The 42,754-nt window shown below is 51.4% G+C and carries 35 protein-coding genes and 1 riboswitch; of the genes, 19 read left to right on the forward strand and 16 right to left on the reverse strand.

The genetic code is table 11. From position 1 onward, the window contains the following. The first annotated feature begins 67 nt into the window (after positions 1–67). The 5 genes from ACJAZW_RS07470 to ACJAZW_RS07490 all read left to right on the forward strand — a co-directional run bounded on the left by ACJAZW_RS07470 (position 68) and on the right by ACJAZW_RS07490 (position 6,467). The gene (locus ACJAZW_RS07470; RefSeq protein WP_415156632.1) at positions 68–1,189 is read left to right on the forward strand and encodes a Gfo/Idh/MocA family protein; all 1,122 of its coding nucleotides are present in this window, start codon (positions 68–70) and stop codon (positions 1,187–1,189) included. A 46-nt stretch (positions 1,190–1,235) separates the two neighbouring features. Further along, positions 1,236–2,294, forward strand: a complete 1,059-nt coding sequence (locus ACJAZW_RS07475; RefSeq protein WP_415156634.1) for a sugar phosphate isomerase/epimerase family protein — start codon at positions 1,236–1,238, stop codon at positions 2,292–2,294. A 3-nt stretch (positions 2,295–2,297) separates the two neighbouring features. Then, a complete protein-coding gene (locus ACJAZW_RS07480) occupies positions 2,298–3,431 on the forward strand; it encodes a Gfo/Idh/MocA family protein (RefSeq protein ID WP_415156636.1) in 1,134 nt (377 codons plus the stop codon). Positions 3,432–3,502: 71 nt separating this feature from the next. Beyond that, positions 3,503–4,777 (forward strand): NAD(P)/FAD-dependent oxidoreductase, encoded by a 1,275-nt coding sequence (locus tag ACJAZW_RS07485; RefSeq protein ID WP_415156638.1) that lies wholly within the window; start codon positions 3,503–3,505, stop codon positions 4,775–4,777. A gap of 292 nt (positions 4,778–5,069) precedes the next feature. Beyond that, entirely contained in the window at positions 5,070–6,467 is a 1,398-nt protein-coding gene (locus ACJAZW_RS07490) for a serine hydrolase domain-containing protein (RefSeq protein ID WP_415156640.1), read from the forward strand. A gap of 125 nt (positions 6,468–6,592) precedes the next feature. Here ACJAZW_RS07490 and pcp read toward each other — a convergent pair whose 3' ends face one another. From pcp to ACJAZW_RS07510, 4 genes are all read right to left on the reverse strand, one after another. Continuing rightward, complete coding sequence (gene pcp, locus ACJAZW_RS07495; RefSeq protein WP_415156642.1) at positions 6,593–7,240, reverse strand: pyroglutamyl-peptidase I; 648 nt, start codon at positions 7,238–7,240, stop codon at positions 6,593–6,595. Positions 7,241–7,334: 94 nt separating this feature from the next. Next, positions 7,335–8,798, reverse strand: a complete 1,464-nt coding sequence (locus tag ACJAZW_RS07500) for an NAD-dependent succinate-semialdehyde dehydrogenase (RefSeq protein ID WP_415156644.1) — start codon at positions 8,796–8,798, stop codon at positions 7,335–7,337. A 213-nt stretch (positions 8,799–9,011) separates the two neighbouring features. Next, positions 9,012–10,613, reverse strand: a complete 1,602-nt coding sequence (locus tag ACJAZW_RS07505) for a putative bifunctional diguanylate cyclase/phosphodiesterase (RefSeq protein ID WP_415156646.1) — start codon at positions 10,611–10,613, stop codon at positions 9,012–9,014. A gap of 159 nt (positions 10,614–10,772) precedes the next feature. Next, complete coding sequence (locus ACJAZW_RS07510) at positions 10,773–11,951, reverse strand: EAL domain-containing protein (RefSeq protein ID WP_415156648.1); 1,179 nt, start codon at positions 11,949–11,951, stop codon at positions 10,773–10,775. A gap of 268 nt (positions 11,952–12,219) precedes the next feature. On the opposite strand from ACJAZW_RS07510, the gene ACJAZW_RS07515 reads away from it, so the two are divergent. Then, entirely contained in the window at positions 12,220–13,683 is a 1,464-nt protein-coding gene (locus ACJAZW_RS07515; protein ID WP_415156650.1) for a pyridoxal phosphate-dependent decarboxylase family protein, read from the forward strand. Here the strand turns inward: ACJAZW_RS07515 and ACJAZW_RS07520 are convergent. Then, positions 13,672–14,889, reverse strand: a complete 1,218-nt coding sequence (locus ACJAZW_RS07520) for a Mur ligase family protein (RefSeq protein WP_415156652.1) — start codon at positions 14,887–14,889, stop codon at positions 13,672–13,674. The two genes, ACJAZW_RS07515 and ACJAZW_RS07520, sit on opposite strands and share 12 nt — an antisense overlap. A gap of 567 nt (positions 14,890–15,456) precedes the next feature. Here ACJAZW_RS07520 and hemA point away from each other — a divergent pair. Then, positions 15,457–16,737, forward strand: a complete 1,281-nt coding sequence (gene hemA / locus ACJAZW_RS07525) for a 5-aminolevulinate synthase (protein WP_415156701.1) — start codon at positions 15,457–15,459, stop codon at positions 16,735–16,737. Here the strand turns inward: hemA and ACJAZW_RS07530 are convergent. Then, positions 16,734–17,138: an ACT domain-containing protein gene (locus tag ACJAZW_RS07530; RefSeq protein ID WP_415156654.1), complete on the reverse strand. Its 405-nt coding sequence runs from the start codon at positions 17,136–17,138 to the stop codon at positions 16,734–16,736. The two genes, hemA and ACJAZW_RS07530, sit on opposite strands and share 4 nt — an antisense overlap. Positions 17,139–17,311: 173 nt before the next feature. Next, on the reverse strand, positions 17,312–17,950 hold the full coding sequence (locus tag ACJAZW_RS07535) for a response regulator transcription factor (protein ID WP_415156656.1): 639 nt from the start codon (positions 17,948–17,950) through the stop codon (positions 17,312–17,314). A gap of 505 nt (positions 17,951–18,455) precedes the next feature. Between ACJAZW_RS07535 and ACJAZW_RS07540 the strand changes: the two genes are divergently transcribed. After that, on the forward strand, positions 18,456–20,045 hold the full coding sequence (locus tag ACJAZW_RS07540; protein ID WP_415156658.1) for a hybrid sensor histidine kinase/response regulator: 1,590 nt from the start codon (positions 18,456–18,458) through the stop codon (positions 20,043–20,045). 1 nt (position 20,046) lies between these two features. On the opposite strand, the gene ACJAZW_RS07545 is transcribed toward ACJAZW_RS07540, so the two are convergent. Together ACJAZW_RS07545 and ACJAZW_RS07550 are read right to left on the reverse strand one after the other, a co-directional pair. Next, positions 20,047–20,391 (reverse strand): antibiotic biosynthesis monooxygenase family protein, encoded by a 345-nt coding sequence (locus ACJAZW_RS07545; protein WP_415156660.1) that lies wholly within the window; start codon positions 20,389–20,391, stop codon positions 20,047–20,049. Further along, positions 20,388–20,714 (reverse strand): NIPSNAP family protein, encoded by a 327-nt coding sequence (locus ACJAZW_RS07550; protein ID WP_415156662.1) that lies wholly within the window; start codon positions 20,712–20,714, stop codon positions 20,388–20,390. Before ACJAZW_RS07550 ends, ACJAZW_RS07545 begins: the two co-directional genes overlap by 4 nt. Before the next feature lie 72 nt (positions 20,715–20,786). Between ACJAZW_RS07550 and ACJAZW_RS07555 the strand changes: the two genes are divergently transcribed. Next, positions 20,787–21,470 carry an ArsR/SmtB family transcription factor gene (locus ACJAZW_RS07555; protein ID WP_415156664.1) on the forward strand — a complete coding sequence of 228 codons (684 nt, stop codon included), beginning with the start codon at positions 20,787–20,789 and terminating at the stop codon, positions 21,468–21,470. A 1-nt stretch (position 21,471) separates the two neighbouring features. Here ACJAZW_RS07555 and ACJAZW_RS07560 read toward each other — a convergent pair whose 3' ends face one another. Beyond that, positions 21,472–22,134, reverse strand: a complete 663-nt coding sequence (locus tag ACJAZW_RS07560) for a response regulator (RefSeq protein ID WP_415156666.1) — start codon at positions 22,132–22,134, stop codon at positions 21,472–21,474. A gap of 92 nt (positions 22,135–22,226) precedes the next feature. Further along, positions 22,227–22,631: a MerR family transcriptional regulator gene (locus ACJAZW_RS07565; RefSeq protein WP_415156668.1), complete on the reverse strand. Its 405-nt coding sequence runs from the start codon at positions 22,629–22,631 to the stop codon at positions 22,227–22,229. A 227-nt stretch (positions 22,632–22,858) separates the two neighbouring features. On the opposite strand from ACJAZW_RS07565, the gene ACJAZW_RS07570 reads away from it, so the two are divergent. The 5 genes from ACJAZW_RS07570 to ACJAZW_RS07590 all read left to right on the forward strand — a co-directional run bounded on the left by ACJAZW_RS07570 (position 22,859) and on the right by ACJAZW_RS07590 (position 28,979). Next, positions 22,859–26,254, forward strand: a complete 3,396-nt coding sequence (locus ACJAZW_RS07570) for a peptidoglycan-binding protein (RefSeq protein WP_415156670.1) — start codon at positions 22,859–22,861, stop codon at positions 26,252–26,254. 125 nt (positions 26,255–26,379) lie between these two features. Next, the gene (locus ACJAZW_RS07575) at positions 26,380–27,309 is read left to right on the forward strand and encodes a sulfite exporter TauE/SafE family protein (protein ID WP_415156672.1); all 930 of its coding nucleotides are present in this window, start codon (positions 26,380–26,382) and stop codon (positions 27,307–27,309) included. Further along, complete coding sequence (locus ACJAZW_RS07580) at positions 27,306–28,070, forward strand: TIGR02186 family protein (protein ID WP_415156674.1); 765 nt, start codon at positions 27,306–27,308, stop codon at positions 28,068–28,070. Before ACJAZW_RS07575 ends, ACJAZW_RS07580 begins: the two co-directional genes overlap by 4 nt. Positions 28,071–28,077: 7 nt before the next feature. After that, a complete protein-coding gene (locus ACJAZW_RS07585) occupies positions 28,078–28,536 on the forward strand; it encodes a DUF3429 domain-containing protein (protein WP_415156676.1) in 459 nt (152 codons plus the stop codon). Further along, positions 28,536–28,979 (forward strand): GNAT family N-acetyltransferase, encoded by a 444-nt coding sequence (locus tag ACJAZW_RS07590; protein ID WP_415156678.1) that lies wholly within the window; start codon positions 28,536–28,538, stop codon positions 28,977–28,979. The genes ACJAZW_RS07585 and ACJAZW_RS07590 overlap by 1 nt, the downstream gene beginning before the upstream one ends. Here ACJAZW_RS07590 and pdeM read toward each other — a convergent pair. Continuing rightward, positions 28,976–29,701, reverse strand: a complete 726-nt coding sequence (gene pdeM / locus ACJAZW_RS07595) for a ligase-associated DNA damage response endonuclease PdeM (RefSeq protein WP_415156680.1) — start codon at positions 29,699–29,701, stop codon at positions 28,976–28,978. The genes ACJAZW_RS07590 and pdeM overlap by 4 nt on opposite strands. Continuing rightward, positions 29,701–32,247 (reverse strand): ligase-associated DNA damage response DEXH box helicase, encoded by a 2,547-nt coding sequence (locus tag ACJAZW_RS07600; RefSeq protein ID WP_415156682.1) that lies wholly within the window; start codon positions 32,245–32,247, stop codon positions 29,701–29,703. The genes pdeM and ACJAZW_RS07600 overlap by 1 nt, the downstream gene beginning before the upstream one ends. Positions 32,248–32,326: 79 nt before the next feature. Between ACJAZW_RS07600 and ACJAZW_RS07605 the strand changes: the two genes are divergently transcribed. The 3 genes from ACJAZW_RS07605 to ACJAZW_RS07615 all read left to right on the forward strand — a co-directional run bounded on the left by ACJAZW_RS07605 (position 32,327) and on the right by ACJAZW_RS07615 (position 34,811). Further along, complete coding sequence (locus tag ACJAZW_RS07605; protein WP_415156684.1) at positions 32,327–32,632, forward strand: hypothetical protein; 306 nt, start codon at positions 32,327–32,329, stop codon at positions 32,630–32,632. Between the two features lie 126 nt (positions 32,633–32,758). After that, the gene (locus ACJAZW_RS07610) at positions 32,759–34,114 is read left to right on the forward strand and encodes an MATE family efflux transporter (RefSeq protein ID WP_415156686.1); all 1,356 of its coding nucleotides are present in this window, start codon (positions 32,759–32,761) and stop codon (positions 34,112–34,114) included. Between the two features lie 295 nt (positions 34,115–34,409). Further along, on the forward strand, positions 34,410–34,811 hold the full coding sequence (locus ACJAZW_RS07615) for an MAPEG family protein (protein WP_415156688.1): 402 nt from the start codon (positions 34,410–34,412) through the stop codon (positions 34,809–34,811). A gap of 773 nt (positions 34,812–35,584) precedes the next feature. On the opposite strand, the gene ACJAZW_RS07620 is transcribed toward ACJAZW_RS07615, so the two are convergent. Beyond that, positions 35,585–36,679: a 2'-deoxycytidine 5'-triphosphate deaminase gene (locus ACJAZW_RS07620; RefSeq protein WP_415156690.1), complete on the reverse strand. Its 1,095-nt coding sequence runs from the start codon at positions 36,677–36,679 to the stop codon at positions 35,585–35,587. 119 nt (positions 36,680–36,798) lie between these two features. Further along, positions 36,799–36,879: riboswitch (SAM riboswitch) on the forward strand. A gap of 32 nt (positions 36,880–36,911) precedes the next feature. On the opposite strand from ACJAZW_RS07620, the gene metZ reads away from it, so the two are divergent. Continuing rightward, entirely contained in the window at positions 36,912–38,141 is a 1,230-nt protein-coding gene (metZ, locus tag ACJAZW_RS07625) for an O-succinylhomoserine sulfhydrylase (RefSeq protein WP_415156692.1), read from the forward strand. Here metZ and ACJAZW_RS07630 read toward each other — a convergent pair. Next, positions 38,138–38,749, reverse strand: coding sequence for a CDP-alcohol phosphatidyltransferase family protein (locus ACJAZW_RS07630; protein WP_415156695.1), 612 nt, complete (start codon positions 38,747–38,749; stop codon positions 38,138–38,140). The genes metZ and ACJAZW_RS07630 overlap by 4 nt on opposite strands. Positions 38,750–38,884: 135 nt before the next feature. Here ACJAZW_RS07630 and ACJAZW_RS07635 point away from each other — a divergent pair, with 135 nt between their 5' ends. Further along, on the forward strand, positions 38,885–40,330 hold the full coding sequence (locus ACJAZW_RS07635) for a TrkH family potassium uptake protein (RefSeq protein WP_415156697.1): 1,446 nt from the start codon (positions 38,885–38,887) through the stop codon (positions 40,328–40,330). Between the two features lie 188 nt (positions 40,331–40,518). Here ACJAZW_RS07635 and ACJAZW_RS07640 read toward each other — a convergent pair. Then, the coding region (locus ACJAZW_RS07640) for an efflux RND transporter permease subunit (protein WP_415156699.1) at positions 40,519–42,754 on the reverse strand (2,236 nt) is incomplete at its 5' end.

A 42,754-nucleotide genomic window follows, 5' to 3' on the forward strand; every position in this document is an offset into this window, starting at 1 on the left:
CAGCAGACGCGTTTTCCTTCGCCAAGAACTCCATCGAAAATATCAAAAGCTATTAAGAGTAATCAGCATGACCAAAAAACAAGGCGTCGGCATTATTGGAGCCGGCAATATATCTGCAGCATATCTTAAGCTTTCGCCCAATTTCGTGGGCATAGAAGTGCGGGCCGTCGCTGACATCAATGTGGATGCGGCAAAAGCACGGGCTGAAGAGTTCGGCGTACGTGCGGAAACGGTTGATGGATTGCTCGCGAGCGACGATATTTCAATTGTGATCAACCTGACCATTCCAGCGGCCCACTTTGAAGTTTCAAAGCGCATTTTGGAAGCGGGTAAGCATGTCTATTCGGAAAAACCTTATGTGTTGAGCCTTGAAGAAGGTTCAGAGCTGGCAAAAATCGCTGGCGCAAACAATCTACGCATTGGTTCTGCACCAGACACATTTATGGGCGGCGCGCACCAACATGTTCGGCATATGATCGACCAGGGTCTGCTTGGCACGATCACCTCTGGCACAGCTTTTGTTATGGGTCATGGCATGGAAGACTGGCATCCAAATCCAGATTTCTTTTATCAGCCGGGCGCGGGGCCAATTTTGGATATCGGGCCATATTATGTGACCAACTTGGTTCAGCTGCTTGGTGCCGTAAAGCGGGTTGGCGCCATCACCTCGACGCCTTCGAGCGAACGTTTGATTACGTCCGAACCCCGCAATGGCGAAACCATACCCGTTGATACGCCGACCACAATCCACTCGATTTTGGAGTTTGTATCTGGTGCTGTGATCAGTTTGGTCACCAGTTGGGACGTTTGGGAACACACGCATTCCAATATGGAACTTTACGGGACACAGGGCACTGTGCACGTCCCTGATCCAAACTTCTTTGGCGGCGACGTCCGCATCACCAAACGCGGTGAAGCAATTGAATTGCCCGGCGGTTGGGAACACCCATTCGCTATTGCAAACGATGGCGAAAACGCCAACTACCGTTGTGCGGGGCTCTCAGATATGGCCGTGGCGATCACACAGGGTCGGGCACACCGTTGTTCGCAAGAGCTAGCGCTGCACGTCGTTGAAGTGATGACCAGCATTTTGAGTTCTGGCGAAAAAGGTCAGTTTATCGAAATGACAACAAGCTGTGAGCGCCCTGCTCCTTTGAACCCAAGTCAGGCAAAAGAGTTGTTGGCATAAGTGCCAATTGCCTACAATAGTCAGACAAAAATGAAAGTAGACAGACATGGCCAATAATATGACAGGTCCGGGCATATTCCTCGCACAGTTTTTGGGCGACGTCGCTCCTTTCAACTCCTTGCCAGCTATTACAAAGTGGGCCGGCGATTTGGGCTACAAAGGCGTGCAAATGCCTGCGGGCGACCATCGATTGTTTGATTTGGACAAAGCCGCCAGCTCTGTTGGTTATTGTGATGAAATTGCAGGCGTGTGTCGCGAAAACGGTGTGGAGATAACCGAGTTGTCAACACACATGTTTGGACAAATGGTGGCGGCTCACCCCGCGTATGACGCACAATTTGACGGCCTTGCGCCACCCCAGGTGCGCGGCAACCCCAAAGCCCGGCAACAATGGGCAACGGGCGAGTTGATTAAAGCGGCAAAGGCATCACGCAATTTTGGGTTGGACGTTTCAGTGTCTTTTACGGGCTCCCTCGCCTTTCCTTATCTGTACCCTTGGCCACAACGGCCGGACGGTTTGGTCGAAGAAGCGTTCGGTGAATTGGCGCGCCGATGGAAACCGATTTTGGATGTTTACGAGGACCATGGTGTCGACGTCGCATACGAAATCCACCCCGGTGAAGATGTGTTTGATGGCGCCACATTTGAGATGTTCTTAGAAGCCGTCGGCGGTCACAAACGCTGCATGATCAATTATGATCCTTCGCATTTTTTGCTTCAGCAAATGGACTATCTTGCCTTCATCGATATTTATCACGAGCGCATCTCCGCTTTCCATGTGAAAGACGCAGAGTTTAACCCAGACGGACGACAGGGGGTTTATTCAGGCTATCAGCCTTGGCTGAACAGAGCAGGCCGCTTTCGGTCCTTGGGTGATGGCCAGGTAGATTTTTCTGGTATCTTTTCACGGCTTGCGACCCACGGCTATGACGGTTGGGCGGTGCTTGAATGGGAATGCTGCTTGAAACATCCAGAAGATGGTGCGCGTGAAGGCGCTCCCTTCATTGCCGACCACATCATCCGCCGCACCGAACGCGCATTTGACGATTTCGCAGGTGGAGAGATAGATAAAAACGCGCTACGAAAAATGATGGGCATCGAATAGAAAATGCATAAACGCATAAAATACGGCATGGTTGGCGGTGGGCAAGGCGCTTTTATTGGCGCGGTGCACCGCATGGCCGCGCGGATTGATGATCAATTTGAACTGGTTGCAGGCGCTTTATCATCAAACGCAGAGCGCGCGGCAGCTTCTGCGGCAGAGGTGGGCATTGATCCATCTCGGTCCTATGCTTCATTTGAAGACATGGCGAAAGCTGAAGCAGCGCGTCAAGATGGCATCAAGGCCGTTTCTGTGGTGACGCCAAACTATATGCATTTTCCAGTTGCCAAAGCATTTTTGCAAGCTGGGATCAGCGTAATTTGCGACAAGCCCCTCACCGCAACACTTAATGATGCGTTGGCGCTTGGTGAAATTGCAAAATTATCAAAAGCTGAATTTATTCTCACTCATAACTATTCTGGCTACCCAATGGTGCGCCAAGCGCGTGAAATCGTGCAGTCCGGTCAGATTGGCAAAGTGCGTAGAGTGCAAGTTGAATATGTGCAGGATTGGCTGAGCGCCGCTGTTGATGCAGCAGAAAACAAACAAGCCGATTGGCGAGCAGACCCGAAACGATCTGGCTTGGGCGGGGCGATTGCCGATATCGGCACCCACGCGTTTCAACTCACCAACTTCATTAGCGGTGTGGCGGTGCGCGAAATTGCGGCGGATCTGACGCGTTTTGTTGACGGTCGGTTGGTTGACGATGATGCGCACATGCTTTTGCGATTTGAAAATGGCGCTAAAGGTTATCTGTGGGCCAGCCAAGTGGCCCCCGGCAACGAGAACAATTTGCGCATTCGCATCTATGGCGAAAAAGGCGGGATCGATTGGAGCCAGGAAAATCCAAATCAATTGTGGGTCAGCATGCTAGGGGAACCAAAACATCTGCTGACCCGTGGCGGGCATGGCACAAGCGAAGTGGCAGCAAATGTTACACGCGTGCCTGCCGGCCACCCCGAAGGCTATTTGGAAGGTTTTGCGACCATTTACAATGAAGCTGCGGACATCATACGCAACGGTCGCAATCCAGATTGCCTGAGCCCCACAATCGATGAAGGCATTTTGGGTATGCGGTTTATTGATGCGGCAATCAGGTCATCCAATGCTGATGCAAAATGGACACCAATTGATGCGTAGTTTCAGCTTTTAGACGCTCCATTGATGTGCAATTCTCATGCAAAATTCGTTTGCAACAGAATTGATCTGAAATGCCACACATAGATAGTTATTATGCAAATACCCTCGTTGCCAAGACCGATTTTGCCCCGCTAAGCGGCAACATCGAAGTTGACGTTTGCGTTATTGGCGGCGGATTAGCAGGCCTTACCACGGCACGTGAATTGCTCAAACACGGCAAATCTGTTGCCCTGCTGGAGGGCAACAAGATCGGGTGGGGTGCATCCGGGCGCAACGGTGGATTTGTCTCCGATGGATATGCCGAAGGTATTCTCAATTTGGAGAAAAAGCTGGGTGTTGCACATGCAAAAGCCCTGTTCGATATCAGTCGCGAAGGCACCGCCTATGTTCGGCAAAACATTGAAGGATTTGCTGCCAACGGTCAGCTGCCACAACAAAATTGGCTGAATTTGGTTCGTCATGATGCAGGCGACAAACTCAAGCAATCAGTTGAAAAACTTAGCACCGTTTACGGCGCCAACTACCAGTTTTGGCCCACTGAGCAGGTCCGTGCGCAGCTCAAAACCACGCGCTATTTTCAGGGACTAGAAGACAAATCAGCTTTCCACATCCACCCCCTCAACTACTGCATAGCCCTGGCAAAGGACATTGATCAAAATGGCGGTCAAATCTGCGAACGCTCAGAAGCGCGCGCTATTCACAAACATGATGGGCATTTCAAAATTGAAACAGCTGGTGGCATGGTAAAAGCGGGACAAGTGGTGTTGTGCGGCAGCGCCTATATGCATGACTTGTTTCCCAAAATCGAAAGCGCCGTGTTGCCAGTGGCTACCTATGTGGTGACAACAAAGCGGATGAAAGAACAGCTCGCGAGTGCAATAAGCTTTAAAGGCTGCATTTCCGACAACCGCCGCGCGGGAGATTACTACCGGCTAATTGAGGATGGTGACCGCTTGTTGTGGGGTGGCCGCATCACCACACAAAAATCTGAGCCCCGCGCATTATCTGGGCTTCTCAGACGCGATATCGAGGCCATTTATCCGCAACTTGCCGGTCTTGAAATTGACAAGGCCTGGTCAGGATTGATGGGATATTGCACCCACAAGATGCCCGTCCTCGCCGAATTGGAACCCGGCATTTGGACCGCTACAGCAACGGGCGGACATGGTCTGAACACCACAGCAGCTATCGGAATTGTGGCCGCCGAAGCGATTGCGGGTAAAAGTGACCGATATAAGCACTTCGCGCCTTTCAAAGCGCAATGGGCAGGTGGGCCGGTCGGACGATTGGCCACCCAATTTGCTTATTGGGGCATGCAAATTCAAGATTATTGGGACGAACGCTAGGTCTGGACTCAATTGAGTTCAGACCCTAATCCCATTTTTGCTGGGTGAAACCTGTACTATATAACTGTTGCAACTAAGCATTTAGCCATTTGGTCATTGTTTTTTTGGTGCCTCCGGCAATTTAGACGACATATTTTTTGAGGCGGCGGCTTGTTTTTACTGCTGCAATTTACTTAGCCTGCTATTGCGCAAGCCTTTTCCATTCGCCATTCAGCAAAAGATAAAACACTTGCACCCTGCGTCAAATCTGATTTGATGCGCACCAATTGTTCGCGTTGGGGAGGCCGAGCTGATGCGGTGGATGGGGCTTGCAGCCAAAATATTGGCTGGCGCAATAGTCTTTTTTGTTTTGAGCATTATTGCCTATTTGGTGATCGTCCCGCCAGATCTGTTGCGTATTGCTTCCAACTATTCTGCCAAGATTGTATGTTCAAACGTGTTTCTTGCGGGCCGAGATCCGGTCGAAGTGCAGAATGTTGACGTGCAAGCTGGTGGCCATCCCATCCTTGGCTACATTAATGTTGACGTTGACGAACCAAATGGCGTGGTGACCGCCCGATTTCTTGGCATGTTCGCCACGGGCACTGCGGTTTACCGTCCAGGTTTGGGCTGCGCCAGCGCACCAACTGGCAATGTGGAAGCGGTGAAGCAAATAGCGTTTGAAAATGCAGATATCGAGCAATTCACCACCCCATTGCCCTGGCCAATGGGCGAACATAATGCGCGGTTGGATAATATCCTGATCGATGAGACGCTTACCGGACCTGAGATGCGCGCCGTTGTGGTGATCAAGGATGGACAATTGATCGGCGAAACATATGGTTCAGGTTTCAACGCCGAAACGCCACTCATTGGCTGGTCAATGACAAAAACCGTAACCGCTTTGATTATGGGCACTATTTTTGATGAGGATTTTACCACTAAAACAGCCAATCTGTTCCCAAAATGGCAAAGAGACGAACGTCGAGGCATTCGCGTTCAAGACCTGATGAGCATGAGTTCGGGACTGCAATGGAATGAAGGCTATGGCAGCGTTTCAGATGTCACACGCATGCTGTATTTAGAGCCTGATATGGCCGCTTTCGCCGCGTCGCTGCCGATGGATAATGAAGACTTGCCCCACAAATTCCAGTATTCATCGGGCACCACTGTTTTATTGTCTAAGATTTGGCAGGAAGCGGCAAGTGAGGGCGCTTTGCTGTTGCCACATCAAAACTTGTTCGGCCCGCTGGGCATGCGCAGCGCCACTTTTGAAACCGATGCGGCAGGTACATATGCTGGCTCATCGTACCTGTATGCGTCTGCGCGCGATTGGGCGCGGCTTGGACAGCTCATCCTTAACAAGGGCGTTTGGCGCGGACGTCGTTTGATTGGAGCAGACTATTTGTCGTGGATGACCAAGGGTGCTGATATCTCGTTGGCCCCGTGGGGACGGCCCGAATATGGAAACGGGCAAATTTGGTTGCATGGCCCAGATGCTGGGGTGCCCGATGGCATTGATCCGGACGAAGGGTTTGATTTTCCGCTGGATACACGCTGGATGCTGGGACATGATGGGCAATCCGTGGCTATTATTCCCTCTCAAGGTTTGGTGATCGTTCGAATGGGCTTAACACCATCCAAGCTTGGTTATCGACCGCAAATGATGGTGTCACAAATCATCAATGCACTAGGGTCTGGACTGAATTGAGAACAGGTCTGGACTGGGTGCAAAATAGACTGATTTGAGGAGAGAAACGAAAGCGTTTTTCATATCGGCGAGGCTTTTCGACGCTGAAGCAGCCACACGGGCGTTGGCGTATTTTTCAGTCCGAGCTAGTGAATTTCGCCGCCAATTTGTTGCACATCGTTTGCCGCGTTCGCTGCCGCAAAGATCGACCGTCTGATTGCCACGACCATTTCCGCTAAGGGCAAAGAAGGCACGGCAGTGCGTTGGGCAAACTCTGTTGCTTGCGGCACATGGATAAATCCAGCGCGAATTGGCAAATTGTTGCGATCAATATGGTCCAAAATACCATACATGAGATGGTTGCAAACAAAGGTGCCGGCTGAAAAAGAAACAGCGGCACCCACATCACAATTCCTGATTTCGCGTACCATCAGATTGACGGGCAACGTTGCGAAATAGGCCGCTGGGCCGGTCGATGAAATCGGTTCGCCAATTGGTTGGTTGCCCCCATTGTCCGCAATGCGAAAGTCGTCAAAGTTTATTGCCACTTTTTCAGGTGTAATGTTTGTGCGGCCAACCGCAACCCCCAAAGCCACAACAATATCTGGCTTATGTCGCTCGATGAGTTTGATGGCGGCCCGTACCGACCGAAAGCGTTCCACTGGCAATATCGCTGAAACAACAGCGCAATTCATGCTGCCCTCGCCGTCGAGCGCATGGACGATCTCCATTGATGGATTTGTCAGCTCGCCACCGAAGGGCTCGAAACCGGTAAGAAGAATTTTTTGCATCATGCCGATTTCGCCCCGTGACTGCGCGAATTGAGGTCAATAGTCAGGTCGCAGATCGGTTGACTATGCGAAACATGGAAACGTGAGCCGACGTCTTTTAAGTGCGGCCCAAACCGCCCATCAGCACATATTTCACTTCCAAATAGTCATCTAAGCCATAGTGGCTGCCTTCACGACCAAGACCAGATTGTTTGACGCCACCAAACGGCGCTTCAACCGCGGATGTAACACCTTCATTTACGCCAACAATGCCGCATTCCAGCGCTTCAGCAACACGCCAAACACGGCCAATATCACGCGCAAAGAAATAGCCCGCCAAACCAAATTCTGAATCGTTAGCAAGCGCAATCACTTCCTCTTCGGTTTCAAATTTAACCAACGGTGCAACGGGACCAAAAATTTCCTCTTTGAGAACGCGCGCGTTGAGCGGCACATCACGCAAAACTGTCGGCTGATAGTAAAGGCCACCCAGCGTATGCGGTTGACCACCGATTGCAGCAATAGCGCCTTTTGCCACGGCATCAGCCACCAGTTCTTCAACCTTTTTCAGCGCATTTGGATTGATCAGTGGCCCTTGCGTCACACCATCTTCAAACGCATCTCCAACTTTAAGGCTTTCAACACGTTTTGCAAAAGCTGTCGCGAATGCGTCGTAAATTCCGGCCTGTACATACAGCCGATTGGCGCATACGCACGTTTGACCTGAATTGCGGAATTTCGAGTTCAGAGCACCTTCAACCGCCGCGTCCAAATCAGCATCATCAAACACGATGAAGGGGGCATTGCCCCCCAATTCAAGCGACAGTTTTTTTACCGTTTCCGCGCCATTGCGCATGATCAGACGGCCAACATTTGTCGATCCGGTGAACGACACTTTTGCGATGTCTTCATGCTTGGTGAGCACGTCGCCCACCTCTGCGGTGTGTGTGGTGGGTAGAATATTGAGCACGCCTTTAGGGACACCTGCCTCCGCAGCCAAAACGGCAAGCGCCAAGGCCGACAGCGGCGTTTCGGGCGCAGGTTTGATCACAATTGTGCACCCAGCAGCTAAGGCGGGCGCAACTTTTCTGGCGATCATGGCGTTGGGGAAATTCCATGGTGTGATGGCCGCAACAACGCCCACGGGCTGTTTCATCACCACGATTTGAGTGTTTGGGCGAGCCGCCGGGATTATGTCGCCATAAGCGCGCCGTGCCTCTTCGGCAAACCATTCGATATAACTGGCACCATAAATGATTTCGCCTTTTGCCTCCGCGAGGGGCTTACCTTGCTCGGTGGCAAGCAACGCACCCAATTGGTCCACATTGGCCAAAATCAAATCGTTCCATTTACGCAATATATCGCAGCGTTGCTTGGCAGTTTTCGCCGCCCACGGCTTAAAAGCAGCTTTTGCAGCGGCAATTGCTGCAAGTGCATCTGCTTGTGTTGCATCGGCAACATCGACCAAATGCTCACCATTGGCGGGGTTGGTCACAGCGAAACTTTTGTTCGTGCTTCCATTTACCCACTGGCCATCAATATAGGCCTGAGACATTTTGAATTTCGACGCAATATCCAACATGGCATACCTTTCTCAACAATCGGCCCGAATCGAGAGGCTATATCAATTGTTGACGGAAAAAATGACGAAGAGCCACAAGCGTAGCGAGTGAATTCGCCTATGTCACCCCATATCGCTGCAATTTGATCAAATAATCCATGATCATTTTGAATGATGCATTCACAAACATTCATGACTTTGGCAGATGGCAAGAATAGTGAACCAGCCCGAACGTTAGCTTGCCTGCAAGCGACTGAGCGGTGGCACGATGCGTTTTTTGTCCGCCTCAGAATCTATGCCAGCAATCAGGTCCACCGTAACGTCTTCAGCCTCGGGCCTTCCAAACAGATAACCTTGACCGATGTCGCAACCAAATGCCTTCATCGCCTCCAGCTGTGCCGTGGTCTCGATACCTTCGGCGACAATCGTTGTTTCCAAATTCTTACCAAGCGCGAAGATTGCCCCTACAATTTTTGCCATCCGCTCACTCTCGCCGCATTCTTGAACGAACAGCTGATCGATTTTGATTTTGTCAAATTCAATTTTCGTCAAACGCGAGAAGCTTGAATATCCCGTACCAAAATCATCGAGTGCAATTCGAATGCCCGCGTTCTTTAGATCAACAAGGGTTGCGATTACTGTCTCGTGATCATGCACAAAACAACTTTCGGTCACTTCTAGCTCCAAGCGGTGCGGGGGCAACCCGCATTCTGACAACATGCCAATTATACGAGCGCTCAGCAATCGGTCGCGCAGTTGAGATGGCGACAAATTGAATGACAATGTTTTGTCGTCTGGCCAATCACATGCGGCAAGGCATGCCTTTTTGAACAGAGATTCGGACAGTTCAATAATTTGTCCAGACTGTTCTGCAATGCCGATAAAAATACTTGGAGGGATCATCGTCCCATCAGCTTGGCGCCAGCGTGCCAGTGCCTCAAACCCCAGAATTTCGCCCGTATTGAGGTCAATATAGGGTTGATAATGAACGCAGATTTGATCACCACCGATTGCTCGGCGTAACTCCAATTCTATCCTTGAGCGTTCTACAATTTCTGCGCCCATGCCTTGGGTGAACATTTGGCACGTACCCTTGGACTGTTTTTTTGCTTTGTACATTGCAAGGTCTGAAAACTCCAATGCACGATCAAGCGAGGTCGTGTGTTCGGGCATCATTGCGATGCCAATTGATGCGCCGATTTCCACCTGAATACCCTTAATTTCAAAGGGCTTTTCGAGTGCCTTAGTTGTTTTTTGTGCAATTTGCAGCGCGTCTTGCTTGTGCGTAACGCTCAACAAGGCAGCAAATTCGTCGCCCCCCAGGCGAAAGACCTGGTGCTCAGAAAGCAGCCACTTTAGCCGATCACCGACTTGGACCAACAATTCATCACCCCCAGCATGCCCCACCAGGTCGTTGACGGCCTTAAAGCCATCCAGATCAAGCGCCAGAACGGCGTAGAGTTTTGTGGGGTGTTGCGAGATCGAAGCTTCCAGTTGTTCAGCTTTACTCTGCAAACACTGACGATTAGGCAAACGGGTCAATGGATCATGTTGGGTGAGCCAAACGATTTCGTCTTCAGCGTTACCGCGCCCTAGCGCTTCTCTTCGAAAATCCGCATGGCGCCGCAACGCAAAAACCATACTGCCAATCCCAGCTAAAATCAGGCCCCGCATTGCCTCGCGTAGATTGTAGCTCTCCAAGTCTCCAAATAATTTGGAGACCAACGTCAAAGGTTCCCATTGCGCAACAAAGGACCAAACCGCCACAACAACCGCAGCTATGATCAAAGCATCTGTTCTGGCGTTGCCTGATTTTAGCGGTTTTTTGCTGCCCATTTAGCTTTCTCGTTCTTTCTGCGTGATCGCTTTAGCGCCAGCGTACGGGACGAGATTTAATTTTCCCCGAATGGAAACAGGTCCGAGGCTCGTATATATGCTTAGATAGTTAAGTTTTTACATGGTTTTCGCACCCACAACCAAGATAGCATGGTCTGGCTAGCTTGCCTGCAAGCGACTGACCAGCGGAACGACCACCGATGCCTCATAGCTAATGTCGTGATTGACGTGTTTTGCATCCCGCGGGCTGCCCAACAAAAATCCTTGCGCAATATCACAGCCCATTTGGCTTATGATGTGGAGCTGTTGTTCGGTTTCCACCCCTTCGGCAACCACAACAACATCAAGACTTTTACCCAAGGCCACCATCGCTTCGACGATTTTTTTCACACGATAATCGCCACAACATTCCGCAACGAAATGCCGATCAATCTTGAGTTTATCAATCGGCGTTTTCGCCAACCGCAGAAAACTTGAATACCCAGTTCCAAGATCGTCCAAAGAAATGCTAACGCCCAACGCGCGCAATTCGCGAAGCGCCGTGCCCGCGCGTTTGCCTTCCAACACAAGTGTGCTCTCAGTTAACTCGAGTTCCAATCTGTGTGGCGGCAGGCCGAATTCTTGCAAAAGGCTGATGATATCACTCGCAAAATCCAGTTCATGCAATTGCAGCGCCGAGATGTTAAATGACAAAGTGAGGTGCGACGGCCAGCTCTTAGCTTCATTGCAGGCAATCTTAAACAGCATGGTGGACAGTTCACCGATTTGGCCGGTTTTTTCAGCCACCTCTATAAAAATGCTGGGTGGAATGAAGCTGCCATCGCGCTGTGGCCAACGGGCCAGGGCTTCGTAACCAGCCAATTTGTTGCTGCGCACACAAAAATATGGCTGGTAGTGAATTGTCAATTCTTCCCGCGCTATCGCGCTGCGCAGCCTATGCTCTATGTGGTCAATGTCTGTTTGGTAGCCAAAATGAACGTCGCTTTCGCTTGGCTCTACACAAACGGATTGAGCATGAACGTCAGGATGATCCGTCACGTGAGAGCCTGCGTGTGCGATAGAATCTGCATGCATGTCATTGACGAGCTGCGACGTGATTTTGTTGTGCGCTGTCGTGGTGCAATGTTGGCATAAGCGCGCCATGACCAAAAAAATCATAAAGGCACCGGCAAGCATCAGTTCATCAACATTGGTGTCTTGCGCCGATTGCAGGAGACCTTGTAGGCGATCCACAATGTTGGCATAGGTGAAAAACCACCAGGACGTGAATGTCCCTGCTAGCAATATGGCCACTTCATAGAGCAATTGCGAAACGCTCAATCTGATTTTTTTAGGCACGCTCCCCCCAGGAGTGATCCAGCCAAAACTAGGGGTAATAATTTTCCAAATATATGAAGATATACTTACGTTAAATACGAAAGGGAGCGTTTGGAACCAATATTACATTCAAAAATGCATATATTTCAGGCCCTCAACCTGATGGTTGCAGCCAATTTGCATTCGTCTGGTCCTTAATCAGGACTAGATTTTTGAGTTGAAATTGTGCTCGTTAACGGAGCAAGTTATTCACCCACCGAATCTAACAACGCGAAAATGCAGCACCTTTATGTCCAAAGACTTTGCCGAAACAGGCCAATTCCAATCCTATCTTTCCAAAATTGGGGCGGGTTTGGATGAATTCGTAAAATTTGAACACGAAGATGCGCTCGCGCTGGGCAAGACATGGCAAGAGAGCCTGAACGAGCCGCTGCCACAAACGGGCGTCGGCCTTGAGGCGGTAAGCGAGCTGCTTGTTGAACAAGTGATCGCCAATGGCTCTGCAATTATTCGACCCGGTTTTACATCGTTTATTACCACGGGTGGTACGACGGCATCGGCTATTGCATCAGCTGCCGGGTCAATTGGCTCGCCACAACGCTACACACTAAACGCCTTTAATTTCTTGGAGGAATTGTCGCTCGATTGGCTGTCAGAAATGTGCGGCGTCGCGGGCATGAAAGGCATTTACTCGACGGGCGGATCGGTCGCAAACTTGATCGCGTTGGGTGGTGCGCGGCAATGGGCATTTGAACAGGTGGGGCATGATGTTGCGGCTGAGGGTGTGGACCGACCGGTGCGGATTTATGCCAGCGCTGAGTGTCACCACACCATTCAGAGGTCAGCTGGCGTGCTGGGCTTAGGGCGACGCTGCGTCCGCTTGATCGCCTGCGACGATCAAAAGCGTATGCGGCCTGAAGCACTTGCGGCCGCCATTGAAGAAGATTTGGCTGCAAATCTATTGCCTGTCGCAATTGTTGCGAATGCTGGAAGCACCAATACCGGCGCAATCGACCCAATTCGCGCCATAGGCGAAATCGCTGTTGCCAACAAAATCTGGTTTCACGTGGATGGTGCTTATGGATTACCCGGTGTTTTGGATGATCGTATTGCGCACCTATTTGATGGATTAGAACTTGCCGACAGCGTCATTGTAGATCCGCACAAATGGTTGGGGGCTTGCGTCGGCATCGCCGCGACTTTCGTCCGCGACCGCAAGATATTGCATCGCGCTTTTACGCAGGAACCTGCGGACTATTTAGAGGGTTCGGTTGATTACCAGGATGGGGCAAACACCCCGACACATTCGATGGACGATTTCGGCATCCCCTATTTTGACTTTGGGGTTGAACTTAGCGCCCCCTCGCGCGGCGTTGCTGTTTGGGCGATGCTCAAAGAGATCGGCGTTGATGGCATGCGGCAGCGCATAAAACGGCACAATGACATGGCGCAGCGGGTTGCGGCACGTGCACGGGCAGATGATCGGCTGGAGCTGGTTCTGGAGCCGAGCCTGTCAATTTGTTGTTTTCGTTATGTTGCGCCTGGCATTGACGACCTCAATACCTTTAATCAACGCATTCACCGTCGCTTGGTGCGTGGCAACACCTTTATCCCCAGCACCACCAAGGTTGGCGACATCTTGGCTATCCGCCCCTGTTTTGTTGGCGCACGCAGTGTGACAGGTCAGGATGACGGTTTGGTCGATGAAGTTTTACGGCTGGGGGATCAGTTACTTGCCGAATTAGGCGCGTAACAGTTTGCAGTTCTTACATTCAGTTTCCAGTGAACAAAGCTGAACCTTACAAGAAACTGGAGCGTCTTTTGCAGCAAATATCCGCCAGATTTTTGCATTTTTGGCCGATTTTAGAATGATGAGGGCGTCAGGATGTGGCGCAATTGCCGCCAACACGTCATCAATCGTTTCACAAGCCAATACGTTCGCGGTTGGGTCAGCCTTTTTTATTCTTTGCGCACTTGAATAACACCTGCCAATCCCGATCAACAAGTCGACATGGGGTAAAGCACGATTCAGCGTTTGCCTATATTTTTGTGCCCCACCATTGCCTGTGTCCGACAAATGACCGAGCACCATGATCATCGGGCCATTTCTTATGTTCTCCAAGTCATTGATGAACAGCTGTGTGGACCAAAGCGGTGCCTTATAGCTATCGAGCAGGAAACTCTGACCGTCTTGTGTTTGCTGGATATTGCCCCGGTTTTCAATTGATCCCATTTCAGCGAGAACTTTAATTGCAGGTTCGATTGCCAACCCCATTGCATGCACAACAGCGATGGCCAAAAGTACATTGTGCAGCGCAATGGTTCCTACGAATTTGGTCTGCACAAAATGGGTATGCCCCTCGACTGTGACGTCAAATGACAGTTGCCGCTTCCAGTCCGCACTGCGGATATGCGCGCGGATGTCAGCATCACGTTCACAGCTGACCGTTATTTGTTTGACGTCTTTATTTGCACGTTCTGCAATTTGAGCGATATGTTCATCGTCGATGTTGAGGCAGGCCGTCCCCCCCGGCACGAGCGAGGCGAGGATTTTCTCTTTCTCAAGAACAATATCATGTGAAGACGGGAACGCTTTGGCGTGATCTGTGCCAATGGCCGTTAAAACGGCAATATTTGTGGGGATATCGCGCACGAGATAGTCCAAATAACCTGACCCACCGGCCGCGGATATTTCTTGCACCACGGTTTGGTTGTTCTTAACAAGTTTTCGAAACGTTCTGTAGACGCTGCGCTGAGAATTGCTTGAGTACCCCATTTGCACGTCTTGTCCATAGGCTTTTGACAAGATGCGATTAACCAGCATTACGGTGGTTGATTTGCCGCAACTTCCGGTAACCCCGACCACAAACGGCGTTTTTTCTTTGATATTTTTGACCGCTGCCCTGCGCTCGCTGGCGCGCACCAATTGATACCAGTTTCCTGCCAGTTTTTCTGACATTTGATGTTTAAAAACGCTGATTTTTTGTCTTGTTGTTTGCAACGATTTTCTCAGTTCTTTAAAAACAAGGCATCAAAGTTGGTGTGAAACTTTGCACAGGCCTACTCTCGCAGCCGTGGACATTCACGACAACCCGGCACCATTCGACAATGGGTCAGTGTACACGAAATTGGTTCATTGCTTGCGGCAAATACACGCCAAAGTTTTGCGACGGCCCTAGCACAAACACAATTGGCCCGGATTTGATGTCAAGCTGGCCCCATGGCGGCTAGGTGTTCTTGCCATTTTGATTAGGTTTTTCGCGGTTTGCTCAGGCATAGGTGGATAGATTGCCCGGCAGGAAAAATGGAGATATCAAAAAAAGTGATGTGTAAAATACCGCAATCTGGTTGTGGTTTTTGCGTAATGCCCTAAATATTAAGGCAAGGCCAATGCTGACCACTAAGATTGTCGAGCAATCGGGATGAATTGACCTGCGTCATGTTGCCTGATCGGTGTATCGATATAGTTTGGGTATAAAGGGCCGAGTTATTTGTGCTAGGTTATGTAAGATAGGGGTATCAATTGATGGATTATCGCGGACTATTTGAGGACGCCATTGATACTTTGCGTCGTGAAAAACGCTATCGCGTATTTGCCGATTTGGAACGCATTGCCGGACATTTCCCCAAAGCGATCTATCGCGATAGTGCTGACAATGAACGCGAGATCACCATCTGGTGCTCCAATGACTATTTGGGCATGGGGCAACATCACAAAGTCATTGCTGCCATGCAAGACACAGCGGGCAAGCTGGGTGCAGGTGCCGGTGGTACGCGCAACATTGCAGGCACCAACCGGCCACTGGTTGAGTTGGAACGCTCATTGGCCGATTTGCACCGCAAAGAAGCGGCGCTGGTTTTTACATCTGGCTTTGTTTCTAACGAGGCATCAATTTCCACGATTGCGCGGCTCATCCCTGATTGTTTGGTGATCTCGGATCAACTCAATCACGCTTCGATGATTGCGGGTGTGAAACAGTCTGGTATGGAAAAGAAGATTTTCCGTCATAATGACATGACCCATCTGCGTGAAATTTTGGAGGCGGCTGGCAAAGATCGCCCCAAGATGATTGTTTTTGAATCTGTTTATTCAATGGATGGCGACGTCGCCCTGATCGAACAGATCGCAGATCTGGCGGACGAGTTCAACGCGCTGACTTACATTGATGAAGTGCATGCTGTTGGCATGTATGGTCCACGCGGCGCGGGAATTTGTGAGCGCGACGGGCTCATGCAGCGTATTGATATTATTGAAGGCACCATGGCCAAAGCATATGGCGTGATGGGCGGCTATATTACCGCAAGCCAGCCAATTGTTGACGCTGTGCGCTCGTATGCATCTGAGTTTATCTTCACCACAGCTTTGCCACCAGCGCTTTGCGCAGCAGCGCATGCGTCGATTGAGCATTTGAAAAGTTCAAACTCGGAGCGAGAAAGCCAGCAGCGACAAGCCCGAAAGGCCAAAGAAATTCTATCGGCCGCGGGCCTGCCGGTCATGCCTACCGACACCCACATTGTTCCTGTAATTGTTGGCGATGCACGCTGCTGCAAGGCGGCAAGCGACATGCTTTTGGACAAACACAACATTTATATTCAACCCATCAACTACCCAACGGTGCCAAAAGACACTGAGCGGTTGCGGATAACGCCAACACCGTTGCACACCGATGAGATGTTGTTTGAGTTGCGCGATGCTTTGGTTAGCGTTTGGAAAGTGTTGGACCTGCCGATGAATATCGATACGTCACAACTTACCGCCCATGCGCTTAATTCTGGCGATTTGGTTCTGCCCACAACAGGTGGCTAGCCTGCCAATTCATTGAGCGCAGTCATTGCGATTTCGATCTTGTCGACTGGGATAAACAAGTGGTCATGGTGATAACCTGCGACCACGTTGCATGGCACACCCACTTGCCTAAGTTTTTCAGAAATTGCCGCCATAAAGCCAACCGCTGCAAGTGCTGAGTGCACACTGAGCGTAATTTTTTGGCAGATAAACTCATGCTCGATGCTGGCGTTTATGGCGTCTTCTTGGCGCAGGATAAGCGTTACCCCCTCGTCTTCCACAAAAGTCAGTACAGGCGCAAAATTGAGTTGATCAACAATAGTTTGCTGAACCGTTGCAAAAGCATAGCGGACGGGCGAAAGCGTGGGGTCCATACTTTTTAGCAGTTCACCTATGTCAGAACTGGGCGTTGTGCTTGTCATCAGGCTGTTCCCTTTTTTCGCGGGTCGTCCCGAAATATCTGGCCTTTTGGTTCAGGTCGTCCTGATGGCGATGGGACCAATCTGCAACGCCGCTGCTTTGATTTCAAGGGCAAAATTGGGTGACCATAAGCCACCCAATTGGTTCGCATTTATTGCCAAGCGGAGGGAGGGGTTCAGCTTGTCAAAACGATGCGAACGAGATCTGCTGTATTGCGCGCACCCAATTTTTCCATAACGCGAGAGCGATGCACTTCAACCGTGCGCGGGCTTATCCCCAATTCGCGACCGGCTTCTTTGTTCGATTGCCCGTTGGTGATCAGTTGCAACACTTCACGTTCTCTTGGCGTGAGCTGGTTGAAACCTCGCACCTCAACTGGCCGGTGGTATCCAGTTTGCACCGCGCCAATATGCACGTCCCGCCGCAACGCGTCGCGCACAGCGCGCACCAGTTTTTCGGTATCGATGGGTTTTGAAATCACATCTGCGGCTCCAACTTTCATTGCCTCAACCGCGCCACCCACATTTTGGCTGTCGGCCAGCATAAAGACGGGCGAACCAGTGCGCATAGATTTGACCCGCATAACTGTCGGGAGCGTATCTTCCCCATCCACCTGCATATTGATGACAATCACATCTGGAAGACGCCGATCCAATTTCGCCAGAAAATGGGTAATGGATTGAGATGTTTCTGTTTGAAAGCCCTCAAGACGAAACAGAACGCCCAGCGCTTCGCAAGTGCCGTGATCACCGTCCACGACATGGATCATGCGGTCCTTGTTAAATGCATTGTGATAGTAAATGTCAGCGGTCATTGGTGACCTCCAAACGCACAAATTGCGTTCGGTTTAGCCTTGAATTGGAGTGCGGTAATAAAACGCATGGCTTGCTCCTAAAATTATCTAAAACATTCAACGCCCCGCTAAAATACGATGCGGGGAGCACCTAATCAGTATGATCCCTATGCGCAGATTCGGTAGTTAGGTTGACTGCGATTGGAAGAGTACGTAGATGTCTCCGTACAATTCCGTATATAGGTAATCATGCCTAGTATAGGTATATTTTCCTTCGCCATAATACAACTAAAAATTGCATATTTGGTATTTTGCAACCTAAATATGTGAAATCTCACGATAAATGATATGTCTGGCGGCGATCGGCACATCAGGCATCAGGATAATATTCATCTCGTTTACCAACGCTATTGCGTAGTTTCCAAGATGATTCGCAGTCGATGATTGCGTTTATGCGCACTAAAATGTTAGCTGGACGCGCGCCCTGCGCTACGCTTCATTCTGTTATAGGCACTGGAGAAAGCATTTGAGTTTGACCGACGAAGGCCCGACTTTTCGCATTGTTGTTGATCATTTGGGTCAAGGCATCGCCATGATTGATGCTGACCACCGGTTGGTCTTATCAAATGCGCTATTCCAAGAATTATTGGGCCTGCCCGACGCGCTTGTTTTACCAACCACCAAACTGTCGGCGATTGTTCAATTTTTGGTGGAGCGCGGCGATTTTGGTGACGGTGACTTTGAAACCCTGGCGCGCCAACGGATGGCGCAGATCGAAAATCGGAACGTTGGTTTAACAGAACGGTCGGGGCACAAGGGGCAACATCTTGAAGTGCGAACGGACCATTTGCCCGATGGCGGGCTGGTGATCAGCTACACTGACGTCTCCAGCCGGGTTGAGGCCGAACGTGAACTGGCGCGGGTCAACCAAAACCTTGAAGCGCGGGTACAAGATCGCACCCAAGCCCTCACCTTGCTGAACTCAGAGCTCGAACGCGCGCGGGCCAAGGCCGATGCTGCAAACTTGGGCAAAACCCGTTTTTTGGCAGCTGCGAGCCATGATTTATTGCAACCCTTGAATGCCGCCCGGCTGTATACATCCACCATGATTGAGCGCGCCCATGGTTCGGATTTGGCGCGTTTGGCGCAAAATATTGATGCATCGCTTGGCGCAGTTGAAGACATTATGTCGGCGCTGTTAGATATTTCGCGCATCGATAGCGGGGCGCTCAAACCCGCAATTTCCGTGTTCTCCATCCGCGAATTATTGCGCAAAGTCCGGGTGGAATTTGAACCTGCGGCGACTGAAAAAAACATAAAACTCCGCCTTGTGGGGGCAGACAGCGTTGTGCGTACAGACCGCCGTTTGGTGGCTCGTGTGGTGCAAAATCTTGTGTCTAACGCCATAAAATACACGCCCGAAGGCGGCTCAGTTTTGGTGGGGTGCCGCAAGCGGGGAAACAAAATTCGCCTCGATATTATCGATAGCGGCATTGGCATCGACAAAGGCCAGCATTCACTGATTTTCGGCGAGTTTTCGCGGCTTGAGCCCGGTGCCCGTATTGCCTCCGGGTTGGGACTTGGCCTGTCGATTGTGCAACGTATTTGCGACACGCTTAATTTGCAGCTTGAAGTCGAGAGTGAAGTCGATAAGGGATCACGATTTTCAATTTACGTCGCCGAAGCGAACAAGGGCGAAACCCCAATTGCTGAGCCAGAACCTGCACAAATCGCTGTGAATGCTGCGCAATTTTTGGGCAAACAGATTTTATGCGTTGACAATGAAGAAGATATTTTGGACGCAATGCAAGCGCTATTGTCCGGTTGGGGCTGCGATGTGCGCACGGCCAAATCGCTCAAGTCGATTTCGCAATCTTCCACCTTGGAAGGCTGGATTCCTGAACTGGTTTTGATGGATTATCACCTTGATCAGACATCTGGTTTGGACGCAATTGAGTGGCTCCGGCAAAATGTTGGTGGGCATTTGCCCGCTGTTCTCATCACCGCAGACCGCACACCACAGGTTCGCGAATTGGCCGAGGCACGCAACATTTCTATTCTGCCAAAACCTGTGAAACCCGCAGCTCTGCGGGCCTTAATTGGGCGACTGACTTGAGTTAGCCGTGCACGTCTTGGCTATCCTTGGGCACCCCATGGCGTTCGTTTTTACCATAATCCCGCAGCACTGACGCAACACGCAGACGGTAGTTCACGAATAGTTTGCCTCGCCCGGCTTTTTGCGCATAACGGTGGCTCGGTAGGTTGCGCCAAGTCAGCACAGCCGCTTCATTTTCAAAGAACGAAAGCGAAAGTATTTTGTCCCGATGCGTCAGGCTTTGAAAACGTTCGACTGAGATGAAGCCATCGATTTGTTCAAGCTCACCTTTCAATTGTGCTGCTATGTCCAAATAGGCATCTTTATGCTCTTGGTGCGGCATAACCTCAAAAATCACCGCGATCATGATTTTGGCATCGCGTGTGGCGCAGAAGCGAGAGTTAGGAACGTGCGATCTTCTTTGAGGATGAACTTTTCTTTTTGCGCAAATTGATAGTTTTCCTGTCCTAGCGGATCAGCAGAAAGCCGCGTTCGATATTGCTCATAGGCCGCCAAATTCTCAATCGAATAAACACCGTAGGCCAACGTGGAAGAACCTTCGTGCGGCGCAAAATAGCCGACTAAATCGGCCCCACAACGCGGGATCGCCTGCCCCCAATTTTGCGCATATTGCTCGAATTGGGCCTTCTTCGTCGGGTCGATTTGGTATTGAATGAAACAGGTAATCATTGCGCGTTCCTTCTGATTGAACCCCGCTTTTGCCATATTGATCCGCGTGAATGCTTCGGCTATGATCGAACTATGAAAGACGGACCCGACATTTCCCGCATCGGCCAATTGATTGGCGATCCGGCGCGCGCCAACATCTTATCTGCGTTGATGAGCGGCAAAGCGCTGACCGCCACCGAATTGGCGCAAGAAGCGGGCGTAACGTTGCAGACCTCAAGCGGGCATTTGTCCAAATTGGTAGAAGGTGGTCTTGTGCGTATGCGTAAGCAGGGTCGGCATCGCTATTTCGCCTTAATGGATGATGAAGTGGCCGCTGTGTTAGAACATCTCATGCATTTGGCTGCCATGAAGGGGCATTTGCGCACCCGCACCGGCCCGCGTGATCCGGCGCTGCGCGACGCACGGGTTTGTTATGACCATTTGGCTGGGAACAAGGGCATTCAGCTCTATGATGCGTTGATCGCAAACGGTCATTTGCATGAAGACGGCGAAGACCTAGAGTTGAGCGAAGCCGGCGCTGAGATGTTCAGTACTTTTGGTATTGATGTGCGCACGATCCAGTCCGCGCGGCGTCCCTTATGCCTTCAATGCCTTGATTGGAGCGAACGCCGCACCCATTTGGCAGGAACGTTGGGCAAAGCCATTTTGGAGCAACTTTATGCACTCAATTGGGCAAAGCGTGAACCTAATTCCAGGGTAATTCGCTTTAATAGGGACGGAGAAAAGCAGTTTTTGTTATTGCTGCAAAACAAGTGAATTAACCGCGCGTTACCGCATCGATTTGACCTTGTTCCAGCTTGGACGCCGCGATCACCGCTTGGGTGCGGCTGTCAACATTTAGCTTTTGCAGAATGGCGGAAACATGCGCTTTTACTGTTGCTTCAGATACGGTCAGTTCATAGGCGATTTGCTTATTCATCAACCCATCAGAAAGCATCATCAATACGCGCACCTGCTGCGGCGTTAATGTGGCAAGCCGCTTCGTATATTCAGCAATCTCGCTGCTTTCGTCATCGAAAGTGAACCCATCGGGCACCCAAATACCACCAGCAAGCACGGTCTTGATTGAGGAATGAATGGTCTCCGGTCCAACAGATTTTGGCAAAAATCCGGAGGCACCCAAATCGATTGAGCGGCGCACTGTGGCCCCATCATCGCTGGCCGAACAAATCATCACAGGAATTTCGGGGAACTGAGCGCGGACCAGCAACAGGCCAGAAAATCCACGAACGCCGGGCATTGCCAAATCAAGCAGAACCAAATCGCAATCGCGATTTTGTTCCAACAATGATGTCAGACTATTTAGATCGCCAGCTTCCTCAATCGTGCAATCCGCACCATTTTCAGCTTCAATTGTTTGGCGCAGCGCTGCCCGAAATAACGGATGATCGTCGGCAATAATGATGCGATTTACAGACATTTGGCTTCCTGTGCTGCCCTTATAAATCTGGTGTAGCGTAACAATTGCCACATAACAAGTCACGCTTGCCAGTTTCAAGTTCGCATGTTGGTTTACTCGTCAAGCGACGCGCCCGCCTCAACCATTCCGGCGATAATCGCTTCTACCCGCTCTAGCTCAAGTAAACTCATTTCAATACTTTCGCGTCGTTGTTTGAGCAGCAGCCGTTGCGACCTTACCTTTGCGAGCGCTTTGCGCATTTGCACATCATTGCCATCACGCAATTCGTAGCTTTCCAGAAAATCTTGAATCTCGCGAATGGTCATACCGATTTGCTTGCCATTCAAAATCAAACGCAACTTTGTGCGGTCCCTATTCGAATATAGGCGTTTTTGCCCAATCCTTCTGGGCTTAAGCATGCCTTTGTCTTCATAAAAGCGCAGGGCACGGTGAGTTATGCCAAAAAAATCGGCCAAATCTCCAATCGTATAAACGTGTCCGCCGGCATTTGCTGACATGTTGGCCCTCACCAATTCTGTTATGGGGTTTAAGTATAGTCAAAATTCAATGATTGTGCAGGCGCACATCGCCGCAAATCGATCGCTGATGGCGAATCGTTGCCAATATTAGCCAATTTGAACCAAGAGTTAACAGCTTCTTTACCATGTTCACTGAAAGGTAGGGCTGTTCGAGAACTTGATATTCGAGCAGCTCGATTCATTGCCGCCCCTTTTGTGGATAGAATATGCCAAAAAGTCGCTCATATCCGGCCCAGACGCCGCCATCCAGCCGATACAACGCCGCCCCCCAACCCTGGGACGCGCTAAAGAATGAGCTTGAAGACCTTTTGGGACAGGTTCAAGACCAAATTTTAGAGTTTGAAGATGGCGACAAGCAAGAGCAAAACGTACAAGCCCCCATTTCACAAGCAATGAATGCGGCAAGTGATTTGGAGATGCGGCGCCAGGAAGCGCTGTTGAACGTTCGAACCGCGGTTGATCTGTTGGGCGCGAAACAAGTCAAGCCGAAGAAAAAATCCAAGAAAAAGAAAAAGCGGTTCGCAAATAATGACCTTGAGGCCGCAATTGCGCAAATTCGGGCCTCAACTGGTCAAATGGATGCAAACATCCCTGCCCCACATATTCCTAGCGGCATGGCACAAGTTCAGCCACAAGTTGATGAGGCGGGTATCGGTCCAACTCACGATTTCGCTGAGCTGACTGGGCAAATCGAAGGTTTGCACCGCAGTATTCGCGATCTGGCAGGTGCGGTACCCAGTAAAGACAGTTTTGCGCGTATTGAAAACCAAATATCAAATCTGAGTACAGAAATTGACGAACATAAGTCGCCGCAAGCGATGGCGATCAGCGACCAACTCGACGGGCTGCAATATGCGCTTGAACGATTGGCCGAACTGCAAGTCCGCCAAATTGGACATATTGAACAAATTAAGGTCCATGAAGCCAAAGATGTAAGCGACGAACGTCAACAACGTATCGAAGAGAGCATTCGCTCGATTTACGAGAAGTTTGATACGCTCGAAACCAGCATCGACAAACCAAATAGCAGCATTGAAACGATTGCGAAGGGCATTGCTGGAATTGCACGCGCGGTTAGCGATATGCAAAAACGCGACGCGAATGACCAAAGCCACAACATCTTAGCGCAAATCGAGAATGTTTCGCAGCGATTGTCAGCCATGGACAATGGTCAATCAGGAAGCCTCACCAACGATGTTAAGCGCGAGATGCAGGGCTTGCGCGGCCAGCTGGTCAATGCGCTCGAACCCCGCTTCACCGCGCTTGAAAGTCGGCTCGACGATTTTGCAGCAAAAGGTCAAATTCCTGGCGGCGCGTCAGACTACCAGCATGTCACCACACGCATTGAGGAGATGGAAGATCGCATCGCCCGTGCGATTGAAGGCATTTCAACCGCCCAATCTTTGGGCGGCGACAATTCAGGATCACCCGAAACATTTGTGATGCTGAAAGCGATGGAGACGCGCCTTGCCGAAGCTCTTGAGGAGCTTAGGAGCGCCGGGTCTGTTGCGAATGGCGGCGCACAGGTTTCCCTGGACGCTTTGCAGGCAATGGAAGATCGCATTTCGGCTGCCATTTCTCGCCTACCAAGCAATGTGCAGGTTGCAAATGAAGATCAGTATGACGATTTACGGGTTATCGAGAATAACCTGTCAAGCAGCTTAAGGCGGCTTGAAGCGCTTTCTGCTTCGTCCGGTCCAGTTCAAAAATCGGTTTCAGCAGCTGAGCCTGTGGCGCTGACAGCTTCTGCTGTCCCGCAAAGAACAGCGCCTACACCAGCCGCCACGACAAATGTTCCGCCGGTCGATCGTGCTAATGTTACCAAGTCGTTGCAGACACACAAGCCGTTGCAAAAGCAAACCCCTCCGGCGCCAACATCAAACAATGCTGAAGTGCCACCAGTACCAAAATCTTCTTTCGTCCGCGATGAAGTCGCAGAACGATCCGCGCCAATTCCGCAGTCACACAATTTTGAGGCTGAAGCCAGCGATCAAAAATCCATCGCGCAACAATCACGTGAAAGCTTCATCGCCGCAGCCCGGCGCGCCTCTGTTGAACGTCATGATACAAAACCCACCCCCGTTAGCAGCGGTGGACTTTTGGGCCGTGCATTTGATCGCATCAAATCGATCAAACAGGACAAGCAACCATCTAAAGACGAGCCAACAGAAACACTACGCGCAGAGCAGCCCATCCCTGGACAACGAGAGCCACAGGTTGAGCAAACTGCAGAAATCCTTGATGAACAAGAGCAAGCCAGCGAAGATGTGCGCACCTTGTCTGTGGGACCAGAGCCGGCGCGCCCACAATCTTTGGTACAAACACCAAAACCACATAGCACGCTCGCCGATTTGGATGTGGCAGACCATGCCAACAAAGACCCCAAGGCTTTGCCCGAAGACCCAGAGAGCTTTTTAACGCGCAACCGACAGCCAATTCTGCTTGCTGCGTCAATTGTTGCAATTATTGCGATGACCGCCAACTTGGTGCTCGACAAAGGCCAAGACATCAAAGACGTCGGCATTCCATCCACTGTTGGGTCGCAAGATGTGGGCGAAGCGCCACGCCAAATAAGTCTCACCGAAGTCGAAACCGCGCTTTCAAATTCGCAACCTATGCCAACCCAAACGGCCTCGTTGACGAGCGCCACATCCATGATCGAGCAAAATGTTGGTTTGGTTGCGCCAACACCGCAATTGGTTGATACGCAAACCGTGACGGCAAGCATTCCAAATTCGCCGATAGAAGTGGCTTTGCCACCAACCGAATTGGGGCCAATTGCTTTGCGCGAAGCCGCAGCAAATGGCGATCCACGCGCCCAGTACGAAGTTGGTTTGATCTTTGCTGAAGGCAAAGCAGTGCCCAAAGATTCTCAAGCGGCTGTAAAGTGGTTCGAGCGCTCCGCCGCCAGCGGGTTTGCCGCTGCGCAATATAGGCTTGGTACAGCGTTTGAGCATGGATTAGGCATCGAAAAAAACCTTGACCAGGCCAAACTTTGGTACTTGCGTGCCGCTGAGGCGGGCAACCGCATGGGCATGCACAACCTGGCAGCTTTGTATGCGAGCGGCCCTGACGGTGAACGCGACTTCAACGCTGCCACACGATGGTTTGAGGAAGCTGCAAAACGCGGCGTATTGGATAGCCAGTTTAACTTGGGCATGCTTTATGCACGCGGGCTCGGCGTCACCCAAGATTTTGAACAATCATATAAATGGTTCTCAATTGCAGCGGCGAACGGTGACAAAGACGCCCAGAAAGCCCGCGACGACGTTGCCCGCTCGCTTGATCCAACCCAAATGAGCGCCATCAAGCTAGAACTTGCACAGTGGCGTGCAGAGCCAATTGACTTGGCCAGTAATTTTGCGCCGATTGGCACTTGGGACAAAAATTTCAATCCTGGTGCTGAAATCAAACAGCGTGAGGTTGTGATGGGCGTACAGATTGCGCTGACCAAACTCGGCTTCCAATTGGGCACACCGGACGGCGTTATGGGACCCAATACACGCGACGCCATTCTGGAGTTTGAGCGCGTGTTGGGCATGAATGAAAGTGGCACCATCAATCCTAGACTTTTGACGGTTTTGAACGGTCAACCTGTTTAGCTGCCGCAAAGGTTGAACGAATTAGTCCAAATGCGGGCGGTTCGCCCGACTTGAGCGATTGACAGGGTATAGGCGTGGGCCTAAACCGGGACTAACTGAGCCCTCAAGAACCAGGATGCACCGCCGTGCAACTCTATTTGCCTATCGCCGAAATCTCACTCAATATTTTCATGTTGATTGGGCTTGGCGGCGCGGTCGGGTTCCTCTCTGGTTTATTTGGAGTTGGTGGTGGTTTTTTGCTCACCCCGATGCTCATTTTTTCCGGCATTCCAGCCCCTGTGGCTGTTGCTTCTGTGACCAGCCAAGTTGTTGCGGCGTCAACATCGGGCGCACTTTCATATTGGCGACGCGGCGGCATTGACGTTAAACTTGCTCTGTTCCTGATTGTGCCGGGCATATGGGGCGCTTTTGGCGGGGTTTGGACCTTTGGCATTTTGCGCGCAGCTGGCCAGCTAGACTTGGTTATTTCCCTTGGTTATTTGATCTTTTTGGGATCAATCGGCAGCCTCATGCTGTTTGAGGCCGCGCGTTCAATCATCAAACACAAGGCGGGCAAAACAATACCGCATAAGCTGCCTGGGCAGCATAGTTGGGTGCATGGCCTGCCCTTCCGTGTGCGCTTCAAGCGATCAAATCTTTATGTCAGCATATTACCTGTCGTTGTGATTGGTGCGAGCATTGGATTTTTGGGATCATTGCTGGGGATTGGCGGTGGGTTTATTCTCGTGCCGGCGCTGATTTATATATTACGCGTACCCGGCTCGGTGGTCATTGGAACATCATTATTGCAAGTGCTCGCCATTATGGCTGCGACGACCATTTTGCATGCGGTGAACAGCCAAACCGTTGACATTTTGCTGGCGTTCTCTTTGATGGTTGGCTCGGTCATCGGCGCACAATTTGGGGCTTCCGCAGGACAACATTTGCGCGGCGAGCAATTACGGGCCCTATTGGCAATCATCGTTCTGGCGGTTGCCATTCGTTTTGCCATGTCGCTTTTGCTTAACCCCGCAGATCCGTTTTCGATGACCGTTTTGTCAGGGGGTACGTTGTGATTTTTCGCCTCCTTGCGGTTTTGCTGTTTAGTCTTTTTGGCATTTTTGAAGCCGTTGCCCAGCGCCTTGTGTCCGCAAGTTCTGATCCGCAGATATCAATTACCTCCACTTTCGCTGGCGAAGAAATCACCTTCTTTGGCAACATAGAGAAAGCCTTCGATCAACAGGCTGATGCGATAACCAACAACTATAATATTGTTATTGCTGTGCGCGGACCAACCTCAACACGCGTGGCGCGGCGCAAAACCAACCAATTTGGTATTTGGCTAAATGGCGAGGAAATTGCTTTTAAGAATTTCCCCTCGTTCTTCCACATCATCTCCAACCTGCCGCTTGAGCAAATAGCTGATCCAGAAGAACTGGCGGTAAACGGGTTGGCATTTGACAGTGCGCCATTTCTGCAACCGATTGGAAACACTGCCAATGTGGGTGAATTTAGCCAAGAACTTATCCGACTAATGAAAGAGCAATATCTGTATAAACGGATTGACCACGGCGTAACCTTTCATTCGGATACATTTTATTCGGCTCGGATTGAACTGCCTGCGCATGTGCCAAACGGCAACTATATCGCGATTACATATTTGTTTCAGGACGGCAAGTTGAAGGCCAAGAAAGCACAAAGATTTTCGGTGCGCACTGTGGGATTTGAACGGTTTTTATCGACAAGCGCGAAAGACTATTCATTTCTTTATGGACTTGTGTCCGTTTTACTGGCGATATTTACAGGGTGGTTGAGCGGAGTCGCATTTAGGAGGTAACACGCCAATGAACAGTCTACCTCATTTTTGGTCGCGAACGGTGGCTTTCGCTGGTCTTGCAGGCTTGCTGCCATTTGTTTTGGGCCTTGTTTTTACGCTCTTCCCATTCTTATCGCCCTTTGAACCTGTGGTTTTGGAACGGGCACTGGTGGGCTATGGTGCGCTCATCTTGTCGTTCCTTGGCGGGGTACGCTGGGGCATTCGTTTGCAGGGTGGCGCCGGTACAGACCTCACCTATATTGTGGGTACATTTGGCTCAATTGCGGGGTTCATTACGCTGTTGTTGCCGATAAATGTCGGCCTGATCATTCTCACCATTGGCTTTGCCATCCAAGGCGTTTGGGATGTTTCTGCGGGCATGCGTGGCCGCGTACCGCAAGCCTATGCACGGCTACGCGCGGTTTTAACTTGGGCTGTTTGCTTTACGCTCATCTTGATCTTTGTCGTAAGATTGATTGTTGGCTGATGATGAGATGCGAAATCAGAAACGCAACCATATTGGATAATATTGCGCTGCAAGACATTTACGCGCACATGCACCCGAACGACCCTGAAGTGTCCGAACCCGCTTTCCGCAATGCCCTCACCTTGTCCATTGATGACCCAATGCAAGACATTATTGTCGGCGAACTCGACGGTATCATCGTTGCCGTTTGTACGCTCTATATTTTGTCAAATTTAACCCGTGGTTGTCGTCCCTTTGGTCTGATCGAGAATGTTGTCACCCACAAGGATCACAGACGCTTGGGTTATGGTCGCCAACTATTGGCAGAGGCGACACAACGGGCGCAGCGCATCGGCTGTTACAAGCTAATGCTGATGACGGGTTCTAAGCGCCCAGAAACGCTGGCCTTTTATGAGGCCTCAGGCTTTAAGCAGAATAAGACCGGATTTCAAATCAAGTTCTAGCGCCCGATCAGATGGCGTCGCGCCACCGGATAAATTTGATCACGCCCAATAACCGAGATCTTCATTTGCTCCCGATTGATCACTGGGGCAAATGCCGAATTGAGGATATTTAGACTGCCCGTCGATACCCCATAGGCGGGCATGATCAACCGGGTTTCGTCTTGTACAAAGCATGCACGGCGGATGGATCGCCCATTCATGCGCACATGGGCTGCGGGGTGCAAGTGGCCCGCAATTTGGTTGGCAACTTTAGCATCTGGCTCATGGGAAAGGGTCAGCCCGTTCAGCGCTACACTCTCACAACAATTACCGCCCAATTCATGGGTTGCGGGATCGTGATTGCCCGCGATCCATATCCAATCTGTCCGCTTGGTTAGCACAGCAAGCGCATCTGCATCGTCAACCGAAAGCGTTGTGGTGCCTTCATCCCGGTGGAAACTATCGCCCAGCGCAATGATGCGTTCAGCACCAGTTGCGGTCACATCGTCAGCCAAGCGTTTGATCGTTGCCCCCGTATCATAAGGCGGTAGAAATTGGCGCGATTTGGCGAATGACGACATTTTCTCCAAATGCAAATCTGCAACCAGCAGTGTTTGATGTTCAGGCCAATATATGCCGCCTGACAATAGCGCGACCATTTCCACCCCGGCAAATGGCAGGTCATAACCTTCATATTGTTGGGGCGAAGGTGTTCGCGCTGATCGGGTCATTTCAAATTCCATCAATGTTTTCCTGCCGCTTCGCGCAATAAATCCTCAGCCGCTTCAGCCAATACGCTTTCCCGGCCCTCGCCAAAGATCGGCACTTTGCCGATTTCCAGCATGACGGGCACCGCCAGCGGAGAGATTCGTTCCAAATCTTGATGGATTATATGCCGTCGAATACGTTTTAAACAGGTGCCGAGCCGCTCGATATCCAATAGTCCGCGGGACGCATCGCGGCGGGTGGCTTGGATAAGGATGTGGTCAGGCTCATGTTCGTAGAGCACATTGTAAATCAGGTCCGACGACATGGTGATCTGGCGTCCCGATTTTTCTTGCCCCGGATAGCGGCGTTCGATCAGACCTGAGATGATCGCGCAATTACGGAACGTACGCTGCATCAGGCTTGATTCATCAAGCCAAGTTTCCAGATCGTCGCCCAGCATGTCCTCGTCGAATAGTTCATCAAGCGACAAGCGACCGCGCTTGAACTGCGCGCCAATGTCCGTGGCGCACCAGATGGCCAATGCATATTCTGAGGCGACAAAGCCAAGCGGTTTGGCGCGATCTCGCTCTAGGCGTTTGGTCAACAGCATGCCCAAAGTTTGATGGGCCAAGCGCCCTTCGAACGGATAGCAGACCATGAAGAATTTGTCGGCTTTGGGGAATGTTTCCACCAGCAAGCTATCTGTGCCCGGCAGGGTCGACACATCACGTTGCAGGCGCAGCCAGTCGCTGACCTGATTGGGCAGTGCTTGCCATAGTTTTGGCGTTGCAAGTGTTTTGCGCACCCGTTCGGCAAGATAGGTCGACAAGGGGAATTTGCCGCCCATATATGACGGGATTTTTGGGTTTTTCGCCACCGCCCGCGACACATAGGCTTCTGTGTCTTTCAAAGCTTCAAAGGCGACAATTTCACCGCCGAAGATAAAGGTATCGCCCGGTGCGAGTTGGGAGATGAAATATTCTTCGATTTCGCCAAGCACCCGCCCGCCTCGGCCAATGGGCCCGGTTGTTGCCCCACGCTTTTGCCCCCGCGACCGAACCAGCCGCACTTTGAGCATTGGTTCTTCAACGATGGTGCCCACATTCATGCGATATTGCTGTGCAATTTTTGGGTGGGCTATACGCCATGTATCATCTTCAGTTTTGCGCAATCGGGCGAAGCGCTCATAAGCGCGTAACGCATATCCGCCCGTGGCGACGAAATCGACGACACGTTCAAACTGTTCCCATTCAAGATCGCGATAAGGCCATGCGCGAATGATCTCGTCATAGAGCTGCACCGCATTGAATGGGGCAGAACATGCGACGCCGAGCACGTGCTGCGCCAGCACATCTAAGCCACCCGGCTGCGGGTCTTCGCTGTCTTGTGCGCGTTCCTTCACCGCCTCTTTTGCGGCTTCACATTCGAGCACCTCAAATCGATTTGCTGGCACCAACAGCGCGCGCGAGGGTTCGTCTAATCGATGATTTGATCGCCCGATACGCTGCAACAATCGCGAAGAACCTTTGGGGGCGCCGATTTGGATCACTAGGTCCACGTCGCCCCAGTCGATGCCCAGATCAAGCGTTGAGGTACAGACCACCGCTTGCAGTTTGCCTGCCACCATAGCCGCTTCAACTTTGCGGCGTTGCTCAACGTCTAATGAGCCATGATGCAAAGCGATGGCGAGGCCATCCTCGTTTAACTCCCATAGCGATTGGAACATCAATTCAGCTTGTGACCGGGTGTTAACGAACAACAAAGTCGTGCCGTTTTGTTTGATGATCTCCAATAGTTCTGGCACCGCATATTGCGCGGAATGGCCGGCCCATGGCACGCGATCATCGCTGGCAAGAATTTCAACCTCTGGGTCCGCGCCACCCTCATTGGTGATGAACGCCACTTCTCGCTCAGGTTTTGGCGTACCGATCCATTCGCGCAGCAGTTCAGGTTTTGCAACAGTTGCAGAAAGCGCTGAGATTTTCAGATCGGGGCAAAGCGTGCCGAGACGGGCCAACCCGAGTGCCAACAGATCGCCGCGCTTTGACAGGGCGAGCGCGTGCAGTTCGTCCAACACCACGCGTTTGAGCGAGCCGAACAGTTTGGGCGCTTCTTTGTGCGACAACATCAGCGCCAATTGCTCTGGCGTGGTCATCAGAATATTGGGCGGGTCGAACCGCTGGCGTTGCCGCCGCGACGAGGGTGTATCGCCCGTGCGGGTTTCTACCCGAATGTTGAGCCCCATATCACTAATTGGGTCCATCAGATTGCGGGCCACATCGACGGCTAAGGCTTTGAGCGGCGAAATGTAAAGCGTGTGCATACCGTCGAACGGTTCAACCGCTAATTCAGCAATTGAGGGCAGGAAGCCAGCCAGTGTTTTGCCTGCACCAGTGGGGGCAATCAACAGCGCTGATTTACCAGATCGATCGGCCTCCAGCATGTCGAGTTGGTGTTGCCGAGGGGCCCAGTTTTTGCCCACAAACCAATCGCGCACCACTGGCGGCAGCCCCCACGCCTGAGCGAACAGATCGGCATCAATTGGTTTTTTTGCGGATGGGGCGCTTGTTGATTTTTGCATTACACCTATATTTAACGCACAATGCGCTGATCGCTAGTGTTTTCGTGTGTTCAGCCGCTAGATTTATTTGGGGAACAAAATGAGCAATTCTAACAATAGTGACACACGGCAAGAAGGCCGCCGCGACAAATATGACTTTTTTGGCGGCAGCCCGCGCAAGGTGTTTTTTAAGCTAGTAATCCTTTCGTTGATCGTTGGTTTTGTGATGCGCATGATCGACATCACGCCCGGAACCATTTTTGGCACGCTCGGCTTCTATATCGGTCGCACCTTTGCCGACCTTGGTAGCTTTATGGGCGACATTGGCATTTGGTTTGGCTTTGGAGCGGCAATTGTGTTTCCGTTGTACATTTTCATCCGCCTTTGGCGTCGCTGGCTTTCATAAGCCCATCAATTGTTTTGATGGCGCGCGGCTTGCGTAATTGCGGGCTGCGGCTAAAGTCCATCCTTGGCGAATCTATCGGCAACACGCGTTCTACATTGCGTTGCCTTTTCCTTTGGGTGAATGAATATGAGCGGTACGAGTTTTCCCTTTAAAGTGGGTCACAAGGACGTATGGCTGATCGCCCTGCCGACAGCTGTGGCCTTTGTAACAGAACCGCTGGTTGGCATTGCAGACACCACCATTGTAGGACGTTTGGGCGAAGTTGACTTGCTGGGCGGCTTGCTGATCGGCGGGCTGGTTTTTGATTTCATCGCTGCGATTTTCTATTTTCTTCGTCTGTCGACCACCGGCCTAACCGCGCAAGCATTTGGTGCACGTGATGACGCGTCGCAAGCTGCTCACTTGGTGCGGGCTTTGGCCGTCGGTTTTGTCGCCGGACTATTTGTGTTGGCATTGATGGTGCCGATCGCCGAGTTTGCGGGGGTTGCTTATGGCGCGAGCGAACAAGTCGTGGACGCGTTCAAGACCTATTTCTATATCCGCATTCTGGCAGCCCCATTTGTTTTGATGAACTTTGCGCTGGTCGGTTGGTTCTTAGGACGCGGCCAAAGTTTCGTCGCCCTCATCCTACAATTGATCCTCAATTTGGCGAATATCGGTCTTTCGATCTGGTTCACTTTTGGATTAGATATGGGCATTGAGGGCGTCGCTTGGGGTACCGTTGCAGCACAGATTTTGATGCTCGCAATCGGATTCATTTGGGCCATCGTGCAACTTGGTGGCCATTCGCGTTTGTTGCGCAAACTGAGTGAAATCGATTTATTGAACGTTACCCAGATCAAACGTTTGTTGGGATTGAGCGGGGACATTTTAATCCGCTCGGTTTTGCTCAGTGCGGTGTTCTCGTTTTTCGCGTCGCAGGGCGCGCGGGCGGGGGATGACATTCTGGCGGCAAACGGCATTTTGCTGCATTTCTTGATGGTCGCGGCGTTCTTTTTGGATGGTCTTGCCGCCGCCTCAGAACAACTTTGCGGCAAGGCGATTGGCGCCCGGTGGCGACCGGCATTTGTAGATGCCATCAAGCTTTCCACACTTTGGGGGTTCATTCTGTCGGGCATGCTGACGATTGTTTTTATGATCAGCGGGCCGACCATTATCGACTTCATGACCACCAGCGAAGTGGTGCGCCAGACCGCGCGTGATTATTTGTTGATTGCAGCGATTGCACCCGTATTTGGTGTTTTGGCCTTCGTGATGGATGGTGTTTTTGCCGGTGCAACCATGGGGTCTGACATGCGCAACGGCATGATTGCATCGACCATAATCTTTGCTGTTGTGTGGGCAGTTTTGACGCCCATTTGGGGCATTGCAGGCCTCTGGTGGGCGCTGCACCTCTGGTTCGCTGGACGTAGTTTGGTGTTTTTGGCCCTGTTGAAAATCCGGATGCCGGAGCTGTTTATGCGGGTAGAAGCTGGCGCGTAAGGCGCAACTCCCACCCCTAGCATTCCCGGACTTGATCCGGGATCAACTCTTAACAGCCCCCCCACCCTTAATCCCTCCCCACGAGTGGGAGGGAAATGGGTCTTGCGCGTCGCAAACGGTGTCCAATTCCTGCGCTATACTCCGCCAGCATCCCCGGACTTAATCCGGGGTCACCTAACACTTCCTCCAAACACTTAACCTGGTGGTTCAAAAATGAACCACCTATGCGAGATATTTTAGATTTTGGAACACAGCTAAATCTGATTTGTTGTTGATGAGTTTAACGGAGAACAACATGACTTTCACAGCTGCACTAATTGCATTCGCAATTTTGACCATGATCTTGTTATCAAACCAAATATTTTTCACCTACGCGACCCAAGGATTTGGCTATGGGTTCTCATCCAACCGAAAAGGGAACATTGAACTCTCCCCGCTCGCGGTCAGGATCGCCAACACATATCGTAATCAGGTCGAAGCTTCCGCTTATCTTGTGCCCGTACTGGCAGTTGCGGCACTTATTGGACTGCAAAGCGAAAGCGCGCAGTTTGCTGCGTTGCTGATCATTGTCGGGCGCGTTCTGTTTAGCGTGCTGTACTATATTGGGTGGCCATTCGCCCGCGTTCCAGCGTTTGGGTTGGCAAACCTTTCTGCGCTTTACCTGGTCTATGAAATCATCGTATCCGGCGTCCTCTAGTCCACGAATTTATTTTGACTGTAGATCCGCAATCACCGATTGGGACTGCGGTTTACCCGCTTATGAATTGAGCTGGTCTTACTACTCAGCCATTCGCTTTTGTCTAAGGAGAAGCTGGCTCAGATGAGTCCCCGGGACCTATTCTTAACAGCCCCCCACCCTTAATCCCTCCCCACCAGGGGGAGGGAAATGGGTCTTGCGCGTCGCCAAACGGTGTCCAATTCCTGCGCCATACTCCACCGTCATCCCCCGGCTTGATCCGGGGATCCATGATGCATGGCAGATGGAAATGCGATCCCGGATCAAGTCCGGGATGGTTCGGAAAACAATTCGACCGTATATCAGCCCGCCAAAGCATTTGCCCCCAGCTTGACCCGGGGACCCAGCAAAGAACGAACCACAAATTCTAGCACTTTTTGAACTTTGACAGTCAGACCTTAATCACCGTTCTGACGGGGAGAACGGACGCGGGGTATGGCAAGGTCTAGTCTCCCTCCCCCTGGTGGGGAGGGATTAAGGGTGGGAGGCGCTTTACATCATCGCAATGAGGCCCCCGCATCGCGTGCGGGGCGGTACAAAGGGCGTGTTTTACAAAGAAAATCGTACCGTCCCAGACTTGATCCGGGACCTATTCTTGTCGCCTCAAGCGACCAATAACTGACCCCGGCTCAGCCTGCGTGGCGCGAACGCCACTTGGTTGGCCGGGGATGCCGCAGCGTTTGTGGTAACGGGATTACCAAACCCACAGGCCACCCTGGCCTCGAGCCAGTGGTCTAGTTCGCCTTAAAGTGCTTTGACAATTTGAGGTGCTGACCTTGGTAATTTGAATTTAGGTCCGCGCCATAAAGGTTTTGTGGGCGCTCAGCCATACGCTCGTAAATCAAGCGACCAATGGTTTGGCCATGTTCCACCAAAAACGGCACTTCGCGGGAGCGCACTTCCAAAACTGCGCGACTGCCCGCACCTGCGGCGTTGGCATGACCAAATCCGGGATCGAAAAAGCCCGCATAATGCACGCGAAATTCGCCCATTAGCGGATCAAACGGCACCATTTCAGCAGCGAAATCGGGCGGGACATGCACCGCCTCGCGCGACACCAAAATGTAGAACTCATCTGGGTCCAGGATTAATTCGCCCGACCCACGATCATAAATCGGCTCCCAGAAATCCAAAATATCCAGTGCCGACTTTTTATCAACGTCGACCACGGCTGTGTGGCGTTTGGATCGGTAGCCGATTAACCCGCCACGATCGCCGCCTTTAAGATCAATCGATAGGGCAACGCCATTGTCGACGGGGGCGTTTTGATCGAACACGAGGGTTTGTTCTTTATGCAAGGCTTGGTGTTCTGCCACATTGAGGCGAGTATCGCCTTCGCGGAAACGGATCTGGCTAAGGCGCGACCCTTGGCGCACGAGCACTGGGAAAGTACGCGGGCTGACTTCCAGATAGAGCAGGCCTTGATAGCCAGCTGGCACGGTATCAAAGGCGCGGCCCTGATCGGTGATGACGCGCGTGAAAATGTCCAAACGCCCGGTGGAACTCTTTGGGTTTGTCGTAGCTGAAACAGCTAATGGCAACTTCAAGCTTTCCATGAGCGGGACAATATAAACGCATCCACGCTCCAGCACCGCGCCGACGGACAGATCAATTTCGTGCAATTTAAGATCGTTGATCCGGTCTTGAACGGCTTTGCCCGGTCCGGGCAAAAAGCTAGCGCGGACGCGATAAGCGATATCGCCCAGGCGCAAATCCAGGCTGGCGGGCTGCACTTGATCATCGTCAAATGGCTTTGATGTTTTGATGGAACCTGATGCGTTGAGATCTGCAATCATGTGTGCAGAAAAGATACCTGTTGCGCCTACCATATGTGTGCTGAAATCCGCCCAAGAGTTTTTGTTGGCTCTTGTCTAGCAACATTGGCAGGCTCTAGCAACATTTTGGCAGGCTCACCAATATTGACGCCAAGGCGCAATTGGCGTTACATCATCAAAATGGTGGTGATTTGGCCGGTCTGATTGCAGCCACCTTAAAAACAAATGCTAAAGTCGACCGCGTTGCCGGCCAAATTGGGTCGGCTTTTTTGTTTGGAGAGAACAGATGGCCAACACAAAAAACCCATTGTCAGACGCAAAAAATCAGCGCTCTGCAACCCAGTTGGTGCATGGCGGCACGCAGCGCAGCCAGCATGGCGAAACATCTGAGGCTTTATACCTGAATTCAGGCTTCGTGTATGAATCGTCCGCCGCTGCAGAAGCCCGATTTATGGGCGAAGACGAAGGCCATATCTATTCTCGGTTTTCCAACCCGTCTTACGATATGTTTCAGGACCGGATGTGCTTGATTGAAGGCGCAGAGGCCGCGCGCGCCACCGCCACAGGCATGGCTGCGGTAACAACTGCAGTGATGAGCCAAGTGCGCGCCGGTGACCATGTGGTCGCGTCGCGGGCGCTGTTTGGTGGATGCCGGTTTGTGGTGGAAGATTACATGCCACGTTGGGGCGTAGAATCGACATTGGTGGATGGCCGCGACCCAGAAAATTTTGCCAAAGCGATGAAGCCAAATACCAAAGTGATCTTCATCGAAACGCCGACCAACCCGACGCTTGAATTGGTCGACATCGCGGCGGTTGCCGACATTGCGCACGCCAACGGTGCTGTGCTGATTGTCGACAATGTTTTTGCGACCCCCATCTATCAAAAACCATTGGCATTGGGCGCTGATTTGGTGACCTATTCGGCGACCAAACACATTGACGGGCAAGGCCGCTGCATGGGCGGCATCATTCTTGGGTCAAAAGAATTGATCGAGGCGGACGTGCACACTATTATTCGGCAAACCGGACCAACCATTAGCCCGTTCAATGCATGGGTGATGCTTAAAGGGCTGGAAACGCTAGAAATCCGCGTGGACAAGATGACCCGATCTGCTGCTGCATTGGCTGATTTTTTGGCCGATCATCCAAAAATCGACAAGGTGTTTTACCCGCACCACAAATCGCACCCACAATATGAATTGGGCATGCGCCAAATGAGCGCTGGTTCAACCATGTTGGCGTTGGAAGTGAAGGGCAATGGGGCCAACGAAGCGCGCAACAACGAGGAAAATGCGTTCAAACTTGCCGATGGGTTGGGGATTATAAAAATTTCCAACAATTTGGGCGATGCGAAATCAATCATTACACACCCCGCCACAACGACACACCAGCGTTTTTCAGAAGAAGTGCAGCTGGAAGCGGGCATCACCCGCAAATTGCTGCGCTTGTCGGTTGGTTTGGAAGATGAGCAGGATTTGATTGAAGATTTCGCTTACGCGTTGGATCAGATTTAGGCCTTACCGAACTCAAGATAGGCGAGCCAAATGCGCGACCCGGCCGTGTAAAAACATGCGGCGGCAAAAACATAGGACATGATGGCAAAATATTGCGGCCAAATGCACAAGGCGACAAAAAAGCCGATTGTTTCGGTGCCTTCGAGTAATCCGGTTGAAAAATACAGCGACTTGGAGCCCCGTTGCTCGGTGGTCAATTTGTGTTTTTCCGCCAAAATCGCATAGCCCAAAAAAGTCCCGCCATTGAAATAGAATGACATCAGCAAAACGGCCCCTGCAACGGCGTTGTTGGCGGGGTCAAGCACAACAAAGGCAACCGGAATCGCGCCATAAAAGAAGAAATCCGCGACAATATCCCAAAATCCACCAAAGTCGGTTTTTTGCGTGGCACGGGCCACCGCCCCGTCCAGCCCATCAGCTACCCGAGAGATCAAAAGCATCCACAGCCCAGCTTGCACATAACCGATAGCAATGAGAATTGCGGCAACAAGCCCAAGTATCAGCCCCGCCAACGTTACAGCGTTTGCACTGACGCCGGTTTTGGCCAATTGTCGCCCAACAAAGTTGAGCGGTCCGTCGATGATTTTGCGCATGTAGCCGTCGAGCACCGTAATTCTCCGTCATTGCTGTTCGAGGTACGGTAACATAAAGGCACAATGGTAATTGGTCATTTTATTGTTATCAAAGAGTGTGCTAGGGCTAAAAGTCACGCGATTGGCAACTTGGACACGACACGGCTGTTTATGGATTTTCGCCCCGTATTAATGATTATCGGCGCGCTAACGGCGACGTTGGGCGGCACCATGTTTTTACCCGCCTTTGCCGATGCGCTTGTGGGCAATCCGGATTGGATTGTGTTTGTGACCACCGGGTTGATCACAACATTGTTGGGCGCGGGTACGTGGGCGGCGACATTTGGCAAGGGCCAGTCGTTGAATGTGCGACAGGCGTTTTTGATGACGGCGATGGTGTGGGTCGTATTGGCGTTTTTTGGTGCCCTTCCCTTTTATTGGGCTGAATTGGGTCTTAGCTATACCGACTCTTTTTTTGAAGCCCTCTCAGGGCTAACAACGACCGGGTCAACGGTCATTACCGGGCTTGATGACATGCCGCCTGGTATTTTGTTGTGGCGCGGTTTGCTGCAATGGTACGGGGGTTTGGGGATCATCGTGATGGCAATCGCGGTGCTGCCGATGCTGCAAATCGGTGGCATGCAAATGTTTCGGGTGGAAGCATTTGACGCGTCAGACAAAATTTTGCCCCGGGCTGGCCAGATCGCTGCCAGCATGACCACAGTTTACATGTTACTGACCTTAATCAATGCTATTAGCTATTGGATGGCTGGCATGCCACTGTTTGATGCGCTGGTTCACGCCATGACCACTGTGGCTACTGGAGGTCTATCGACACGCGATGGCTCAATCAGCTCTTATGACAGTATCGCCATCGACTATATTGCGATTGTTTTTATGATTGCGGGTGCACTTCCCTTTGTGCTTTACGTGCGGTTTTTGCAGGGCGACAGGAAGAGCCTGTTTTCCAATTCTCAGGTCCGTGTTTTTTTAGCGTCGCTAGCGGTGTTCGCGCTTGTTGCAGTCGTCATACAATATAGCGAAGGAATAAGCCGCGGTGAAGAAGCCTTTCGCCATGCACTTTTCTCGGTTGTTTCGGTCATGACTGGCACAGGTTACGCCACCGCTGATTATGGGTCGTGGGGGCATGGGGCGGCAGCGCTGTTCTTCATTCTTACTTTTATTGGTGGCTGCGCGGGGTCGACCTCTTGCGGCATTAAAATTTTTCGATTTCAAGTCCTGTTCTTGGACCTCAAGCAGCATGTGCGCGAAATCCTGTACCCGTCTGGCGTTTTTGTGAAACGTTATAATGGCGCAATTTTGACCGACAGTGTCTCGGCGTCGGTGATGAGTTTTGTATTTCTTTATATCGCAGCATTCATGGTGTTGGCGCTGTTGCTCAGCCTTACCGGCCTAGATAGCATTACCGCACTTTCGGGTGCCGCAACCGCGATTTCAAATGTTGGCCCCGGCCTTGGCGATGTTATCGGGCCGGCGGGTAATTTTTCAACGCTGCCTGACATTTCAAAATGGCTTTTGGCGGCGGGTATGATTGTGGGACGGCTGGAAGTGTTCACCGTGATTGTCTTGTTCCTACCCCGCTTTTGGCAGAACTAGCGCATTTTTCACGCCGCGGTTGGTATCCGAACCTACAATTGATCCCGGCTCGGGGGCCGGGAAAGCCAAAAAGGCAAGCAAATACAAATCAAGACCATGGGCCGTCACGCTCTTGGTACGGAACCAAGTTTTCAATCTACTGATTGGGTAGCGCCGCCGCTTGTACTTCACAGTGCCAATGTGCGGGTTTACCCCCTGAGCTCGGGACCACGTGGCACGGTGTGGTGATCGCCACGCAAAAGGCCGCGGAATGTTGGTGCGCCTTTGCGCAAGAACAGCCAGCCAAAAAATGCGCCAATATCCGCGCCGATGCCAATAAATGCTGGCACAAGGAACAGCACCAGCGAGGTCGCCAATCCAAGCCCAAACACAATGGTAATGGCCATGGGAATGAGGAACTGCGCTTGCAAACTGGTCTCGAACAATAGCGGCGTTAAACCGCCAATGGTCGTCAGCGACGTCAAAAGCACCGCGCGCAATCGATCACGCGCCGCCCCGGTGGCGGCTGTTTCCAAACTGTCGCCCTCTTCGATCCGTTCTTGCAAACGCGAGACGAAAACAATGGAGTCATTGACCAGAATACCAGCAAGTCCCAACAAGCCCATCACCGAAATGATCGTGAGGTTATAGCCCATTATATAATGGCCCCAAATGGCACCAACGATGCCGAACGGAATAATCAACATCACCGCGAGGGGCGCAAAATAGGATGCAAATATCCAAGCAATAATCACATACATAATGCCAAGCGCAATCCATCCACCCAATTGCAAATCACCAAACGCTGCGTTTTGTTCGGCCTGCGTTCCACCAAAACTATATTGCACGCCAAATTTGGCGGCGATTGCGCCCATGTGATCAGCTTCAAGCCGCTCGAGCACGTCGGCGCCTTGAACGATGGCTGTATCTGTATCAGCACGAACACGGACTGTGGTTTTGCCCTCGTCACGGTTGATCCGGTTGAAACCTTGGCGATCACTAATGGTTACAACTTCTGTAAGTGGCACGAAATTCCCAGCGTCAGAACGCACCCATAAATCGCGCAAGGCAGATGACCCTGTTGCATCAGAAACACGTTCCACACGGATTGATATTTCTTCGTCTTCTTCGGCGACACGACGGGCCAGATTTCCTTCAAATGTATCGCGAATTTGCGCCCCTAGACTATCGAGCGAAAATCCAAGTGCACTGCCACGCGGTGACAATTCGAGCACCAATTCCGGCTTGCCATAGCTAAGTGTATCTGAGATGGCTTGGACGCCTTCAAAGCCTTCCAATATGCCTTGTAGTTCCTCTGATGCCTTTTTTAGATCAACTGTCTCGGCACCGAAAAACTGCACGTCGATGGCGCGCCCCGGTGGGCCACCATGTGGTTCGCGCACAGACAGACGGTCAACGCCAGCAATTGTGGGTACATTTTCGCGAATGGCACGACCAACTACGTTTGTGCGTATCGAGCGCGCTTCCGCAGGGGTCAAAAAAATCGACAAGTTGGCGCGCGCATTTTCCATATCCAAAGACGCGAAGGTCGTTACGATGAGTTTTTCACCGTCGGGCGTCAAATCAGCTTCAACTTTTTGTACAGCCTTTTCGAGTTGATCAATAAGGTCGTACATGCCCTCTTGGGGGACACCGGGTTGGAAAAACGCTGTAATGTTGACGGTTTCGGCTTCAACGGAAGGGAAAAACTCAAAGCCCAATTTTCCGGCGGGGATCAACGCACCGCCAATCACCGCAAGCGCGACGGCTAATGCAACTGTTGCATAGCGCCAGCGATAGGCAATATCGGCCAAAGCGCCAAACATTTTGTCTTTGAAAAAATCAAATCCGGCATCAAAATTGCGGCGGAACCAGCCCGGCGCTTTGCGCTGACGTGGTAAAGCATGCGACAAGTGGCCAGGCAAAATCAAAAAACATTCAATCAGCGAAGCGATGAGCACCGCAATCACCACCATCGGTAGTGCAGATAAAATTTGTCCAACAACGTCACCGACCAACAAAATTGGACCGAACGCGGCCATGGTTGTCAGGCTCGCCGCGATCACCGGGGCGGCCATACGTCCCGCACCGGCGATGGCCGCTTCTTGGCGGCTGTCGCCCATGGCGTAGCGCGTTGCAGTATGTTCGCCCACCACAATGGCATCATCTACGATAATCCCCAGCGTGAGCAACATGGCAAACATTGAAATCATATTGATCGTTTGCCCGGTAAAATACATCACGCCGAGCGTTGCGAGAATGGACACAGGGATACCCACAGCCACCCAAAAAGCAATTCGGAAATCAAGGAAGACAAACAGCACGACAAGAACGAGAATAAGGCCGTACAGGCCGTTACTGATAAGAAGCCCTAACCGATCTTCCACCAGTTCGGCAGCCGCGTTGAACACTTCAATTTGTAAAGTTGCAGGCATTTCGGCTCTG

This window comes from Maritalea sp. (assembly GCF_047634455.1).
Classification (GTDB): Bacteria; Pseudomonadota; Alphaproteobacteria; order Rhizobiales; family Devosiaceae; genus Maritalea.

Bases quoted from the DNA above. Each gene is read 5' to 3' on its own strand.
- ACJAZW_RS07470 (WP_415156632.1), top strand. From the start codon at position 68: ATGACCAAAAAACAAGGCGTCGGCATTATTGGAGCCGGCAATATATCT.
- ACJAZW_RS07475 (WP_415156634.1), top strand. From the start codon at position 1,236: ATGGCCAATAATATGACAGGTCCGGGCATATTCCTCGCACAGTTTTTG.
- ACJAZW_RS07480 (WP_415156636.1), top strand. From the start codon at position 2,298: ATGCATAAACGCATAAAATACGGCATGGTTGGCGGTGGGCAAGGCGCT.
- ACJAZW_RS07485 (WP_415156638.1), top strand. From the start codon at position 3,503: ATGCCACACATAGATAGTTATTATGCAAATACCCTCGTTGCCAAGACC.
- ACJAZW_RS07490 (WP_415156640.1), top strand. From the start codon at position 5,070: ATGCGGTGGATGGGGCTTGCAGCCAAAATATTGGCTGGCGCAATAGTC.
- pcp (WP_415156642.1), bottom strand. From the start codon at position 7,240: ATGATGCAAAAAATTCTTCTTACCGGTTTCGAGCCCTTCGGTGGCGAG.
- ACJAZW_RS07500 (WP_415156644.1), bottom strand. From the start codon at position 8,798: ATGTTGGATATTGCGTCGAAATTCAAAATGTCTCAGGCCTATATTGAT.
- ACJAZW_RS07505 (WP_415156646.1), bottom strand. From the start codon at position 10,613: ATGGGCAGCAAAAAACCGCTAAAATCAGGCAACGCCAGAACAGATGCT.
- ACJAZW_RS07515 (WP_415156650.1), top strand. From the start codon at position 12,220: ATGTCCAAAGACTTTGCCGAAACAGGCCAATTCCAATCCTATCTTTCC.
- ACJAZW_RS07520 (WP_415156652.1), bottom strand. From the start codon at position 14,889: ATGTCAGAAAAACTGGCAGGAAACTGGTATCAATTGGTGCGCGCCAGC.
- hemA (WP_415156701.1), top strand. From the start codon at position 15,457: ATGGATTATCGCGGACTATTTGAGGACGCCATTGATACTTTGCGTCGT.
- ACJAZW_RS07530 (WP_415156654.1), bottom strand. From the start codon at position 17,138: ATGACAAGCACAACGCCCAGTTCTGACATAGGTGAACTGCTAAAAAGT.
- ACJAZW_RS07535 (WP_415156656.1), bottom strand. From the start codon at position 17,950: ATGACCGCTGACATTTACTATCACAATGCATTTAACAAGGACCGCATG.
- ACJAZW_RS07545 (WP_415156660.1), bottom strand. From the start codon at position 20,391: ATGATCGCGGTGATTTTTGAGGTTATGCCGCACCAAGAGCATAAAGAT.
- ACJAZW_RS07550 (WP_415156662.1), bottom strand. From the start codon at position 20,714: ATGATTACCTGTTTCATTCAATACCAAATCGACCCGACGAAGAAGGCC.
- ACJAZW_RS07555 (WP_415156664.1), top strand. From the start codon at position 20,787: ATGAAAGACGGACCCGACATTTCCCGCATCGGCCAATTGATTGGCGAT.
- ACJAZW_RS07560 (WP_415156666.1), bottom strand. From the start codon at position 22,134: ATGTCTGTAAATCGCATCATTATTGCCGACGATCATCCGTTATTTCGG.
- ACJAZW_RS07565 (WP_415156668.1), bottom strand. From the start codon at position 22,631: ATGTCAGCAAATGCCGGCGGACACGTTTATACGATTGGAGATTTGGCC.
- ACJAZW_RS07570 (WP_415156670.1), top strand. From the start codon at position 22,859: ATGCCAAAAAGTCGCTCATATCCGGCCCAGACGCCGCCATCCAGCCGA.
- ACJAZW_RS07585 (WP_415156676.1), top strand. From the start codon at position 28,078: ATGAACAGTCTACCTCATTTTTGGTCGCGAACGGTGGCTTTCGCTGGT.
- ACJAZW_RS07590 (WP_415156678.1), top strand. From the start codon at position 28,536: ATGATGAGATGCGAAATCAGAAACGCAACCATATTGGATAATATTGCG.
- pdeM (WP_415156680.1), bottom strand. From the start codon at position 29,701: ATGGAATTTGAAATGACCCGATCAGCGCGAACACCTTCGCCCCAACAA.
- ACJAZW_RS07600 (WP_415156682.1), bottom strand. From the start codon at position 32,247: ATGCAAAAATCAACAAGCGCCCCATCCGCAAAAAAACCAATTGATGCC.
- ACJAZW_RS07605 (WP_415156684.1), top strand. From the start codon at position 32,327: ATGAGCAATTCTAACAATAGTGACACACGGCAAGAAGGCCGCCGCGAC.
- ACJAZW_RS07610 (WP_415156686.1), top strand. From the start codon at position 32,759: ATGAGCGGTACGAGTTTTCCCTTTAAAGTGGGTCACAAGGACGTATGG.
- ACJAZW_RS07615 (WP_415156688.1), top strand. From the start codon at position 34,410: ATGACTTTCACAGCTGCACTAATTGCATTCGCAATTTTGACCATGATC.
- ACJAZW_RS07620 (WP_415156690.1), bottom strand. From the start codon at position 36,679: ATGGTAGGCGCAACAGGTATCTTTTCTGCACACATGATTGCAGATCTC.
- metZ (WP_415156692.1), top strand. From the start codon at position 36,912: ATGGCCAACACAAAAAACCCATTGTCAGACGCAAAAAATCAGCGCTCT.
- ACJAZW_RS07635 (WP_415156697.1), top strand. From the start codon at position 38,885: ATGGATTTTCGCCCCGTATTAATGATTATCGGCGCGCTAACGGCGACG.